General features: G+C 61.8%; 42 protein-coding genes (1 of these 42 running past the window's edge). 31 read left to right on the top strand and 11 right to left on the bottom strand.

Going from position 1 to position 57671, the window contains the following annotated elements; genetic code table 11:
- On the bottom strand, positions 1-2072 hold the 5' portion of the coding sequence (gene polA / locus NCR40_RS15020) for a DNA polymerase I (RefSeq protein WP_250509840.1). 667 nt of this gene lie to the left of the window's left edge; only the first 2072 of its 2739 coding nucleotides appear in the window; its start codon is at positions 2070-2072; its stop codon lies off the left edge, out of view.
- A 1-nt stretch (position 2073) separates the two neighbouring features.
- On the opposite strand from polA, the gene NCR40_RS15015 reads away from it, so the two are divergent.
- Positions 2074-2823 carry an LOG family protein gene (locus NCR40_RS15015; RefSeq protein ID WP_244829174.1) on the top strand — a complete coding sequence of 250 codons (750 nt, stop codon included), beginning with the start codon at positions 2074-2076 and terminating at the stop codon, positions 2821-2823.
- A gap of 250 nt (positions 2824-3073) precedes the next feature.
- Here NCR40_RS15015 and NCR40_RS15010 read toward each other — a convergent pair whose 3' ends face one another.
- The gene (locus tag NCR40_RS15010; protein WP_250509839.1) at positions 3074-4600 is read right to left on the bottom strand and encodes an AMP nucleosidase; all 1527 of its coding nucleotides are present in this window, start codon (positions 4598-4600) and stop codon (positions 3074-3076) included.
- Positions 4601-4819: 219 nt separating this feature from the next.
- On the opposite strand from NCR40_RS15010, the gene NCR40_RS15005 reads away from it, so the two are divergent.
- The 5 genes from NCR40_RS15005 to NCR40_RS14985 all read left to right on the top strand — a co-directional run bounded on the left by NCR40_RS15005 (position 4820) and on the right by NCR40_RS14985 (position 8240).
- Positions 4820-5218 carry a hypothetical protein gene (locus NCR40_RS15005; protein ID WP_250466513.1) on the top strand — a complete coding sequence of 133 codons (399 nt, stop codon included), beginning with the start codon at positions 4820-4822 and terminating at the stop codon, positions 5216-5218.
- Between the two features lie 112 nt (positions 5219-5330).
- Complete coding sequence (locus NCR40_RS15000) at positions 5331-6299, top strand: homoserine kinase (protein WP_250493131.1); 969 nt, start codon at positions 5331-5333, stop codon at positions 6297-6299.
- Positions 6300-6314: 15 nt separating this feature from the next.
- A complete protein-coding gene (locus NCR40_RS14995) occupies positions 6315-7136 on the top strand; it encodes a BPSS1780 family membrane protein (RefSeq protein ID WP_244829169.1) in 822 nt (273 codons plus the stop codon).
- A 78-nt stretch (positions 7137-7214) separates the two neighbouring features.
- Positions 7215-7667, top strand: a complete 453-nt coding sequence (locus NCR40_RS14990) for a MarR family winged helix-turn-helix transcriptional regulator (protein WP_250509838.1) — start codon at positions 7215-7217, stop codon at positions 7665-7667.
- A 153-nt stretch (positions 7668-7820) separates the two neighbouring features.
- Complete coding sequence (locus tag NCR40_RS14985) at positions 7821-8240, top strand: organic hydroperoxide resistance protein (protein ID WP_250509837.1); 420 nt, start codon at positions 7821-7823, stop codon at positions 8238-8240.
- A 121-nt stretch (positions 8241-8361) separates the two neighbouring features.
- Here the strand turns inward: NCR40_RS14985 and NCR40_RS14980 are convergent, their stop codons facing one another.
- Both NCR40_RS14980 and NCR40_RS14975 read right to left on the bottom strand, forming a co-directional pair.
- Positions 8362-8535 carry a DUF3563 family protein gene (locus NCR40_RS14980; protein WP_244829166.1) on the bottom strand — a complete coding sequence of 58 codons (174 nt, stop codon included), beginning with the start codon at positions 8533-8535 and terminating at the stop codon, positions 8362-8364.
- A 140-nt stretch (positions 8536-8675) separates the two neighbouring features.
- Positions 8676-9845: an extracellular catalytic domain type 1 short-chain-length polyhydroxyalkanoate depolymerase gene (locus NCR40_RS14975; RefSeq protein ID WP_250509836.1), complete on the bottom strand. Its 1170-nt coding sequence runs from the start codon at positions 9843-9845 to the stop codon at positions 8676-8678.
- Positions 9846-10180: 335 nt separating this feature from the next.
- Here NCR40_RS14975 and NCR40_RS14970 point away from each other — a divergent pair, with 335 nt between their 5' ends.
- On the top strand, positions 10181-10870 hold the full coding sequence (locus NCR40_RS14970) for a phosphatase PAP2 family protein (protein ID WP_244829164.1): 690 nt from the start codon (positions 10181-10183) through the stop codon (positions 10868-10870).
- A gap of 34 nt (positions 10871-10904) precedes the next feature.
- Here NCR40_RS14970 and NCR40_RS14965 read toward each other — a convergent pair whose 3' ends face one another.
- Positions 10905-11729 (bottom strand): TOBE domain-containing protein, encoded by an 825-nt coding sequence (locus tag NCR40_RS14965; RefSeq protein ID WP_250493128.1) that lies wholly within the window; start codon positions 11727-11729, stop codon positions 10905-10907.
- Between the two features lie 194 nt (positions 11730-11923).
- On the opposite strand from NCR40_RS14965, the gene NCR40_RS14960 reads away from it, so the two are divergent.
- Positions 11924-13510 (top strand): inorganic phosphate transporter, encoded by a 1587-nt coding sequence (locus tag NCR40_RS14960; RefSeq protein ID WP_244829162.1) that lies wholly within the window; start codon positions 11924-11926, stop codon positions 13508-13510.
- Positions 13511-13835: 325 nt separating this feature from the next.
- Positions 13836-13994, top strand: a complete 159-nt coding sequence (locus tag NCR40_RS14955; RefSeq protein WP_244829161.1) for a DUF3309 family protein — start codon at positions 13836-13838, stop codon at positions 13992-13994.
- 125 nt (positions 13995-14119) lie between these two features.
- Here NCR40_RS14955 and NCR40_RS14950 read toward each other — a convergent pair whose 3' ends face one another.
- Positions 14120-14455 carry a hypothetical protein gene (locus NCR40_RS14950; protein ID WP_250466505.1) on the bottom strand — a complete coding sequence of 112 codons (336 nt, stop codon included), beginning with the start codon at positions 14453-14455 and terminating at the stop codon, positions 14120-14122.
- A 17-nt stretch (positions 14456-14472) separates the two neighbouring features.
- Positions 14473-14697 (bottom strand): hypothetical protein, encoded by a 225-nt coding sequence (locus NCR40_RS14945; RefSeq protein WP_250466504.1) that lies wholly within the window; start codon positions 14695-14697, stop codon positions 14473-14475.
- A 274-nt stretch (positions 14698-14971) separates the two neighbouring features.
- Between NCR40_RS14945 and NCR40_RS14940 the strand changes: the two genes are divergently transcribed.
- The 3 genes from NCR40_RS14940 (at position 14972) to NCR40_RS14930 (ending at position 16477) form a co-directional block, all read left to right on the top strand.
- A complete protein-coding gene (locus NCR40_RS14940; RefSeq protein WP_244829158.1) occupies positions 14972-15241 on the top strand; it encodes a DUF2866 domain-containing protein in 270 nt (89 codons plus the stop codon).
- 67 nt (positions 15242-15308) lie between these two features.
- The gene (locus NCR40_RS14935; RefSeq protein ID WP_250466503.1) at positions 15309-15746 is read left to right on the top strand and encodes an MbcA/ParS/Xre antitoxin family protein; all 438 of its coding nucleotides are present in this window, start codon (positions 15309-15311) and stop codon (positions 15744-15746) included.
- Positions 15746-16477 (top strand): RES family NAD+ phosphorylase, encoded by a 732-nt coding sequence (locus NCR40_RS14930; protein ID WP_370652224.1) that lies wholly within the window; start codon positions 15746-15748, stop codon positions 16475-16477. Before NCR40_RS14935 ends, NCR40_RS14930 begins: the two co-directional genes overlap by 1 nt.
- Positions 16478-16481: 4 nt before the next feature.
- On the opposite strand, the gene NCR40_RS14925 is transcribed toward NCR40_RS14930, so the two are convergent.
- The gene (locus NCR40_RS14925; RefSeq protein WP_250466502.1) at positions 16482-17810 is read right to left on the bottom strand and encodes a DNA topoisomerase IB; all 1329 of its coding nucleotides are present in this window, start codon (positions 17808-17810) and stop codon (positions 16482-16484) included.
- A 72-nt stretch (positions 17811-17882) separates the two neighbouring features.
- A complete protein-coding gene (locus NCR40_RS14920) occupies positions 17883-18620 on the bottom strand; it encodes a metallophosphoesterase (RefSeq protein WP_250466501.1) in 738 nt (245 codons plus the stop codon).
- A 175-nt stretch (positions 18621-18795) separates the two neighbouring features.
- Between NCR40_RS14920 and NCR40_RS14915 the strand changes: the two genes are divergently transcribed.
- The 9 genes from NCR40_RS14915 (at position 18796) to treY (ending at position 40425) form a co-directional block, all read left to right on the top strand.
- Entirely contained in the window at positions 18796-19449 is a 654-nt protein-coding gene (locus tag NCR40_RS14915; protein WP_244829153.1) for a DUF1345 domain-containing protein, read from the top strand.
- 326 nt (positions 19450-19775) lie between these two features.
- Positions 19776-21407 (top strand): glycogen synthase GlgA, encoded by a 1632-nt coding sequence (gene glgA, locus NCR40_RS14910; RefSeq protein WP_250509835.1) that lies wholly within the window; start codon positions 19776-19778, stop codon positions 21405-21407.
- 363 nt (positions 21408-21770) lie between these two features.
- Positions 21771-25163, top strand: coding sequence for a maltotransferase domain-containing protein (locus NCR40_RS14905; protein WP_250509834.1), 3393 nt, complete (start codon positions 21771-21773; stop codon positions 25161-25163).
- A gap of 72 nt (positions 25164-25235) precedes the next feature.
- Positions 25236-28637, top strand: coding sequence for a maltose alpha-D-glucosyltransferase (treS, locus tag NCR40_RS14900; protein ID WP_250466499.1), 3402 nt, complete (start codon positions 25236-25238; stop codon positions 28635-28637).
- A complete protein-coding gene (glgB, locus tag NCR40_RS14895; RefSeq protein ID WP_250493119.1) occupies positions 28630-30867 on the top strand; it encodes a 1,4-alpha-glucan branching protein GlgB in 2238 nt (745 codons plus the stop codon). The genes treS and glgB overlap by 8 nt, the downstream gene beginning before the upstream one ends.
- A 278-nt stretch (positions 30868-31145) precedes the next feature.
- Entirely contained in the window at positions 31146-33371 is a 2226-nt protein-coding gene (gene glgX, locus NCR40_RS14890) for a glycogen debranching protein GlgX (protein WP_244829148.1), read from the top strand.
- Positions 33372-33440: 69 nt separating this feature from the next.
- The gene (gene treZ, locus NCR40_RS14885; protein WP_250509833.1) at positions 33441-35309 is read left to right on the top strand and encodes a malto-oligosyltrehalose trehalohydrolase; all 1869 of its coding nucleotides are present in this window, start codon (positions 33441-33443) and stop codon (positions 35307-35309) included.
- A gap of 26 nt (positions 35310-35335) precedes the next feature.
- Complete coding sequence (gene malQ, locus NCR40_RS14880; RefSeq protein WP_250509852.1) at positions 35336-37516, top strand: 4-alpha-glucanotransferase; 2181 nt, start codon at positions 35336-35338, stop codon at positions 37514-37516.
- On the top strand, positions 37513-40425 hold the full coding sequence (gene treY, locus NCR40_RS14875; RefSeq protein ID WP_250509832.1) for a malto-oligosyltrehalose synthase: 2913 nt from the start codon (positions 37513-37515) through the stop codon (positions 40423-40425). Before malQ ends, treY begins: the two co-directional genes overlap by 4 nt.
- A gap of 71 nt (positions 40426-40496) precedes the next feature.
- Here treY and NCR40_RS14870 read toward each other — a convergent pair whose 3' ends face one another.
- Together NCR40_RS14870 and NCR40_RS14865 are read right to left on the bottom strand one after the other, a co-directional pair.
- Positions 40497-41858 (bottom strand): hemolysin family protein, encoded by a 1362-nt coding sequence (locus tag NCR40_RS14870; RefSeq protein WP_250509831.1) that lies wholly within the window; start codon positions 41856-41858, stop codon positions 40497-40499.
- Positions 41859-41931: 73 nt separating this feature from the next.
- On the bottom strand, positions 41932-43053 hold the full coding sequence (locus NCR40_RS14865) for a histidine kinase dimerization/phospho-acceptor domain-containing protein (protein WP_250509830.1): 1122 nt from the start codon (positions 43051-43053) through the stop codon (positions 41932-41934).
- A gap of 620 nt (positions 43054-43673) precedes the next feature.
- On the opposite strand from NCR40_RS14865, the gene NCR40_RS14860 reads away from it, so the two are divergent.
- The 10 genes from NCR40_RS14860 (at position 43674) to NCR40_RS14815 (ending at position 57531) form a co-directional block, all read left to right on the top strand.
- Positions 43674-44729: a glycosyltransferase family 2 protein gene (locus NCR40_RS14860; protein WP_244829143.1), complete on the top strand. Its 1056-nt coding sequence runs from the start codon at positions 43674-43676 to the stop codon at positions 44727-44729.
- Between the two features lie 22 nt (positions 44730-44751).
- Complete coding sequence (locus NCR40_RS14855) at positions 44752-46242, top strand: N,N-dimethylformamidase beta subunit family domain-containing protein (protein ID WP_250509829.1); 1491 nt, start codon at positions 44752-44754, stop codon at positions 46240-46242.
- Between the two features lie 337 nt (positions 46243-46579).
- Positions 46580-47845, top strand: a complete 1266-nt coding sequence (locus NCR40_RS14850) for a flippase (RefSeq protein ID WP_250509828.1) — start codon at positions 46580-46582, stop codon at positions 47843-47845.
- A 246-nt stretch (positions 47846-48091) separates the two neighbouring features.
- Positions 48092-48268, top strand: a complete 177-nt coding sequence (locus NCR40_RS14845; protein ID WP_244829140.1) for a hypothetical protein — start codon at positions 48092-48094, stop codon at positions 48266-48268.
- 422 nt (positions 48269-48690) lie between these two features.
- Positions 48691-49845 (top strand): glycosyltransferase, encoded by a 1155-nt coding sequence (locus NCR40_RS14840; RefSeq protein WP_250509827.1) that lies wholly within the window; start codon positions 48691-48693, stop codon positions 49843-49845.
- 12 nt (positions 49846-49857) lie between these two features.
- Entirely contained in the window at positions 49858-50943 is a 1086-nt protein-coding gene (locus NCR40_RS14835; protein WP_244829138.1) for a glycosyltransferase family 4 protein, read from the top strand.
- A gap of 22 nt (positions 50944-50965) precedes the next feature.
- Positions 50966-52159 carry a glycosyltransferase gene (locus NCR40_RS14830; RefSeq protein ID WP_250493113.1) on the top strand — a complete coding sequence of 398 codons (1194 nt, stop codon included), beginning with the start codon at positions 50966-50968 and terminating at the stop codon, positions 52157-52159.
- Positions 52160-52183: 24 nt separating this feature from the next.
- Positions 52184-53296 (top strand): glycosyl hydrolase, encoded by a 1113-nt coding sequence (locus NCR40_RS14825; protein ID WP_250509826.1) that lies wholly within the window; start codon positions 52184-52186, stop codon positions 53294-53296.
- A 367-nt stretch (positions 53297-53663) separates the two neighbouring features.
- Positions 53664-56024, top strand: coding sequence for a polysaccharide biosynthesis tyrosine autokinase (locus NCR40_RS14820; protein ID WP_250466488.1), 2361 nt, complete (start codon positions 53664-53666; stop codon positions 56022-56024).
- A 76-nt stretch (positions 56025-56100) separates the two neighbouring features.
- The gene (locus NCR40_RS14815; protein ID WP_244829134.1) at positions 56101-57531 is read left to right on the top strand and encodes an O-antigen ligase family protein; all 1431 of its coding nucleotides are present in this window, start codon (positions 56101-56103) and stop codon (positions 57529-57531) included.
- The last annotated feature ends 140 nt before the right edge of the window (positions 57532-57671 follow it).

The raw sequence follows: 57671 nt of genomic DNA, 5'->3' as shown, positions 1-57671 counted from the left end.
GAGTAATCCGCCGATACGATCTTGCAACCCGGCGGCGCGATGAACGCCTCGCGGATGCGCCGGCCTTCGCCCGTTCGCACCGGGATGTTCTGCAAGTTCGGCTCGTTCGACGACAAGCGCCCTGTCACCGCGACAGCCTGCGCATAGTTCGTATGCACGCGTCCCGTCGATGCATTCACCATGCGCGGGAGCTTGTCCGTATAAGTGGACTTGAGCTTCGACAGCCCGCGATGTTCGAGCAGCACCTTCGGCAGCGGATAATCCTCGGCGAGTTTTTGCAGCACTTCTTCGTCGGTGGAAGGGGCGCCGCTCGGCGTCTTCTTCACCACCGGCAATTCGAGTTTCTCGAAGAAGATCTGTCCGATCTGCTTGGGCGACCCGAGATTGAATTCGCCGCCCGCCAGTTCATAGGCTTCCGTTTGCAAGTCGATCAGCCGTTTGGCGATCTCGTTGCTCTGCGTGTCGAGCTTCGCGCGATCGATCAGCACGCCGTTGCGCTCCATCTTGCGCAACACGCGCGAAGTCGGCAATTCGATCTCGCGATATACCTTCAACAAGCCCTCTTCCTGCACGACTTGCGGGTAAAGCGCCTGATGCAGACGCAATGTGATGTCCGCATCTTCGGCGGCATACTCGGCCGCCTTGTCGAGCGCGACTTCGTCGAAACCGATTTGCGACGCGCCCTTGCCCGCGACGTCCTCGTATTTGATGGTCTTCACGCCCAAGTGCCGCAGCGCGAGGTTGTCCATGTCATGCGGCCGATGCGACTCCAGCACGTACGACTGCAACAACGTGTCATGCTCGACGCCGCGCATGACGATGCCGTAATTGGCGAGCACCTGCTCATCGTATTTCAGATGCTGGCCGACCTTCTTCTTCGATTCGTCTTCGAGCCACGGCTTGAGCTTCGCGAGCACTTCATCGCGCGGCAGTTGCACGGGTGCGTCCGGCCCGCGATGCGCGAGCGGAACATATGCGGCATGACCCGGTTCGACCGAGATGGACAAGCCGACGATTTGCGCGGTCATCGGATCGAGCGCGGTGGTTTCGGTATCGAACGAAGTGATCTCGGCGGCATCGATGCGTTCGAGCCACGCGCCGAACTGTTCCCACGTCTGTACCGTCTCGTAGTGGTGGACGATCTCCGTGACTTCGGCGGGCGGCGTGTCGGTCGGGCCTTCGACGGCGTCCGCGATTTCGACTTCGCGCAGCCAAGTCTTGAAGCCGTGACGCAGGAACACGTCGCGCAATTCGTCGCGCGACTCGGGACGGCTTTCGAGCGTTTCGTCGATCGACGCGATCTGCGACGCCAGGTCGCATTCCGTGTGTACGGTAACGAGCTTGCGAGCCATGGGCAGGAAGTCCAGAGCCTTGCGCAGATTGTCTCCTACCGCACCTTTGATCTCGCCCGCATGTTCTACGATGCCATCAAGGGAGTCGTATTGCGTGAGCCACTTGAGCGCAGTCTTGGGACCGCACTTTTCGACGCCCGGCACGTTATCGACCGTATCGCCGATGAGCGAAAGATAATCGACGATACGTTCCGGCGGCACGCCGAACTTGGCGATGACGCCGGCGCGATCGAGCGTTTCGTTGGTCATCGTATTGATGAGGGTGACATGATCCGTCACGAGTTGAGCCAGATCCTTGTCGCCCGTCGAGACGATCACTTTCATGCCGCGCTTTTCGGCCTGAACCGCGAGCGTGCCGATGACGTCGTCGGCTTCGACGCCTTCGATCATCACGAGCGGCCAGCCGAGCGCACGCACGGCGACGTGAATAGGCTCGATCTGCTTCGAAAGGTCTTCGGGCATGGAAGGCCGGTTGGCCTTGTAGTCGGCGTACCAGTCGTCGCGAAACGTCTTGCCTTTGGCGTCGAAGACGCACGCGCTATACTCTGCATTGGTTTCACGCCTAAGGCGTCGCAGCATGTTGATCATTCCATACAGTGCGCCGGTCGGCCCGCCGTCGGGGCCGCGCAGGTCAGGCATGGCATGGTAAGCCCGGTACAAGTAGCTAGAACCGTCGACCAATAGCAGGGTCTTACCTTCAAGACTTCGTTCTTCAGGCATTATGAACAAGAGAAAAGTGATTCCGAGTCTGCGATCGCTCGCAGATCAAGAGCGCGCGACGGCCAAAAAGGCTCGCGCATCGTGGCAGATGTTCACGATTATGGCAGAGTTTATCGAGGCTACCGAGTACCTCTCGGAGATCCGTCCTGCCATCAGCATCTACGGTTCCGCGCGTCTCAAACCCGAGTCGCCGTACTATCAGCGGACCATTGAAATCGCGCAAAAATTCTCCGATGCAGGCTTTGCCGTGATCTCCGGCGGCGGTCCCGGCATCATGGAAGCAGCCAATAAAGGCGCGCATGCGGGCAAGTCGCCGTCGGTGGGTCTCAACATCGAATTGCCGCACGAGCAGTCGGGCAATCAATGGCAGGACATCTCGCTGCGCTTCCGTCACTTCTTCACGCGCAAGGTCACGTTCGTCAAGAATTCGGATGCGGTCGTCGTGATGCCGGGCGGCTTCGGCACGCTTGACGAACTGGCCGAAGTGCTCACGCTCATTCAGACCAAGAAGTCGCGCCACGTGCCTATCGTGCTGGTGGGCGCCGAATTTTGGGCCGGCTTGCTCGACTGGTTCAAGAACACGCTGTTGACCAATGGCGTCATCGGCGAAAAAGATCTTGGACTCATGCAAGTGATCGACGACCCCGATCAAGTGCTCGATGCGGTGCTGCGCTTCTATGAAGATCGCGAAGGCGCGGCAGAGCAACCGGCGGAAGGTAAGTCGGATGAGGACCGGATGTTTTATTTGTGATTCGAAGGCTGTCGGGCGAGCGGAATCGCTATCTTCCCTCTCGCCCTTTCTCCCTCTCTCGCCTCATTCACGAGCAGCATCTCTCTGACACACGCCCATAAAGCGTAGTCTTCCGAATCGAATACTGGAGTTTGCCGGCTCCCGCATAGGCGTTCGCTGTCGAGCCGCTGCATGGCGCATCGCAATCTTCAGCCACGCACGAGCCGCCTTGAAGAAGACCGCCCCCTTCGCTTCTTCGCGTTTCGACGTCTCACTGAAACGCCACCTCCGCAAAGCTGCGCAACTTCCGGCTGTGCAACCGCGACAGGCCATTCATGCGCAGCAGTTCCATTGCCTTCACGCCGATCTGCAAATGCTGATCCACTTGCGCACGATAAAACTGATCGGCCATGCCCGGCAGCTTGAGTTCGCCATGCAGCGGCTTGTCCGACACGCATAGCAACGTCCCATAAGGCACGCGGAACCGGAAGCCGTTCGCGGCGATGGTCGCGCTTTCCATATCGAGCGCGATCGCGCGACTTTGCGACAGCCGCTGCACCGGCTCGCGATGATCGCGCAATTCCCAATTCCGGTTGTCCACACTCGCGACGGTGCCCGTGCGCATCACGCGCTTCAGTTCCACGCCTTCGAGTTGTGTCACCTGCGCAACGGCCTTCTCGAGCGCGACCTGCACTTCCGCCAGCGCGGGAATCGGCACCCACAGCGGCAGGTCGTCATCCAGTACGTGATCCTCGCGCACATAGCCGTGCGCCAGCACGTAATCGCCCAGACGCTGTGTGTTCCGCAAGCCCGCGCAATGCCCGAGCATGACCCACGCGTGCGGACGCAGCACCGCGATGTGATCCGTAATGGTCTTTGCGTTCGACGGCCCCACGCCGATGTTCACCATCGTGATGCCGCTGCCATCCGCGCGCTTCAGGTGATACGCGGGCATCTGCGGCAGACGCGCGATTGGCGCGCCTTCCTCCGGTTGCTCGCCGAGATTGGCGTTGTAGGTGACGACATCGCCCGGTTCGACGAACGACGAATACTCGCAGCGATACGCGCGCGTTTCCTCGTCATCCGCGCGCGACATCAGCGTGCGGCCGAGCTTCACGAACTCGTCGATATAGAACTGGTAGTTCGTATAAAGCACGTAGTTCTGAAAATGCGTGGGCGAAGTCGCCGTGTAGTGCCGCAGCCGATGCAGCGAAAAATCCACCCGCGCCGCCGTGAAGAGCGCGAGCGGATGAGGCTCGCCCGCGGCGGGCTCATACGTGCCGTTCACGATGCGGTCGTCGAGCAGCGCGAGGTCCGGGGTATCGAAGACATTGCGCATGGCGAGCAGGCGATCACGGTCGAGATCGCCTTCGAGATGGATGCCTTCGGCGAACGCGAAGTGAATAGGAATGGGTTGCGCCGACACGCCCACTTCAATGCCCACATGATGGTTCTTCGTCAAGAGCCGCAACTGTTCGCGATAATAATCGCCGAAGAGATCCGGACGCGTGAGCGTAGTTTCGAAGATGCCAGGCCCGGCGACGAAACCATACGAGCGCCGCGAGTCGATCTGCGTGTTGAGCTCGGTACGCACGCGCACGAACGGATAGCACGCGCGCACGCGATGCGTGAACTGCTCGTTGCGCCGATACCGCGCGAACGCGTCGCGCAGGAAAGCGGTGTTGGCTTCGTAGATGGCGGAGACCCGCGAGACGGCGGCTGCGGGGTCGTCGAATGATTCGGTTGGGAAGTCGTTTGCAGGCGTTCCCTGAGTGGTCTGAGTCCGGTCGTTTGTCATGATCTTGTATGCGTGTCTGATGCCCTCGTAGTCATCGACATTAACACGGAAGCATGCAAGAACCATGAAGCCCCCGCGCCGCGCAAGTGCGTGCGAACACGGCGCGCAACAGCTTTTTGAACGTTCCGGCCGAAATCCGCGAAGCAGCGCAAAATAAGGCGTTGCGCCGGCATGGGGTTCGCGTTTTGCTAGAATCCGGCCATCGCCTGGAGAACTGACATGAAGCCGCTCTATTTCGCCGCCGCCGCGGCCGTCCTTGCCGTCGCAAGTGTAGGCGCCACGGCGCAAACCCTCCAGGCCGAGCAGGCGGGCGCACAGCCACAAATGTCGCAGGAAGAAGCCGCTGGCCTGCCTGATCTGAAGGCCATCAACCGCCCGCCCGCGAACGCGAGTTCGAAGGTCGAAATTTCGCCGCCGCGCATGCCGAGCTTCCACGAACTCAGCACCAACGGCACCGAGATCACCGAGTATCGCGACAAGGGCAAGCCCGTCGAGATCAACGTGCATTCGAACTTCGGCACGCGCTATCAGATGAGTTCGCCTTACGACACCTCGCCGCAAGTCCGCGATAACGGCAAGGCAAGCACGCGCCTGCCATCGGTAAGCGTGCGCTACTGATCCACGGGTCGCTTGCGCCCGCTCGTCTGAGCGGGCATCTTCACGCAGTGCTCACGCGACTGCGCCGTTCACCGGCCCGCCACGGGCTTCTCAACCTGACCCAAGTTTCTGCATGGCCGTATTCACCCCCGTCTCTGACGCCGAACTCGGCGACTGGCTGCAACACTACGATCTCGGCGATGTCGTCGAATTGCGCGGCATCCAGTCGGGCATCGAGAACAGCAACTTTTTTCTCACGACCACGCGCGGCGAATACGTGCTCACGATCTTCGAGAATCTCACGGCGACGCAACTGCCGTTCTATCTCGATCTGATGCGCCATCTGGCGGCGCATCGCGTGCCGGTTCCCGATCCCATGCCGCGCAGCGACGGCTCGCTCTTCGGCATGCTGCACGGCAAGCCCGCTGCCATCGTCACGAAACTCGAAGGCGCGCCGGAACTCAAGCCGACGCCCGCGCATTGCATCGAAGTCGGTCAGATGCTCGCGCGCATGCATCTCGCCGGGCGCGATTTTCCGCGGCATCAGCCGAACTTGCGCAGCCTCGCGTGGTGGCAGGAGAACTTGCCGGCCATCGTTGACTTCCTGAGCGCGCCGCAGCGCGAACTGATCGAATCCGAGCTTGTGCATCAGGCCGCGTTTTTCACGTCGGCGGACTACGCCGCGCTGCCGGACGGACCGTGCCACTGCGATCTGTTTCGCGACAACGTGCTGTTCGCGCCGGGCCGCGATCACGCACGGCTCGGCGGGTTCTTCGACTTCTACTTCGCGGGCGTCGACAAGTGGCTCTTCGACGTCGCCGTGACCGTGAACGACTGGTGCGTCGATCTCGAAAGCGGCGCGCTCGACCCCGCGCGTATCGACGCAATGCTGCGCGCTTATCAAACCGTGCGCCCCTTCACGCCCGCCGAGGAACGCCACTGGAACGACATGCTGCGCGCCGGCGCCATGCGCTTCTGGGTCTCGCGCCTGTACGATTTTTACCGTCCGCGCGAAGCGCAGATGTTGAAACCGCACGATCCCGGCCATTTCGAACGCATTCTGCGCGAGCGCGTCAAAGCCGCTGCCAGCCTCAATCAGTAACCTTCCACTCTGCTCATGCGACTGATCGAAGTTCCCGCCAAGACCGGCTATGTATGGTTCCGCCAGGGCATCTGGCTGTTCCGCCGCAATCCGTTTGCGTTCCTCACCGTGTTCTTCGCTTATCTGTTCGTGATGACGCTGATTTCGCGCGTGCCGCTCATTGGACCGTTGCTGCCGTTGCTGTTCATTCCGGGCATCGCGGTGGGTTTCATGGCCGCCTGCCGCGACACCATCGCAGGCAAGCCCGTTTGGCCGACCGTTCTCGTCGATGGCTTCCGCTCCTACGGCACCGTGGTCGCGCGCCGTCTGCTCGCGCTCGGCGCGATCTACGTCGTGGCGATGGCGGTGATCTTCGCGGCATCGGCACTGGTCGACGGCGGCACGCTGCTCGGCCTGATGATGGGCGACGGCCCCGCCGGCGACCCCGAAACCGTGGCCGCGAGCTTCAGCCCGCTCGCCGTGCTGGTGGCGATGGCCTGCTACATTCCAGTGGCCATGCTGTTCTGGTTCGCGCCCATTCTCGTTGCATGGCACGACGTGACGCCCGCGAAGGCGCTGTTCTTCAGCCTCGTGTCGTGCTGGCGCAATCGCGGCGCCTTCGTGCTTTACGGCGTGTTGTGGATTGCCGTGGCGCTTGCCGTATCGTTCGGCCTGACCGCGCTGATGCAGGCGCTTGGCGTGAGTCAGGAGATGGCGTTGGCGGTGCTCATGCCCGCGTCGATTCTCGTCACGACCGCGCTCTACTGCTCGTTCTATGCGACCTATCGCGGCTGCTTCGGCGTGCAGTCGCCGGACACGCCGGATATGCCTAATGCATCGGATACACCGGGCATCTGATGCCCCGAATCCTCGCGCGCGAAGCGTTTTCCGTACACTAACGTCATTGGCCGATACGGCCTTTTGCGGCGCCTCGCCATGACCTCGCCCGACGACTTCCCGCTCGAACTCGATCAGCAAATCTGCTTCGCGCTCTATTCGACATCGCTCGCGATGACGAAAACCTACAAGCCGATGCTCGACAAACTCGGCCTCACCTATCCGCAGTATCTGGCGATGCTGGTGCTGTGGGAAAGCGACAATCTCACCGTGAAGGAAATCGCCGCGCGCTTGTCGCTCGATTCAGCCACGCTCACGCCGCTGCTCAAGCGCCTGGAGGCGCAGGGGTACGTCGAGCGCATACGCGGCGTCGAGGATGAACGGCAGGTGCATGTGCGCTTGACGGCGCAAGGCCGGTCGCTGCGGCAATCCGCGCGTGCCATTCCGCCTGAGATTTTTTGCGCGGCTGGTTCCGATGTCGACGAATTAGTGCGCCTGCGCAGCGATCTGGTCAGGCTGCGGGCATCGCTCAACGAGTATCTAGAACGCTGATAGCCATTCCCTAATCGCATCTTGACCAAAATTTAATTTGCACGCTAATGATTATCGCGATATATTTCTATCCGTGGTCGACGCAATGATGACCCGACAGTCAAGTCCAACCCTTCCGCGCCGAACAAGGCGACGAATTCAAGGAGAAAAGCGATGAGCATCCTGTACAAGGCAACCGCGACGAGCACCGGTGGACGCGACGGACGCGCGGTGTCTTCCGACGAACAACTGAACGTGAAGTTGAGCGCACCGAAGGCCTTGGGCGGCACGGGCGCGGAAGGAACGAATCCGGAACAATTGTTCGCGGCGGGCTACTCGGCGTGCTTTCTTTCCGCGATGAAATTTGTCGCCGGCCAGCAAAAGGGCACGGTTCCGGCGGATACGACCGTCACCGCCGACGTGGGCGTCGGCCCGAACGATGCGGGCGGCTTTGCGCTGGATATCGAATTGCGCATCGCGCTGCCGGGACTTGACCGAGCGGAAGCACAAGCGCTCGTCGATGCGGCTCACAAGGTTTGCCCGTATTCGAACGCGACGCGCAATAACGTCGATGTGCGCGTGAAGCTCGTCTGAGCGAATCGGACAAAAAGAAAATGCCGGCTCGCGAAACCGGCATTTTCTTGGGCGTTGCAAATGAAAAAAGCCGCTGGACAATTCCTGCGGCTTTTTTATTAACGCTCTGAAAGCATACTGCTTAGTTCGCCATCCACGTCGGATGACGCGTGCCAGCACGCTGATCCAGGCGCTTCATGCGATATTCGAGATCGTAAATGTCGGTGGCTTCGGCCAAATAAGCGTCGTCGCGTTCGCGATCACGTTGGTCGGCGGACTTCGTCAGAAACAGGAAAATGCGGCTGAGCAGGAACATGGTGGGCCTCGCTTGGATACTGGGGTAACTACCTATGGATGTAACTATAGGGTAATCCCTGATCCGACGCAAGTCTTATCGGCTAGATTCCTGATACTAAAGACTAATTTGCAACACTTGAAATTGTCGCGCGGACTGCTCTAAGCAACGAAAGCCGCGCGCGCGGACGCGCTGGAACGGCGTTGATGTTTGAAGAACTCCCACATCACGGCTGACGAGTCCGGACCCTTGGCTGAATGGAAAGCCACGGTATCGTCGCCGCCCGCCCACGCGTGGCCCAATCCGCGAACGACCACGCTCTTGACGACGCGTCGGCCATTCTTGAAGTAGTCGCGCACGACGCCGTCCGCTTGCTTCTCTTCACGCAATTCGCCTGCGCGCGGAGCACCGGCGGCATCGACGAAACCGTTGAGACGCAAAAATTGTTGCGTCAATTGTTCGGCGTTGGACGGCGACACGACTGAATCCAGCTCGCCGTGAACGATGATCGCCGGCATTCCGGGATATTCGCGCGTGTCGACGGCAGCATCGACGAGCGTGACGGGGTCGTTGCGACTGCCGCGACGCATGACATCCATCGCGCCGATTGCCGAACTTGCCTCGCCGAACACTACCCCAGAGTGCAAGCCGACAGCGGCGAACAGTTGCGGATATCGCACCGCTAACAAGGCGGACATGCCAGCACCCGCCGACATGCCGGCGAGATAGACGCGCTCGGCGTCGAAACCATGCTCGGCGACGACCGCCTTGACCAGCGATACGATCGACGCCGCCTCGCCGCCGCCTCCATTGCCGGACGCGTCGTACCAGCGCCAGCATCGATGCGCATGATCATGCTTAGACTGTTCGGGATACAGCACGGCGAAACCAAATTTGTCGGCGAGAAGATTGAGGCGCGTTCCTTGCGCAAAATCATCGGCATTCTGCTGACAGCCATGCAACATGACGACGAGCGGCGCGCGTTCGAGTTCGGCTTGCGGCGGCGTGTACAGCGCGTACGAAACATGGTTGACGAAGCGTCCGCCCGTCGGCGGCGCGGAATGATAGGAACGCATCCACTTTCCCAAAGCCCAAGCGGACGCGCGCGGACGAACTCGCGACTCCCGCGCCGTCGGCTGCGCACCAACGCCTGAGCCACTGCGCACAGTGGCTGCCTTGGTAGCAGCGCCCGACTTGAGCTTTGTCTTGACGCTTTTCGGTCGGGCTGGCTTTGTTGAGGGACGCGACTTCGGCACACGCAAGGGTTCGACTTGACTGGCGACCAGGCGTCTCAAGCCGCGCAACCAGAGCTTGGTAAGGCTTTTCGACATTTGGCTGGGTCCTCTACAAATAGGCGAATCAGAAGGCACTCTGTTTTGATGATGACAAGACGTGCCCAGTTGTGCATCGCACAATAACATCAAAAAGATGGTTTCGAGCGACTCGAAAACTCATATATCGGGACGAATTGCAAGGCAATCAAGGCGAAAGAGAATTTTTAACCGAAGTTACACGACGTAACTGACATCATCTTTTCGGCCGAGTCGCATAATTAGGGATTGTCCCAGCAGGTATACTCCAAGGTCTTCTCCACGCAGTCGTGACAGCCGGTGCGAGAAGCACGCTCCATGTCGCACTGCAGCAACCTCTATTCCCAAGCTCTGCAATGAACCTTGTTCCATCAGCCTCAACCTGGTTTTTCGTTACCGCTTTTGGCAGCGTCGGCGTCATGGCGCCGTTGGCGGTCGTGGTTGCGGCGTGGCTCGCCGTCGGCTACCGATGGAAATACGCGTGCGCGTGGCTCGGGTTGCTCGGTGTTGCCAGCGGACTCGTGGCGTTGAGCAAGATCGCGTTTATCGGTTGGGGAATCGGCGTGCGCGATCTGGATTTCACCGGCATCAGCGGTCATGCGTTGATGTCGACGGCTGTACTGCCGGTTGCGCTATTCGTCGCCGCGTTGTCGATGCGCGCGTCGTTGCGCGTCACAGCGATCGTGCTGGGACTTGTTATCGGTGTAATGGTGGGCGTGTCGCGTGTCGTGCTGAACGCGCATTCGATCTCGGAAGTGGTCGCGGGAGGTTTGCTTGGCGCAGTGGTGGCCGTTGCTTTCGCGTGCATCGCGTGGCGGGCGCAAGCGGCGAAAACGCTATCACCGGGACCGGTCGCGGCGAGCCTGGCTGCGGTCGTGATCGCGTTGCATGGCGTGCCGGTGCCTACTCAGCAGTGGATCACGCAGATCGCGCTGGAACTGTCCGGCCACGAGCGGCCGTATATCCGGGCGCGCTGGAAAGTGCAAAACTATCGAATTCCAGCGCGTCGGACCGAGGCGCTGGCGGTGCCGTTCGCGGTTGCTTGAGCGGCCGCCTGAGCAGCCGCAGTCTCTGCAAGCCTCAGTCGTTCACACCAATGATCACGCTGGAAGCCTTGATCACTGCAACAGCTTTCTGACCTTCTGCGAGGCCAAGTGTATCGGCGCTGCGGTTCGTGATGATCGCGGTCACCGTGGTTGCGTCGTCCAGCGTCAATGTCACTTCGGCGTTCACGGCGCCCTTCGTCACACTCGCCACCGTGCCACGCAACTGATTGCGTGCCGAAATCTTCGCGGGCGCGTCTTCCATCAGCATGACCCACGACGCCTTGATGAGCGCGAACGCTTCGCTGCCTTCCTTGAGACCGAGCGATTCGGTGCTTTCGTGCGTAACCACGGCAACGATCGTCTGTCCACCCGGCAAGCCCAGTTCGATTTCGTCGTTCACCGCACCGCGCGTGACTTTGGTGACTTTCCCCGCCAGTTGATTGCGTGCACTCGTTTTCATTCCTAGTCTCCCTATGAGTTGCCAGTCGCGGGCGAAGCCTTCTATAGCCATGCCCGCTTGTTGAAGAAACTTGCGATGTTCGCGTTCGACCGCTTGGTAGGTCTCGATGAGACGCCGCGCCGCCGATGTCAATGTGGTTCCGCCTCCGCCCCGCCCACCGCTCGCGGTAATCACGAGTGGCTCGCCAGCGAGATTGTTCATGGTGTCGACCGCATCCCAGGCCGCCTTGTAGCTCATGCCGACGGCCTTTGCCGCCGCCGTGATCGATCCGTTATCGCGAATCGCCGCGAGCAGCGCAATACGCGCCGCGCCGCCAAGAGTCGCGTCGCCGCTTTGCAGCCAGACAGCGCCACCAACTGCCAATGAATCGGCCGTGGCGGAGGGTGCTGTTTCGTTCATCGATTGCCTCCCGCATCGCGTTGCGCATTATATCGGCGCGCATACACGGCCACGAACGATAGGTCAGAAAGCCGTTTCAATTCATACGAATGCCAATCATTCTCGCAGTCACGAAATCGACACACGGCGAGTGAAACATGGCGCATTGCGCTTTCACCGATTCGCGCAAGCCCCGCTCAAGCCAAGGACGCGACATGAACGACTTTGCTCTTTCTACTGGCCGTCAGGGCCGCACCACCGGGCAACGGCTCGCCCTGCTGCTCTTTCTGATCGCCATCGCGGCAGGCGCCGTTTATTGCGTCACGCATCTTTTCGAAGACCTCTCGCCCGTGCGCGAATCGTCAGCGTTTCCGTACATCTTGCTTGGCATTGCGCTTTTGATCGCGCTCGGCTTTGAGTTCGTCAATGGCTTTCACGATACCGCGAACGCCGTCGCCACCGTCATCTACACGCACTCGCTGACGCCGAATCTGGCTGTCGTCTGGTCCGGCGCGTGGAACTTCGTCGGCGTGCTGGTCTCGAGCGGCGCGGTGGCCTTCGGTATCCTGCAACTGCTGCCGGTGGAATTGATCATCGGCGTGGGGAGCTCGCAGGGCTTCGCGATGGTCTTTGCGCTCCTGATCGCGGCGATCATCTGGAACCTCGGCACGTGGGCGCTCGGCTTGCCGTCTTCCAGTTCGCATACGCTGATCGGCTCCGTGATCGGCGTCGGGCTGATGAACCAGATGCTGCACGGCGCGAACGGAACGTCGGGCGTCGATTGGGCGCAAGCGACCTCGGTCGGCAAGTCGCTGCTGCTTTCGCCGCTGGTCGGCTTTATCGCCGCGGGCTTTTTGCTCTACGTGATGAAGCTGGTCGTGCGCGTGCCCGCGCTCTACAAGGAACCGGAAAAGAACACGCCGCCGCCCTTCTGGATTCGCTGCCTGCTGATTCTCACCTGCACGGGCGTTTCGTTCGCGCACGGCTCCAACGACGGCCAGAAAGGCATGGGCCTCATCATGCTGATTCTGATCGGCACGGTGCCGACCGCCTACGCGCTCAACAAGGCCGTCACGGCCGAGGAAACGCAGACCTTCCTCTCGGTTAGCCACAACGCATCCGAAGTGCTGCAGCGTTACGCCGATGGCAAGCCTGCCGCCACGGATTCACGCGGCGCCGTCGAGCATTACGTGCAGACGAAGACGCTTGCGCCGGACACGGTTCCGTCGCTGAAAAATCTGATCGATTCCATCGATGCGAAAGTGCGTCCAAGCGAAACCATCGCCAATTTGCCGCAGGGAACGGTGCGCAACGTGCGTAACGACATGTACGTGGCATCGGAAGCGCTGCGTCTGATGGAAAAGCAAAAAGCGCCGGCCTTCACGAATGACGATTCCGCCGTGCTCACCAACTACAAGGCGCAGATCGATCACGCCACCAAGTTCATCCCGACCTGGGTGAAGGTTGCGGTGGCCGTCGCGCTCGGGCTTGGCACGATGGTCGGCTGGAAGCGCATCGTGGTGACGGTGGGCGAGCGTATCGGCAAGACGCATCTGACATATGGACAAGGCGCTTCGGCGGAACTGGTCGCGATGCTGACCATCGGCGCCGCCGACGTTTACGGCTTGCCGGTGAGCACGACACACGTGCTGTCGTCGGGCGTCGCGGGCACGATGGCCGCGAACGGCTCCGGTCTTCAATGGCGCACCGTGCGTAGTCTCGCGCTGGCTTGGGTGCTGACCTTGCCGGTGTCGATCATCCTCGCGGGCGGACTTTTCTGGGCCTTTCGCGGTATCTTCTAAGCGTTTGTTTTCGCATCCGTTTCGCATCCCTTCCGCATCCCACGCAATTGCACGGCGCAGAGTCCGATCCGCGCCGTGCAAGTTTTGCCCACCCCCATCTGCATCGACTCCCTTTTCGACAATCCGCTTTAACCGCGCAACCGTTCGATTGCGCGTCTAGCCTTTATCCATAAGCCTGAGCCGCTGCGGCACAGCTATTGCTAAACACCACTCGTCGATCGCAACCCGACCGGCTGGCGGCCGAAAGCCGCCACTCGACGTGTCGCTGCGTGGGAGACCATGGCGGGGCCGGTTCAAGGCGATCTTTCGATAAGGAGAAGACAAAATGACGATCGGAACCATACTGCTGATTATCCTGATCTTGCTGCTGGTGGGCGCAATCCCGTCGTGGCCGCACAGCCGTAGCTGGGGTTACGGGCCGAGCGGTATCTTGGGCATCGTGCTGATCGTGGTCATCGTGCTGTTGCTCATGGGTCGCATATAACCGCCTGAACGGTTTGCAAACAACGTTCGAGACAGACCGCAAAACAAAAGGGGCGCTCAACCAATGTTGAGCGCCCCTTTGCTTTTGTAGCGAATCGATTTAAACCCGCGACTTAAACCCGCGTTTCAAACCCGCATGACCTGTCCGTTTGGTTCGATCTTGCGCGGAATCACGGGTTCTGCCGGCTTGCGCGATGACGATGACGCCGACGGCCTGCTTGGAACAGCCGCAGCACCCGCCGATTCGACCGTGCCTTTATCCGCCACCTGCTTGACGGCCGTGGCGCCTTTGCGTTTCTTCTTCGCCGTGCTCTGCGCGGTGTTCTGCGTCGGCACACGCGCCTTGTTCTTGGATTTCGTGGTCTGGACCTCAGGTGGATTCCAGACTTCCGTGTAACGCTCGGCAGCAATAGCCGTAGATGAACCGAGCAAGACAGCGATGGTAAGCAATGCGAGCTTCAAGAGGTCCGCTCCGTGAATTAGTGATCCGCTCTGCGCGAGAGGATGGCGTCGAGCGACCGCTCGGAAGTGTCCAGTTCCAGCAGCGCGGCGTCCAGTCGGTCGAGCGCGCGGGCGGCGAACTGGCCGTCTTGTTGGTCGTCCGGTTCGACGCGCGTGGCGTCGAAAGCCGCGTTGACGGCGCGTGTCGCGCGCATGAAACGTTCGAGCGCAGCGGCTTCGAGCGACTCGTTGCGTGGGTTCATCGGCAAACTCCTTGTTGCGGACAAGCTGTACGAATATACAGTAACCCGGCGGGATGCAAAACACTCCGCACACGGCGTGGCAAAAATGCCAAACATCGCTTGACCGGCGCGCGGCTGCCGTTTCTCACGTTTGAAGGCGGCATTTCGCCGCGTGCATGTCGACAAGCATTCGCGTTAAGCCGCGCTTAATTTTCGACGCACAAACTCCAATCGCGCCCGAACCAGCGCCGCCTTCAACCGTTAGGCGACGAGCCGATCAGATGAGGAATGTGCCATGCCCGCCAATACCGCCGCGCGTCAGTCATTTGCCAACATTGCATCGACGATGCGCAAGCAGTCCGCGCTCAAGCTTCAGGAATGCCGCCTGTCGGAGCCGGTCGAACCGCCGTGGGGAACGGCGTATCGGACGATCGAATGGTCGCTGAAAAGCGATCCGCGCGTGCAGCGACGGGTGGTTCCGGCCGACTGCACCGCCTCCGAATTGGCTGAAACACTACGGTCGCACGTGCCCGGCCGGTGCTACGGTCCATCGGACGAAGACTAAAAACGCCTTGTACTAATCCAGAAATGGACTATTATGAGTCTCAAGTTCCTTTAGAGACTCAAAGATTATGCCATCTGCTGCACGCATCGCCTCGCCGGAGAGTGGGCTTCCGCCGCCGCGTCTGGCTCCCGGCTTGGGCGAGCTATCCGCTGCCGGTCTGCGCGCTTTTTTGAACATCGCGCGGGACTGGTCGCTATCCATCGAAGAGCAGATCGTTTTGCTCGGCTCGCCGGGCCGCTCGACCTTCTTCAAATGGAAGAATGCGCCCGACTCGGCGCGGCTCACGCGCGACACACTCGAACGCCTTTCGCTGATTCTCGGCATCTACAAGGCGCTGCAGATTCTGCTTCCTGAGCCGGCCGCCGCCGATACCTGGATCAAACGCCCCAATACCGCGCCGCCGTTCGGCGGCAGACCTGCGCTTGCTCGCATGCTGGCGGGCAATATCAGCGACCTTCTGGCGGTTCGGCAATATCTGGATGCAATGCGAGGCGGATGGGCGTGATCGAAAACAAGGATGTGATTCAAGCCGCGGACTGGCGCACACGCTGGCCGCACGGCCAACTAGACTGGTCGCCGGCGTATCGGGTAATACCCACGCGGTTTCCCGCCGTCAATCTGTTCGATCGCGTCGCGCGTCCGGAAGACTTCGAAGCGCTCTACGCGCTGGAAGCGATGACCAACGACCGCCTGCGTACCGAAGTCGGCGATCTCGATCTCGTTCCGCCCGACGAGCGCTGCTTCGGGCCGGGCTGCGGGCCGATCATGGCCGCGTTCACGCATCTGAACCCCAATGGCAGCCGTTTTTCCGACGGCAGCTACGGCGTGTTCTATTGCGGACGCGAACGGCAAACGGCTATCGCGGAGACGCGCTATCACTCGGGGCTATTTCTCGCAGCAACCAAGGAAGCGCCGCTTCGTCAGCAGATGCGCCTGTACACGGTGATCGCGCATGGCGAAGTAGTCGATCTGCGTGGGAATCGCATCGCGGAAGCGGGACTCGACGCGCGCATCCTCGATCCCGACGACTATGCGCCCGGCAAGGCGCTCGGACGCGCTATCCGGGCGGCGGGCGTGCCGGGCATTGCGTATCCGTCCGTGCGGGATACGCAGGGCGAATGTCTCGCCGCGCTGCACACCACGATGCTGCGCGACTGTCATCACGCGGCGTACCTGGAATACAACTGGAACGGCGAGACAGTCGACTATGTGTTCGAGTTGAATCAAGTGGGCTAGCGAATCAACTCATCGCCACGGCGGCCGGCGACCGCGTACGCGCGAGCTTCTTCGCGGCCGGCCGCGCCGCTTTCGGCCGAGTCTTGCGCGCCACGGTAGATACCGCTTGCGCCGCCGCGCTCTTGCCGCTCGCCTTCAAGCCGCCCGCACGCGCCTTTTTGCTCGATTCGGCGAGAAGGTTGGTCAGCCGCGCATCGTTCGGAACGGTACCTTTGCGGTTTTTGCGCGCGGCTTCGCGGGCGCGACGCTTCGCATCCTTTTCGAGGAAGATGGCAAGCGCAGCTTCGTCGGTCTTGAGGCCATGGCGACGCGATGCCGGCATCGATTCCGCCAGTTCGCCCGCTTCGAACGCCTCGATCACCGCCGGATGCACATAGCACTTGCGGCACACCGCCGGCGTATTGCGCAGCAGTTGCGACACTTCCTTGATGGTCCCGACGATGTGCTTGCGCGCCTCCGTCACCGTTTCCCATTGCAGCCGCCGCAGCGCCGCGAGCGCGAACACGCTGCCGGCCCACGTGCGATAGTCCTTCGCCGTGAAATCCGCGCCGGTGATCTCGCGCAGATAATCGTTGATATCGGATGAACTCACCGCGTGGCGCTCGCCATCGGCATCGAGGTATTGGAAAAGGTCTTGCCCCGGCAAATCCATGCAGCGCTTCACGATCTTGGCCACGCGCGCATCGCTGACGGAAACGTCGTGCTCGATCCCGCTCTTTCCGCGAAACCGGAAACGCAACGTCCCCGACGACACCTTCAAATGGCGCTTGAGCAGCGTTGTCAGTCCATACGACTGGTTTTCCCGCGCATATTCCTCGCTGCCAACGCGCACGAGCGTCGTATCGAGCAAGCGCACGACCGTCGCGAGCACCTTGTCGCGCGGCATGCCGTCGAGGGCAAGATCGCGCGTGACGCGGGCGCGCAGCTTGGGCAGCACCGCGCTGAACGCGAGCATGCGCTCGTATTTGGTGGCATCGCGCGTTTCGCGCCATTGCGGGTGATAGCGATATTGCTTGCGACCGCGCGCATCGCGGCCGGTGGCTTGCAAGTGGCCGTGCGCGTCCGGACAGATCCAGACATCGATGTAAGCGGGCGGAATGGCCAGTGCGTTGATGCGGCGGATCTCCGCTTCATCGTCGATACGCTTGCCCTGCGTGTTGAAGAAAGCGAATTTCCCGTCGATCCATTCGCGCGTGTAGCCGCGACGCGAATCGTCCACATACCGAAGCCCGGGCGGCAGATCTTCGGGACAGCCTTGCGCGCCGCTGCCCGTAAGCACTTCGGCGACGCTCGCGCCGCCGCCTGCTTCATTACTTTTCGCAATCCGCGCCACGTCTGCCTCGCTTGTCTGCTCATGTCGATGGCAGGCTATCGAGCAACGTGCGTGCCTCGGGCACGTGCGCGATCAGGGCAGCGCCAGCTCCCGCGCGCCTTCGGAGGCGGCCCAGCGCTCTTTGACCGACCAGCGTTCATCGGTGCCCGGCTGGACGATGGTCAACCGCCCTTCCGATGCGAACGCGCCGGTATCGATAAAGATCTGCGCGCCGACTTGCTTGACCACGCGCTGCGGCGTGTGTCCGCAGTACGTGGGCGAGAGTCCGCGCTGGCGCGCCGGGTCCACGCTACCGAGCGCCAGGCCGCGGCCCCAAAGCATGTCGGTACGCGCCTGGTCGGAGAAATCGGCGGTGTCGAGATCGGCGTCGCTGCCGAAAAATTCCGCGTGCAGCACGTTGAAGCGCCGCGCGCCGCTGCCGACTATTCGCACGAGCGGCAGCCTCGCCAAACGAATCGCGAGCGCTTCGAGCTGATCGTGCCCGAGCGTCTGCGCCCACGCCCCGCCAATGGCATACCACGCCTCGCGGCGCATGGTGCCGGTCGCAACCGCGATCAGCGATTCCTCGTGATTGCCCATCACCGGATAGAACCACGGCTTGTCGATCAGGTCGATGGCGGCGAGCGAATCCGTGCCGCGATCGATCAGATCGCCGACCGAGAACAGCCGGTCGCGGGCGCCGTCGAAGCCTATCTCGCGCAGGAGATAGCGCAGCGCGTCCACGCAGCCGTGCAGGTCGCCGACCACGAAATCGCGGCCAGTCTCGTTGGCTGGGTGCCGGCAAACGGCAGGTAAAGTAGGACCATTCATTCGAGCGATCTTAGCGTCAGTTAAACGGGGCGTGTGCGGCGTGGGTCGCTTTCATCACGCAAATGACGCTTGGAATACCGGTTCCCGGAATCTGCGTCACCCAAGGCTGGCTGAAAGGCGCGTCGGCAATAATCGCTGCGAAAGTCGCCCGCGCTCACGCCAACGCAAAAAGACAATGATCATTCTCCCAACCGTTTTGCGCAACCGCCCGCGCGCGCTGATCGGCCTTCTGGTCGGCATATCGGTCAGCGCGCTGATTCCCCTCGACGTCACGCCGACCGTGCGCGTCCTGATTGGCTGGGACACGGCCGTGTGGCTTTATCTGCTGCTCATCTGGATACAGATGGCGACTGCGGACCAGAGCAACGTGCAGCAACTCGCCGAGCGCGAAGACGAAAACGCGGCCGCCGTACTGATGATCGTGAGCGTCGCGGCGCTGGCGAGTCTGGTTGCCATCGTCGTGGAACTATCGGCCGCGAAGAGCATGGGCTCGCATGGGCTGCCGAAGTATTTGCTGACGGGCGCGACCATGCTCGGCGCGTGGTTTCTCATCCCGACGATGTTCACGCTGCACTATGCACGCCACTACTATCGCTCGACCGAAGGCGAACCCGCGCTCCGATTTCCCGACCGGCATCTGAAGCCGGACTACTGGGACTTGCTGTACTTCTCCTTCACCATTGCGGTGGCATCGCAGACTTCCGATGTCGTCGTCTGCTCGAAGAGCGCGCGCAAGACAGCGCTCGCGCAATCGGTGCTTTCGTTCTTCTTCAATCTCGCGGTGCTCGGCCTCTCGGTCAATATCGCGGCGAGCATGGTCGGCGGCTGAACGCATCCGCGCAACGCGACTGTCACACCTTCCAAATAAGCTGACCGCACGCCGCATGTAAAAACGCGGCGCGCGGCGCTGTCACTTTTACACGGCTCGAAATCCGGGGCTTCGGGCGCCTTCAAGTCTGCTCATTCGCGACAAAGGCGGAAATGATCGTGGCCATACGCACACGTTTCGTGCGCGCATGGCACGGCGATTGCTGCACTGCGCCAGTGAATTAGATAGAAACCCTGATCAGCACCGCGAATGCGCGGCCCGGTATCCCGCTCTGGCATCGAAGAGCGCGAGGCCATCGCCACGCGACTTCCGCACTGGAGCCCACTTTGCCCTTGAACGTTCTGCTGGTCGCCTCCGAGGCCGTGCCACTCGCCAAAACCGGCGGTCTCGGCGACATGGTCAGCGCTTACGCCGCCGCGCTGCGTGAAGCCGGCGTCGATGCCACCATTCTCCTGCCCGCTTATCCAAACGCCATCGCCCAGGCGACCGATCTCGTCCGCGTCGCGGTGCTCACAGGCTTGCCTGGTGGCGACGCGACGCTCATACGTGGCCGCATGCCCGACACCGGCGTGCCGGTTTTGATGCTGCGCTGCGACGCGCTCTACGCCCGCACGGGTCTGTATCAGGACGCGCAAGGCCGCGATTATCCCGACAACGCCGTGCGCTTCGCGACGCTTTCGGCCGCCGCCGTGCGTATCGCGCAGGGTATCAAGGGCGTGAAAAAGCCCGATATCGTTCATGCGCACGACTGGCACACCGGCCTCACGCCGCTCTTGATGAAAGATGCGGGCGTGCACGCGAAAAGCGTATTCACGATCCACAATCTGGCATTCCAGGGCAATTACGCGCTCTCGCTTGGTGCGTCGCTCGGCGTGCCGCAAAAGTGGCTGGCAAATGCGTTGACCGATCCGCAAAGCATCGAGTTCTATGGCGCGCTCAGTTTGATGAAAGCCGGCATCGTCCATAGCGACAAAGTGACGACCGTCAGCGAAACCTACGCGCGCGAAATTCTGACGCCGCGCTTCGGCCATCTGATGGAAGGCGTGCTGCAAAGCTGTAAGGACAAGCTGTCGGGCGTGGTGAACGGCATCGACGAAGAGACGTGGAATCCGGCTAGCGATCCGCTGATCGAGCGCAACTATTCCTTCGACGATATGCGCGGCAAGCACGCTTGCAAGCGGACCTTGCAGCGCATGTTCGGCCTGCCGGTCGATCCGTTCGCGCCGCTGATGGCAATCGGCAGCCGCATGACCGGTCAAAAGCTCGCCGATGTCGTGCTCGACGCACTGCCGCGTCTGCTCGAAAAGCATCCGCGTCTGCAACTCGCGGTGATCGGCAAGGGCGAATCGCACATCGAGAAAGGTTTCAGGCGGCTTGCGCAAGAGTTTCCCGATCGCGTGGGCGTGCGGATCGGCTATGACGAGCGGCGCGCGCATGCACTGCACGCGGGCGCGGACATTCTCCTGCATGGCAGCCGCTTCGAGCCTTGCGGCCTCACGCAACTTTACGCGATGCGCTATGGCACCCTGCCCGTCGCGTCGCGCGTGGGCGGTCTGGCGGATACCATCGTCGACGCCGCCGAAGCCGCCGTGCGCGAAACCGTCTATCTGCGCGACGGCACATACGACACGCCGATCGCCATCGAGGAAACGTCGGCGGCGCCAACGGGCTTTCTCTTCGAAGGCGAATCCGCGGACGATGTCGTGCAGGCCGCGAGCCGCGCCATCGACGCCTACATGCGCCCGCAGACCTGGCGCGAACTTCAGCGCAACGCCATGTCGTGCGACTTCGGCTGGCGCGAAGCCGTGGCGAAGATGGTTGCACTCTATGTCGATCTCAGCGGCCTCAAGCCGAGCAAGACCGCCTTGCGTACCCGCCGTATTGCCGATGCCGCTTCGCAAGCCGCGCATCCGGCCATTCTCGAGACAGCCGAGCGCCTCGTCGCGCGCACTGCCTGAGCCCAAGCCTCGAAGCTATTGCACGGCAGCGTCGTCACGTCAGACGCAATGGCATTCGGGGCGCGGCACGCTACGTGCTCCAACCCCCCATGCGAAGCCCCGAAGGAAACTCTTGGGGGGCCGTGGCGCCCACCGGCGAGATGCACTCTCGCGCCGGTGCCTCGCGATACGCGACGCGGGCCAGTGTCGATACCGGCGGTACTGTGTTATCCATGTGTCGATACGTCTTGGCCCGTGACGCGTGCACAAACGACACGCGTCGTGATATATGGACCGACGCGTTGCCAGTTTGGCCCGTGAGCGTGATCGCGATTCAAAGCCCGCATCCCCGCCACCGCAGGACGACTCTGGAAAAGACGAACGATGGAAAACCATCAAGCTCATCATGCGTATGCGCCTCGTATCTACTTCATCGATCCCCTTCTCGTCGGCCCCTTGCCGAACTGGCCAGCTCAGTTCGAGCACGCAGCGGCGCTGGGCTTCGATCACGTCCTGATCGGCTCGCCGTTCGCGCCCGGAAGCAACGGGCATCGCGAGGCAGTTGCCGATCATCATCAACTTCACGCTGTTTTTGAATCCGACGCGAGCGCGGCGGAGGGTCTGCGCCAGCTCGCCGATATCGCCACGAAGCACAAGCTGACCTTGCTCGTCGATATCGTGATCGACCGCGTCAGTGCCGAAGGCGGTCTTTATCAGGACAACAAGCATTGGTTCGAGCCGTTCGAGAGCGCGGATGCGCGGCTCGATCCGCGTCGCGCGCCCAGTCAGCGCGATGTCGCGCAGGCAAGGTTCGGCGATGGCGAGGCGGCGCATCACCTGACCGAGTGGTGGGCGAAGGAATTGTGTCTGCTCGCGGACGCGGGCGTTGGCGGCTTTCGCTTCGACTCGCCGCATGCGGTGCCCGCGCACGTGTGGCGGCGTCTGGGCGCGGCAGTGCGCGAGAAACATCCGCAAACCCGTTGGCTCGCATGGACGGTCGGCCTCACGCGTCACGATCTGCATGGACTGAGCGACGCCGGCTTCGACGCGGTTTTCGCCTCCACGCGCTGGTGGGACTATCGCAGCGCGTGGCTCACGGACGAACATGCGGCGCTCGCGCGCATTGCATCGCCGATCACGTTTCCGGAAGAGCCGTACGGCGCGCGTCTCATCAGCGAATTGAGCGATACCAGCGATACCGCGCTCGTCGAACGCGCCTATAACCGCTCGCTCTTTACCGCGACCGCGCTCGGCACCGGTCTGCTCATGCCGATGGGCTTCGAATACGGTGTACCTTTGCCGATGTCGCCGCAATACGGCGTCGCGGCGGAATATCAGCGCGCGAAAAGCGAAGCGCGCTTCGACCTGTCGAGTCAGGTCAAGCGCGCGAACGCATTGCAGCGCGATACCGGCACGCTCGAAAGCGTCGGCGAATTGCGCGCGCTGACCGGCGCGGGCACGCCCTACGCCGCGTTAATTCGCTCCGACAGCGCGGACTTGCGCCGCAGCGATTCGGCGATTCTCGCGATCTTCAATCCCGATCTCGTCGCGCCGGTGCATGTCGATACCTTGCATCTGCTCGAATCGGTGCCGGGCAATTACACGCGTTTCGCGCCGCTCGACGACGCCAAGGCGAAGCCCGAACGTCTCTTGCCGTTCACCCTGAAAGCGGGCGATGTACGCTTGTTCCGCGCCGAAGCCGAGCCGTTCATCCTGCTCGCGCAGCCGCAGGTCAAGCGAGGCGCGAAGAGCGCCGATAAAAAGTCGGTGGCCGAAGCGATCTCCGCGCCGCGGGTGTCTATCGAAAGCGTCACGCCTTCGGTCGATAACGGGCGCTTTCCGGCAAAGCGTATCGTGGGCGAAGCCGTGCAGATTCAGGCCGCGATCTTCGCCGAAGGTCACGACAAGATCGCCGCCGCCGTGCAATGGCGTGCCGCCGACGAAACCGAATGGCACGAAGCGCCGATGACCGCCGTGCTCCCGCTCGGCAACGACTTGTGGACCACGCGCATTCCGCTCGAACGCGTGGGCCGTCACGAATTCGTCGTGATGGCATGGCGCGACGATTTCGCCTCGCTCACCGACCACATGTCGAAGAAGCTGAAGGCCGGGCAAACCGTCGAACTCGAACTAGAGGAAGTGCGGCATCTGTTCGCGCTGATCCTCGCCGAAGTGAAGACGGTCGAGGAGTCGGATAGCGCGCCGCTGGAAAAGATCGTCAAGGAATTCGCCAAGGCCGATGCCGCGCGCAAGCTCGAACTTGCGCTCGCGCCCGCAACCGCCAAGGCCATCGCGGCGGCGCGCCACCGGCCGTTTCTGTCGCGCGACCCGGTGGTGTATCGCATCGACTCGGAGCGCGCGGCGGCCCGCTTCGCAAGCTGGTACGAGATCTTCCCGCGTTCGATGAGCGACGACGTGAATCGTCACGGCACGTTCATCGACGTGATCGGCAAGATGCCGCGCATCCGCGAGATGGGTTTCGACGTGCTCTATTTTCCGCCGATTCATCCTATCGGCATTGCCAACCGCAAGGGCAAGAACAATTCGCTGACGGCCGAGCCGGGCGATGTCGGCAGCCCTTACGCTATCGGCGGCAAGGAAGGTGGACACACGGCGGTGCATCCGGAACTGGGCAATCTCGACGACTTCAAGCGCATGCTCGACGCCGCGCATGAACACGGTCTCGAGATCGCGCTCGACTTCGCCGTGCAATGCTCGCCGGATCACCCGTGGCTGAAGGAGCATCCGACGTGGTTCGCATGGCGTCCGGACGGCACGCTGCGTTATGCGGAGAATCCGCCTAAGAAGTATCAGGACATCGTGAATCCGGACTTCTATGCGCAGGACGCCAAGCCCGATCTGTGGCTTGGCCTGCGCGACGTGTTCCTGCACTGGATTGCGGCGGGCGTGCGCATTTTCCGGATCGATAACCCGCATACCAAGCCGTTCCCATTCTGGGAATGGGTGATCGGCGACGTGCGTGCGCGTCACCCCGACGTGATCTTCCTCGCCGAAGCCTTCACGCGTCCGCGCGTGATGAACCGTCTGGCGAAGCTCGGCTTCTCGCAGTCGTACACGTACTTCACGTGGCGCGAGTCGAAGCGCGATTTCATCGAGTACATGCACGATCTCACGCAGACCGATGCAAAGGAATTTTTCCGGCCGAATTTCTTCGTCAACACGCCGGACATCAACCCACGCTTCTTGCAGAGCTCGGGACGTCCGGGCTTCGTGATCCGCGCGGCGCTGGCGGCAACGCTCTCCGGGCTCTGGGGCGTATATAGCGGCTTCGAACTGTGCGAGGCGGCCGCGCTGCCGAACAGCGAGGAATATCTCGACTCCGAGAAGTATCAGCTGCGCGCGTGGGACTGGAACCGGCCCGGCAATATCGTCACCGAAGTGACGGCGCTCAATCGCATCCGCCGCGCGAATCCAGCGTTGCAGACGCATCTCGGCGTGAACTTCCTGCCCGCGCATAACGACAAGATCCTGTTCTTCGAAAAGGCGAACGAGTCGCGCGACAACGTGGTGCTCGTCGCGATCAACCTCGATCCGTTCAACGAACAGGGCGCGGATATCGAACTGCCGTGGCAGACGCTCGAACGCTGGGGCGTCAACGAATGGGATGCGATCGCCGTGGAGGATCAAGTCACGGGCGATCGGTTCGAATGGCGCGGACGGCGCCAGCATGTGCGGCTCAATCCGCATTCGCTGCCGTTCGCGATCTGGCGCATTTCGCCGACCTGGGGACTGCCCAAGCCGCAACCGAACGAATAAAGATGCACTCATCCGGCGACCTACGAGACGCCGCGAACCAAAAACAAGGGCGGCAGCAAGCCCGCAAAGCGCATGGAGCAAACCGTGGATACAAGGGTGAAGCGCAACAAGACTTCGCAAGTCAGCGACGATCCGCTCTGGTACAAGGACGCGATCATTTATCAGGTTCACATCAAGTCGTTCTTCGATGCGAACAACGACGGCATCGGCGATTTTCCCGGCCTGCTCGCGAAGCTCGATTACATCGCGGAACTTGGCGTCGATGCGATCTGGCTGCTGCCGTTCTATCCGTCGCCACGCCGCGACGATGGCTATGACATTGCCGACTATCGCAACGTGCATCCGGACTACGGCACGCTCGGCGATGTCCGCCGCTTCATTCAGGAAGCGCACGCGCGCGGCATTCGCGTGATCACCGAACTCGTCATCAATCACACTTCGGACCAGCATCCGTGGTTTCAGCGCGCGCGTCGTGCGAAGCCGGGATCGAACCATCGCAACTACTACGTCTGGTCCGATACGGACAAGAAGTACGAAGAGACGCGCATCATCTTCATCGACTCGGAGCCGTCCAACTGGACGCACGATCCGGTCGCGGGTCAGTACTACTGGCACCGCTTCTATTCGCACCAGCCCGATCTGAACTTCGACAACCCGGCGGTCATCAAGGAAGTGCTGAGCGTGATGCGCTTCTGGCTGGACATGGGCATCGACGGGTTGCGGCTGGACGCGGTGCCGTATCTCGTCGAGCGCGAGGGCACCAACAACGAGAATCTGCCCGAGACGCATCAGATCCTGAAGAAGATTCGCGCGACCATCGACGCGGAGTACCCGAACCGCATGCTGCTCGCGGAAGCGAACCAGTGGCCGGAAGACGTGAAGGAATACTTCGGCGATGAAGACGAATGCCACATGGCGTTCCACTTCCCGTTGATGCCGCGCATTTACATGTCGATTGCGAGCGAAGACCGCTTCCCGATCACCGACATCATGCGGCAGACGCCGGACCTGGGCGTGACGAATCAGTGGGCGATCTTTCTGCGCAACCACGACGAACTCACGCTCGAAATGGTCACGGACTCCGAGCGCGACTACTTGTGGAACACTTATGCAAGCGACCGCCGCGCGCGTCTGAACCTCGGCATTCGACGCCGGCTCGCGCCGCTGATGGAGCGCGACCGCCGCCGTATCGAGCTGATCAATTCGCTGCTGTTGTCGATGCCGGGCACGCCCGTGATCTATTACGGCGACGAACTCGGCATGGGCGACAACATCCACCTCGGCGACCGCGATGGCGTGCGTACGCCGATGCAATGGTCGTCCGACCGCAACGGCGGGTTCTCGCGCGCCGATCCAGAACAACTCGTGCTGCCGCCGGTGATGGGTTCGCTGTATGGCTACGACGCGGTGAACGTGGAATCGCAAAGCCGCGATCCGCATTCGCTTTTGAACTGGACGCGCAAGATGCTGGCCGTGCGCCGCTCGAAGCACGCGTTCGGCCGCGGCACGATCCGCTTTCTGCGGCCGAATAATCGCAAGATCCTGGCGTATCTGCGCGAGCTCGAAGGCGAGCCGCCGATTCTCTGTGTGGCCAACCTGTCGCGCGCGCCGCAAGCGGTGGAACTCGATCTGTCGGAGTTCGCCGGCTCCGTGCCGCTGGAAATGACGGCGGATTCGCCGTTCCCGGCCATCGGCCAGTTGACGTATCTGCTGACTTTCCCGCCCTACGGCTTCCTGTGGTTCCAGCTTTGCCCAGGCAACATGCGTCCGGCCTGGTCGCAAGCGCCTTCGGAGCAACTGCCCGAATTCGTCACGATGGTGATTCGCGCCGGTCAAACCGGTCCGACGCCGGAAAATGTGCGTCTGCTCGAATCGGAAGTGCTGCCTTCGTATTTGAGCAAGCGCCGCTGGTTTGCGTCGAAGGATCAGAAGCTGCATGCGGTTCGTCTCGCCGCGCTCACGACGATCGAAGGCGCGGGCTTTGCGTTCACGGAAATCGAAGCCGATGTCGGCGATCACACCGAGCGCTACGTGCTGCCGCTTTCCATTGCGTGGGGCACGGAAACGACCTCGCCGCTTTATATGCAACTCGCGCTGGCGCGAGCGCGGCGGAATCGCGTGATCGGACATATCACCGATGCCTTCGCCGTGCCGAACTTCACCTACGGCATATTGCGCAAACTGAAGGAACGCGCGGTCGTGCCGACGGTGCAGAAAAGCGAGATCCGCTTCATTCCGACCGAACGGCTCGATGCACTCGACTTCAATCCGGTCGAGCCGCCGGAAATCCGCTGGCTCGCCGCCGAGCAGAGCAATAGCTCGCTCGTGATCGGCGACACGGTGGTGCTGAAGCTGGTGCGGCGCGTGGTTGGCGGCATTCACCCGGAAGCGGAGATGAGCCGTTATCTGACCAAGCTCGGCTACGCGAACACCGGCCCGCTGTATGGCGAAGTGGTGCGTGTCGATCCGCAAGGCGTGCCGCACACGCTCGTCATTCTGCAAGGCTTCATCGACAATCAGGGCGATGCGTGGAACTATGCGCTCGACTATCTGCGCCGCACGGTGGATGAACTCGCGGTCACGTTCGACTCCGAAGAGCACACGCCCGAGCGCGACGCGCAGGAGCAAGGCTTTATCGGCTACGGCAACATTGCGGGCATCATCGGCAAGCGGCTCGGCGAACTGCATGTGGCGCTTGCCTCGCCGACCGACGACGAAGCGTTCGCACCGCGCCGCGCCACGCCGGAAGACGTCCAGGGCTGGCTGAAAGGCACGTTGCAACTGCTGGAAACGGCGCTCGACATCCTCGCGCAGAAGATCGGCGATTTCAGCGAGCACGACCGCTTCCTCGCGCAGAGTCTGCTCGATCGCCGTGACCTGCTGGTGGATGCAGTGAAGAAGCTCGTCTCGGACAATGCCGATGCGTTGTGCATCCGCATTCACGGTGACTTCCATCTGGGTCAGGTGCTGATGGCTCAGGGCGATGCGTATCTCATCGACTTCGAAGGCGAGCCCGCGCGTCCGCTCGAGGAACGCCGCAACAAGACGAGCCCGCTGCGCGATGTCGCCGGTCTCTTGCGCTCGCTTTCGTATGCGAGCGCCGCCGCGCAACCGACGACGGAAAATGCGCCCGCGCAAACCGCCGACCGCAAGCGCGCGCTGTTCGAGCGCCTGCGCGCGTTCGCCGAGGAAAGCTTCTTGCGCGAGTACGTGGCAGCAATTGCGGAATCGCCCGAGCCGATCGCCGGCGAAAGCGTCTTCCCGGCCCTGCTCGATCTCTTCCTGATCGAAAAGGCCGCCTACGAAATCCGCTACGAAGCAGCGAACCGGCCGACCTGGATCGGCCTTCCGTTGCGGGGCCTCGCGTCGCTCGCGAGCCGCCTGCTTGGCGACACGGGCGTTCCGCCCGCGCCCGGCACGCGACCCGTGTTCAACGCCACCAAGGACAATCCGGATGGAACCCACCATGAATAATCGTAGCGATCCAGGAGCGGATACCCGAAACCCGGCGCACGGCCTCAGTCCGCTCGACATCGACGCCATCGTCGAGGCGCGCCATCCCGATTCGTTCTCGGTCCTCGGCATGCATCAGACCGACCTCGGTCATGTGGTGCGCGTTTTCCTGCCGAACGCGGCGGGCGCAAATGTCGTCGATGCCGCGAGCGGCGAAGTGCTCGGCCATCTCGCGCGCATTCACGATTCAGGTCTGTTCGCGGGCTTCGTGGAGCGGCCGGCGGCGTATCGTCTGCAAATCGACTGGCATGGCACGCCGCAGGAAACGCACGATACGTATTCCTTCGGCCCCGTTCTCTCCGAAGACTGGCTCAACCGCCTTTCGGCCGCCGACCCTTACGCGGTGCTCGAATGCATGGGCTCGCGTCCGGTCACGCATGGCGGCGTGGCGGGCGCGCGCTTCGCGGTCTGGGCGCCGAATGCACGGCGTGTCTCGGTGGTCGGCGACTTCAACACGTGGGACGGCCGCCGTCATCCAATGCGCCTGCGTCACAACGCGGGTGTGTGGGAACTGTTCGTGCCGGGCATCGGCGCGGGCACGCGCTACAAGTACGAGATCGTCACGCGCGACGGCCATACGCTGCCGCTGAAAGCTGACCCGTGCGCGATGCAGAGCGAGAAGCCGCCATCGACGGCATCGGTAGTGGCGGACGCGGATGCCATCGACCATTACGCATGGACCGACGCTGAATGGATGGAGACTCGCGGGAGCCGTCAGACGGCGCAATCGCCTATCACCATTTACGAAGCGCACGCCGAGTCGTGGCTGCGCGTACCCGAAGATGCGAATCGCGGCATGAACTGGCACGAGCTTGCCGAGCGCCTGATTCCGTACGCGAAGGGCATGGGCTTCACGCACCTCGAATTCATGCCGATTGCCGAGCATCCGTTCGGCGGATCGTGGGGTTATCAGCCGCTTGGCCAGTTTGCGCCGTCCGCGCGCTTCGGCACGCCGGAGCAGTTCGCGGAGTTCGTGAATCGCGCGCACGAGGCGGGGCTGGGCGTGATCATCGACTGGGTGCCGGCGCATTTTCCGAACGACGCGCACGGCCTCGTGCAGTTCGACGGCACGCCGCTTTACGAGCACGCCGATCCGCGCGAGGGCTATCACCAAGACTGGAACACGATGATCTACAACCTCGGCCGCAACGAGGTGAGCGCGTTCCTGCTCGCGTCGGGGCTTGCGTGGTTGAAGCGCTATCACGTCGATGGCTTGCGGGTCGATGCCGTGGCGTCGATGCTGTATCGCGACTATTCGCGCAAGGCGGGCGAATGGGTGCCGAACATGTACGGCGGGCGCGAGAATCTCGAATCTATCCAGTTCTTGAAGCGTCTGAACCATGAAGTGCGGTATATCCCGAACACGCCGGGCGCGATCACGATCGCCGAGGAATCGACGGCCTGGCCGGGCGTGACGGCAAGCGTCGAGAGCGGCGGTCTCGGGTTCGACTTCAAGTGGAACATGGGCTGGATGCACGACTCACTGCACTACATGGAGGAAGATCCGGTGTATCGGCAGTATCACCATCACCTCTATACGTTCGGGATGGTCTATGCGTACTCCGAGCGCTTCGTGCTGCCTCTTTCGCACGATGAAGTGGTGCATGGCAAGGGGTCGCTCATCGGCAAGATGCCGGGCGATCTCTGGCAGAAGTTCGCGAATTTGCGCGCTTACTTCGGCTTCATGTGGACGCATCCGGGCAAGAAGCTGCTGTTCATGGGCGGCGAGTTCGGGCAGTTTGCCGAGTTCAACCACGACGCGACGCCGCATTGGCACTTGCTCGACGATCCCTATCACGGCGGCGTGCAGAAGCTCGTGCGCGATTTGAACCTGCTGTATGTCGGCGAAGCGGCGCTGCATAAGCTGGATTGCGATCCGCGCGGCTTCGAGTGGATCGTCGGCGACGACAGCGGCAATAGCGTGTTTGCCTATCGGCGGACGGATGCCGAAGGGCGCGAACTCGTGGTCGTCTGCAATATGACGCCCGTGCCGCGCCAGGGGTATCGCATCGGCTTGCCGCGTGGCGGGCGATGGAGCGAGGTGCTCAATTCCGACGCCGGGATTTATGGCGGGTCCAATATGGGCAATGGCGGGGTCATTCATGCGGATGATTACCCTTCGCACGGAAAGGGGCAGTCAGCCGCGTTGACGTTGCCACCTTTGGCTACCATTGTTTTGCGGGCCGATTGAGGGTTCTTTCCGGACGTTGCGGAAGGAGGCGCGCTGGTTTGTTCGTGTCTTCTTCCGCCTAGGCGTTTATGGGGCTTTGCTAGCGGTTTCTTTTTTCTTGAGCGTTCGGGAAACTCGAGCCGCTGGCTTGCGTTTTTGTTCGGTAACCGTCTCCCCGGCGGCGGCTGAGAACGCTGCAAGCTAACTGCTTAACTTCAACGACTCATTAGCACGGGCAAGCAACAACCCTTCAGAGAACCAGAACCCACCAGCCCGGCAAGGGCAAAAACCCCGACCAAATGGCAAACGCACTCCCCGAAAAACTTCTCCCCGGCGCATCCTACCCGCTGGGAGCAAACTGGGACGGCTTGGGCGTCAACTTCGCGGTGTTCTCATCGAATGCGCACCGCATCGAGGTGTGTCTCTTCGACAGCACGGGCCGCAAGGAACTGATGCGCTTCGATCTGCCCGAATGCACCGACGAAGTGTGGCACGGCTATCTGCCCGGCGCGCATCCGGGCACGGTGTACGGCTTTCGCGCTCATGGCCCCTATCAGCCGCAACATGGTCATCGCTTCAATCCGCACAAGCTGCTGCTCGATCCCTACGCGAAGAAACTCGTCGGCCCGTGGCGATGGTCCGACGCGCTCTTCGGCTATCGCGTGCATTCCAATCGCCTCGACATGTCGATGGATCGCCGCGACTCCGCTCCGGCGATGCCCAAATGCATCGTCACCGACGACGCCTTCGACTGGTCGCGCGACAATCGCCCGAACACGCCGTGGGGCGAAACCATCATCTATGAAACGCACGTGCGCGGCGCCTCGATGCTGCGCGACGATATCCGTCAGCACGAACGCGGTTCATTCGCCGCGCTCTCGTCGCCTTGGTTCATCGAGCATCTGCAAAAGCTCGGCATCACCGCCGTCGAATTCCTGCCCGTGCACGCGTTTCTCAACGACCGCTTTCTCGTCGAACGCGGTCTTAAGAACTACTGGGGCTACAACACGGCGGCGTTTTTCGCGCCCGAGCCTTCGTATCTTTCGACGCATCGGCTGAACGAGATGCGTATCGCCGTGCGGCAACTGCATGCGGCGGGCATCGAAGTGATTCTCGACGTGGTTTACAACCACACCTGCGAAGGCAGCGAACTGGGGCCCACGGTGTCATGGCGCGGGCTCGACAATGCAAGCTACTACCGTCTGATTCCCGGCGACGAGCGGCATTACATCAACGAAACCGGTTGCGGCAATACCGTGAACCTGTCGCATCCGCGTGTGCTGCAAATGGTCATGGACTCGCTGCGCTACTGGTGCACGGCGTTCAATATCGACGGCTTCCGTTTCGATCTCGGCGTGACGCTGGGCCGCGAAGGGCACGGTTTTGATCCCGGCTCGGGCTTCTTCGACGCCATTCGCCAGGACCCGATTCTCTCGACGCGCAAGCTCATTTCCGAGCCGTGGGACATTGGGCCGGACGGCTACCAGGTCGGCAATCATCCGCCCGGTTTCGCGGAGTGGAACGACAAGTACCGCGACGGCGTGCGGCGCTTCTGGCGCGGCGATTCGGGCATGCGCCCCGACCTCGCCGCGCGGCTCACCGGCTCGGCCGAGCTATTCAACCGGCGCTTCCGGAAGCCGTGGGCATCGGTGAATTTCGTGGCATCGCACGATGGCTTCACGCTCGCCGACGTTACCGCCTATTCGGAAAAGCACAACGAGATGAATCAGGAGGGAAACCGCGACGGGCACAATGAAAACTGCAGCGCGAACTGGGGCGTGGAAGGCCCGAGCGACGATCCCGCGATCCGCACCGTTCGCAATCGCCTCGCGCGCTCGATGATCGCGACCACACTTCTGTCGCTCGGCACGCCGATGCTGCTGGGCGGCGACGAATTCCTGCGCACGCAGAACGGCAACAACAACGCTTATTGCCAGGACAACGACATTTCCTGGACCGACTGGGCCGCGGCGCATAGTCCCGAAGGCCGCGAGATGACGGAGTTCGTCGCAAGCGTCGTCGCGCTGCGCAAAAAGTACCCGGTTCTGCGGGAAACTCGCTTTCTCTACGGCGACCGCGAAGTGCTGCCCGGTCTTTACGATGTGAGCTGGTTCGACGAACGCGGCGTCGCGCTCGCCATCGAGGCATGGCAGGACCCTGAGGGCCGCGCGCTGACCTTGCGCCGGGCGGGGCCGGGACTCGACGGCGAGATCGACGTGATCCTGCTCCTCATCAATGGCTCGGGGCAGAACCTCGTCTTCACGCCGCCTCCGCCTCACTTGGAATGGAACGTGCTCCTGGATAGTGCTGAGCCCGACGCCATCCAGCGGCCGCTCGTCGGCAGCGAACTGGAGGTCGCGGCGCACAGTATCGTCGTGCTGCTCGCGCAACCGACCGGCGACGCCGACTGGCAGGCGGTCTGGATGGCGGGCGCACATCAGGGTCCGCGTCTTCTGACCGCGCTGCCTCCCGATCCGGGCACCATTCCGGCAAATCGACCGCCGGGCATCGATTCGGCTCAGTGAGGCGATTCACCACGGCTCGCGCGGCGCACAGAAAAGTGGCATATCCCGCAGTACACCAGGCTCGAAATCATGTCCGAACGTCCGATTGATCCGCACAAGCATCACCACGCGCATTGCCTTCCCTTCGGCGCGCATCTGACCGGCGCGGCGCGCGAAGCACCGCGCACGCGTTACCGTTTCTGGGCGCCGTCGCGCGACCGCGTGCAACTGGAGTTGCAGCGCGATGGCGATGCCGCGCCCGCGCTCATCGACATGCAGCCGGCCGGTGACGGCTGGTTCGAAGTCGAAGCCGATGGCGGCGCGGGCACGCTGTATCGCTATCGTCTGGATGCCGATCTCGCGGTGCCCGACCCGGCATCGCGCTATCAGCCAGAAGACGTGAACGGCCCGAGCGCCGTGGTCGATCCGCGCGCGTATCGCTGGATCAATACCGACTGGCATGGCCGGCCGTGGGAAGAAACCGTGCTGTATGAAGTGCACGTCGGCGCGATGGGCGGCTATGCGGGCGTCATCGCGCGTCTGGACGAGTTGGCGCAACTCGGCGTCACGGCTATCGAACTCATGCCGCTGAACGACTTCTCCGGCACGCGCAACTGGGGTTACGACGGCGTGCTGCCCTACGCCCCGGATTCGGCCTACGGTCATCCCGATGAACTGAAGAAGCTCATCGACATTGCGCACGGTCTCGGCCTCATGGTGTTCCTCGACGTGGTCTATAACCACTTCGGCCCGGACGGCAATTATCTGCATGCATATGCGAAAACCTTCTTTCGCGAAGGCGTGGATACGCCCTGGGGTCCCGCGATCGATTTCGAGCGTCCGCAAGTGCGCGACTTCTTCTTCGATAACGCGCTGTACTGGCTCAACGAATATCGCTTCGATGGCTTGCGTCTGGACGCCGTGCACGCCATCAACGACGACGAATGGCTGCGCGAATTCGCGGACCGCGTGCGCAGTTCCGTGGAAACGGGCCGTCATGTTCACCTCGTGCTAGAGAACGAACACAACACGGCCAATCTGCTGGAGTCGCACTTCAACGCGCAATGGAACGACGACGCGCACAACACGCTGCACGTGCTTCTGACCGGCGAGGACGAGAGCTACTACGGCGCGTATGTCGACAAGCCCACGGATAAGCTCGCACGCGTCTTGAGCGAAGGCTTCGTGTATCAGGGCGATCCATCGCCGATTCACGACGGCAAGCCACGCGGCGAGAAGAGTTCGCATCTTCCGCCCACGGCGTTCGTGATGTTCCTGCAGAATCACGATCAGGTCGGCAACCGCGCGATGGGCGAACGCCTGCGCTCGCTCACCGACGACGCCTCGCTCTACGCGGCGACCGGACTTTTGCTGCTGTCGCCGCAGATTCCCCTTCTGTTCATGGAAGAGCAATACGGCTCGAAGCAGCCGTTCCTCTTCTTCACGGACTATCACGACGAACTCGCCGATGCCGTGCGCGAAGGACGCCGCAAGGAATTCGCGAAGTTCTCCGCATTCACCGACGAAAAGCGCCGCGCGCAGATTCCCGACCCGAACGACAAGCGCACGTTCGCGATGTCGTCGCCGAACGTCGAAGGCAAAGCGGACGAACTGGACCGCCTCGACTGGCTGCACTTCTACAAGTCGGCGCTGGCCGTGCGTGCGAAACTCATCGCGCCGCGTCTGAAGGGCTCGAAGTCGCTCGGCGCTCAAGTGCTCGGCGACAAGGCCGTTCTCGCAAGCTGGAAGCTCGGTGATGGCGAAACGCTCACCATCGCGCTCAATCTCGGGCAAGCCCCGGCCACGCTTGAAGAAGCGCCGAAGGGCAAGGTCATCTTCGAGACGCCGGCACGCGCGCAGGATGGCGCGAGCGCGGGCGAACTCGGTGGACGCAGCTTTATCGCGTGGCTCAGCGGCGATGTCAACGGCTTTGCCCATGCACAAGGAACCCGCACGTGAGCGCCACTGCAAGCACCACGGGCGAAATGTCGCCCATCGAAACGCTCGCCGCGCGCGCGGGCTTCGAAGTCGAATGGCAGAACGCGCACAAGGCGATGCAGCGCGTGCCGGAAACGACGCTGCGCATTCTGCTCGAAAAGCTCGGCCTGCCGTGTGGCAACGCCTCGCAGATCAAGCAGAGCATGGCCGCCGTCGATGCCGAAATGAGCGGCCGCAAGTTGCCGCCGCTCATCACGGCGGAAGTGGATCGCGGCATTGCGTTGCCGGTGTCGGCGGCGAAGTCGGGCGTGCGCTATCGCATCGAACTGGAAAGCGGCGAGGTTATCGACGGGCGTTTTACCGCGCCTAAAGGCGAGACCGCATTGCTCTCGCCGATTTCGGAGCCGGGCTATCACACGCTCGTCATCAACGACCATCGCACGACGCTGGCGGTAGCGCCCGCGCGCTGCTACACCATCGACGATGCGTGGCTCGCGCTCGACGACGCAACCGACCAAGCCGCCGCTGAAACCGCGCCGCCGCTTTGGGGCGTCGCCGCGCAAGTCTATGGTTTGCGCCGTCTGGGCGATGGCGGCGTCGGCGACTTCACGGCGCTGGCCACGCTCGCGACGCAGAGCGCGAAGCGCGGCGCTCATGCGCTCGCCATCAGTCCGATGCACGCCATGTTCAGCGCCGAGCCGAACAAGTTCAGTCCTTATTCGCCTTCGTCGCGGCTCTTTCTGAACATCGCGCACGTCGATCCCGCCGCCGTGTTCGGCGCGGCCGCCGCGCGCGCCGCGATCGAACAAGCCGGTGTGGCGGATGAATTCGCCGAACTCGAAGCGCTGCCGCTCATCGACTGGCCGCGCGCCATGAAAGCGCGCCTGGCCATTCTGCGCGCGCTCTTCGAGACGTTCTCGGCCGACAGCGCATCGCCTTTGGCGCAAGACTTCGCTTTGTTCGTCGAGGAAGGCGGGCGTGCGCTCGAAGATCATGCACGCTTCGAAGCGCTGCAGGCAGCGCAGCTTGCGGAAAACGGCGAAGGCCACTGGCGCAACTGGCCAGACGAACTGCGCGATCCGCGCAGCGATGCGGTCGCCGCATTCGCCGAAGCCAATCGCCACGAAGTCCAGTTCTTTCTCTTCACGCAATGGCTCGCATCGAAAGGCCTGCTGCACGCGCAACACGCGGCGCGCGACGCGGGCATGGCCGTGGGACTCGTCGCGGACCTTGCCGTCGGATGCGACAGCGCGGGCAGTCATGCATGGTCGTATCGCGATGAAATGCTGACAGGCGTGTCGGTCGGCGCGCCGCCCGATCTCTTCAATCAGGCCGGGCAGTCGTGGGGACTCACCACCTTTTCGCCCCGCGCCATGCGGACGCAAGGCTTCTCGGCGTTCATCGACATGTTGCGTTGCGCGTTCGCGCGCGCGGGCGGCATTCGTATCGATCACATTCTCGGGCTGAGGCGGCTGTGGCTCGTGCCCGAAGGCGAAAGCGCGAAAGACGGCGCCTATCTGCGCTACCCGCTCGAAGACCTCTTGCGGCTGATTGCGCTGGAATCGTGGCGGCATCGCGCGATTGTCGTCGGCGAAGACCTCGGAACCGTGCCGCCGGGCTTCACCGAACGCTTGCAGGAGCACGGCTTGCTTGGCATACGAGTGCTGTGGTTCGAACGCGAAGTGGATGGCCCCGGCTTCAAGCCGCCGCGCGAGTGGGACAGCGGCGTGACCGCTACCACGACCACGCACGACCTGCCGACCGTCACCGGATGGTGGCGCGGCGAGGATATCGTGTGGCGCTCGAAGATCGGCCAGACGGCGGCGCGCGAAGACGGCCGCGATGCGGTGGAAGTAGCGCAGGAAGAGCGCGGCGCCGATCGCGATTTACTATGGCGCGCTTTCCAGGAGGCGGGTATTGCTCCGTCCGATGTCAATGCGCCTCCGGTCGAGGAAGCGCCCGTGGATGAAGCGCTCGCTTTTGTGGCCGCGACGCCCGCGCCGCTCGTCACGTATCCGCTCGAAGATCTGCTTGGGCTTGCTGAACAGCCGAATCTGCCCGGCTCGATCGACGAGCATCCGAACTGGCGGCGCCGTCTTGCCGCGCCTGTCGAGGAACTGTTTCTCGACGACGCATTTTCCGAACGACTGCTCGCGGTGGATGCCGCGCGCAAGCGTTCGACGCAATCCGACAATGTTGATTCACCCAAACCAGCCGACTCACCATGACCGTTCCGCGTTCCACGCTCAGGCTCCAGCTTCATAAGGACTTCACTTTCGACGACGCCGCGGCGCAAGTGGATTATTTCGCTTCGCTCGGCGTCAGTCATGCGTATGCGTCGCCGATCACGACCGCGACGAGCGGCTCCACGCACGGCTACGACACCGTCGACTACACGAAGGTCAATCCGGAGCTGGGCGGCGAGGAAGCCCTGCGGCGCTTCGTCGAGAAGCTGCGCGCGCACGACATGGGACTGATCGTCGATGTCGTGCCGAATCACATGGGCGTGGGCGGTTCGGAAAACGCATGGTGGCAGGATATCCTCGAATGGGGACGTCACGCGGCGCATGCACGCTTCTTCGACGTGGACTGGCATTCGCCCGATCCTGCATTGCGCGGCAAGGTGCTCGCGCCGTTTCTTGGCGCTTCCTATGGCGACGAGTTGCAGGGCGGCAAGATCAAGCTCGCGTACCGGCCGGATGAAGGACGCTTCGTGGTGGAGTACTACGCGCATGTGTTCCCGATCTGTCCTGTCGATTACCCGGTCGTGCTGCAAGAAGCGCCGGAACTCGCGCACCGTTTCTCCGGCTTGACGACGCAGCCTGCCGATCAGCCGCGCGCGGCCGAAGCGCGCAATGCGCTTGCGACCATTGCTCAAACGGAAGGCGGCAAGGCCGCGATCGAAGCGATTCTCGCCGCGCATTCGCCGGACACGCCGGTTGGACGCGAGCGGCTGCATCGTCTGCTCGAACGGCAGCATTATCGCCTCGCATGGTGGCGCACGGCCGCGGACGAAGTGAACTGGCGGCGTTTCTTCGACGTGAGCACGCTCGGCGGCGTGCGCGTCGAGCGGCCTGAAGTGTTCGAGGCATCGCACGCGCTCATCTTCAGGCTCTTTACCGAAGGGTTGATCGACGGCGTGCGGATCGATCACGTCGATGGTCTTGCGGAACCGCGCGAGTACTGCCAACGCCTGCGCGCGCGGCTCGAAGAGTTGTCCGCGCAACGGCCCGAGGCTTTACGGCATGGCAACGGCCATACGTATTTCGTCGTCGAAAAGATTCTCGCGCGCGGCGAACCGCTGCGCCGCGACTGGCAAGTGGATGGCACCACGGGCTACGACTTCATGAACGATGTCGGCGCGCTGCTGCACGACCCGGCAGGCGCCGAGCCGCTCGCCGCGTTGTGGGCCGATATCACCGGCCGAAGCGCGAGCTTCGCCGACGAAGCGCTCGCCGCGCGCCGCAAGATTCTCGCGGAAAACTTATCGGCGGAACTGGATCGCGTGACGCGCGCGCTGCATCGCATTGCACGCGACTCGCACAACACGCGCGACTTCACGTTCACGTCGATCCGTCGCGTGGTCGCGGAACTGGTGATTCAGTATCCGGTGTATCGCATCTATCCCGTTAGCAGCGTGCGCAGCGCCGAGGATGAGAAGTACTTCTCGCAAGCGCTGAATGCCGCGCGGGCATCGCTTTCGAGTGCGGATCATGTGGTGCTCGATCAGGTGGCGCAGTGGCTTGGCGGCAAGTTGCCCGACGAAGCGCCGGTCAGCACGCCACCGGCCGAGCGCGCGGAACGCCCGCGTGAGCGCGCCGCCGAACGTGGACGCGACCGGAACCAGAGTCAAGCGACGGCTGGGCAAAACGCGCAGCCGTCGAGCGGATCGCAGCGGCGCGCGGCGCAGACGCTGTTTTCGCAGCTCACATCGCCGGTTGCGGCAAAGGCGGTCGAAGACACGGCGTGTTATCGCTATGGAAGGCTCATCTCGCGTAACGAAGTGGGCGCGGACCCCGGCGAGTTTTCTTTGTCCGTCGAAGATTTCCACGCGGGCAACAAGGAACGCTTTGCCGCGTTCCCGCACGCCATGCTTTGCACCGCGACGCACGATCACAAGCGCGGCGAAGACGTGCGCGCGCGCATCGCGGCATTGAGCGAGCTCCCGGAAGAATGGGCGACCACGCTCAAGCAATGGTCGACGCTGAACACGCCGTTGCGTCGTGGTGCCGATGCCGGCCACGACTGGGCGCCCGGCCCCGGCGCCGAAGCGATGCTGTATCAGACGCTCGTCGGATGCTGGCCGCTCACGCTCTCGCCGGATGACGAAGCCGGCGTTCAGGAACTGGCCGAACGCGTCGCGCAATGGCAGTTGAAGGCGTTGCGCGAAGCTAAGTTGCGCACGAGCTGGTTCGCGCCGGACGAGGCGTATGAAAGTGCCTGCCGCGAGTTCCTTTTCGATATCGTCTCGCCGCAGCGGCGCAATGGCTTTTTGCAGGAGTTGTCGGCTTTCGTGGCGCGGCTCGGGCCGCTTGGCGTGATCGACAGTCTGCAGCAGACTCTGTTGCGACTGACATCGCCGGGCGTGCCGGACCTTTATCAGGGCACGGAGCTTTGGGACTTCAGTCTCGTGGACCCTGATAATCGCCGCCCGGTCGATTTCGAATTGCGTCGCAAGTGGCTTGCGGAAGTGGACCAGAAAGGTCCGCCTTCGGAGCAACTCGCCAACTGGCGCGATGGGCGCATCAAGTTGGCGGTGGTGCAGCGTGCGCTCGCGTTGCGCAAGCATTGCGAGTCGCTCTTTGCGCAAGGTGAGTATGTGCCGCTCGCCATCGAGGGCGAACATGCTGACCGCGTGATCGCTTACGCGCGCCATGCCGGTAGCGCTTACGCAATCGTGATCGCCACGCGGCTCGCCGCGCCATTGCTGCCTGCTGGCAGCGATGTGCCGCTCGTCAAGGCGGAAAGCTGGGGCGATACGGCGGTCATTCTTCCGGAAGCGTTGCGTTCCCGTGCGCTCTTCGACTGGCTGAGCCCGAATGCGCCGAAGGCAGACGGCGAAAAGCTGTTCCTGCGCGATGCGCTGGCTTCGATGCCCGTGGCCTTGCTCGTTGAAGAAGGCGTGCCTTGCGCATGATCCAAGGCATGAGTTAGTGAGACATGAGGCGGGCGCGCTTCTCACCACGCGCCCCGCCCTTGCCTGCGCTACTACTCGGCGTGCTCGACCTCTTCCTCGCGCGGATACACCCGCACCAGCACGATACGCGGCCCGTTCATCTTCTTGACGACGATGTCGAAGGCGTCGAACTCGACGCGCTGCCCTTCCTGCGGCAAGTCCCCGAGCGCATTGATGACGAGCCCGCCGACGGATTCCGCGCGGCCTTCGTCGATATCGATGCCAAGCGCGCGTTCCAGTGAGACCACCGGCAAGCTGCCCTTGCCCATCAAAGTGCCGTCGTCCATGCGCGACCAGTCGGCATCGCCCTGACGGAATTCGTCGTGAATCTGACCGACAAGCGCGCCCAGCAGATTGTCGAGCGTGATAAAGCCGATGGGCTTCGCGCCCTTGCGCCCCACGATGGCGAAATGCGGCGCGCCCTTGCGAAAGCGCCGGAACAGTTCCAGCGCCGACAAATTGGGCGCGACGTATTGCACGGGACGGACATGGCGCGCGAGCTTCTCGATCTTTTCGGCATCCTTCGAAAAGCTGAAGTTGAAGCCGCGCGCTTCGCCGTCGCCCGCGAGGAACAAATCCTTCAGATGGATCATGCCGAGCACGCGTTCGCCGGAAGCATCCGCGAACAACGGATAACGGCTGAAGCGATGCCGCGAGATCACGGTCAAGTTATCGCGCATGGGCAAGTCGTTGCGCAGGCCGACGAGTTCGTGCGCGGGACGCATCAGGTCCGACACCGTCATGCGGCTGAAGTCGAGCGAATGCGCGATGGTGTTCCACTCGTCCGCGTTATACGAAGACGCCCCGCCAAGACGACGCCCGCGCAGAATGAGCTTGAGTTCGTCGGTGGAATAGTGGGCGTCGTGACCGTGTTCCGCCGACATGCCGAAAAGCCGCAACACGAGATTCGCGCTCGAGTTGAGCACCCAGATGAAGGGGTACATGGCCCAGTAAAAGCCATAGAGCGGCGTGGCGAGCCACAGGCCGACCTGCTCGGGACGGCGAATGGCCCACGACTTGGGCGCGAGTTCGCCGACCACGATATGCAGAAACGAGATGACCGAGAACGCAAAGAAGAGCGACACGGACTCGACGAGCTTTTCCGACTGAACGCCGATGAGCGCAAACAGCGGATGCAGCAGCGAAGCGAACGCGGGTTCGCCTATCCACCCAAGCCCGAGCGACGCGAGCGTGATGCCTAGCTGACACGCGGACAAATAGGCGTCCAGCTGGCTATGCACCTTCGCGAGCAGACGCCCCGGCAGGCCGTTGGTCCGCGCGATGGCCTGCACGCGCGTCGCCCGTAACTTGACGAGCCCGAATTCCGCCCCGACGAAAAAACCATTCAGGGCAACGAGCAACAATGCGCCGACCAGCGCGACAACCTGAGCCAAAGCAACTCTCTTCGAAAGTGGAAAGCGTCAGTATATGGGCGACAGGCAAACGAAAGTCAATTTACGTCCTCAATTACATTCCCGCCACCGGAATACGCATGGTGGCCGTGACGGCTGCACCATTGACGATATCCGTGTGCTCGAACGCGCCGCCATGCGCCTCTGAAATGCGCTTGCAAAGCGCAAGGCCCCACGCAATGCGGCCGGCTTCGCGCGGCTCCAGCGCCTGTCTGCGCGCGAATGCCTCGAGTACATGCGCGGCCGATGCATCGGTCAATGCGGACGCCGCAACCGTGAAGCGCACGTCGGTGCGCCACGTGCTGCCTTCGATGTTGCTCGATACCTGCACCGTCGTGTCGCGCGCGCTTGCTTCGGTGGCGAATGCCGCCATGAGCCAGAGCGCGTTGGTAAGCCGATCGGCGTCGCCTTCCACTTGTTCTTCCACGAGCGGCGAGTCGAGCGTGATGCTCACGCCGCGTCGCTCGCCGATAGCCTCGCGTGCGAGCGCGACGCCACGCTCGAGAAGAGCGCGCGCGGCGGCAGGCGCGACGGCAAGCGCGACGGCTTTGGTTTCGGCACGCGTCGTATCGATCGACTGTTCGATCAGCTTGACCTGCTGTTCGACGCCCGAGCGAATGCCCGTGAGCGCGCGCTGGGCGGCGGGGTCGTTTGCATCGACCTTGCGCTCGAGCACATAGCCCCAGCTATGAATGGCGTTGAGCGGACCGCGCAAGTCGTGCGATACGACCGAGAGCACGTGATCGCGCATGAACAGCGCGGCTTCGGCTCGCAGATGCGCGATGCGCGCTGCGTTGCCGCTAGCACCCGTCGCGTTCGCGCAGGTCGAGACGATCAGCGTCACGGATTCGGCGACGGGCAGCGCAAGTATGTTGAAGACTCGCGTGGAATCGTCCTCCTCGATGCTGACCTGCGCGCGCCGGGCGCCGTTGCCCGCGAGCGCGGCATCGGCTGCAAGCGAAAGCGACGCGATCAACGGAGCGGGCAGCGGGAGATCGGCGAGTGCGCGTCCGCGCAGCGCGGTGGAATCGACATCGAAGAGATGGGAGAAGACGGCGTCGGCACTGAGGCAGCGTTGGGCCGCATCGAGCACCAGCAAGCCATCGTTTCCGGCGACGGCCGTATCGAAGGACTGAGTGTCTCCGGGCTCGACCGTACTGGAAAATGACGTGGTCACGGTTTTGGGTCCTTGCGTGGATCGGTGTTGAGGTTCTGTCGCGAGCGGCGTTCCGGTCACCGGGAGCGCGTCGCGCGAGGCCAAGCCTGCGGGTCTTCCGAGAGGCCATTATAGGTGAGCGCCTGCCGCACGAACGGCTCTGTTTGCTCACGAACTACGGGGCAATTCCAGCAATTGGCGTGCACGGACGTGCGAAGAAAACGAGGGTGTCATGCGTCCTGGATTCAACCATTGCGAAACCGCGCCGATATACAGTCAGTGCAATTCAAATGGCCGATATCCGCGGATAACCAACGCTCTCATCCGCTATACCCGCCATTTGCGAGAAGCAATTGAAACACGCGTGTCTTTTACTCGCTCTAAGCTGATTATCCGCGCCTGACAAGGATTCAGCGGGTTTTGCAAGGCTATGCACGAAATCGCGCTTGAAGATACGGAAATCGTTTGCGAAGAAGCGGAAATTTCTTGCGTGCGTCGGCGAACATTCCAAGCTTACAACTGCCTATAGCATTTGTCAGGAGACTACGTATGGACGGCTGGTCGACCTTTAATGTCGGCCCTCGAACGCCGGCCGCGGCCACGGTGGCTTCAACTAAAACTTAATCCGGTGACACGAGCCTATGACACGCGTCGAGAGCGACACCCCCAGAACCTTGCTGTCGGTGATCATTCCCGCCTATAACGTCGAGCACTTTATAGCCGCATCGTTGGAATCCGCGCTTTCGCAGCCGCGCTCCGACGAGATCGAACTTATCGTTATCGACGATGGTTCCACCGACCAGACACTCGCCCGCATTCTCGAAGTGCAGAAGCGCGCGCATGGCAAGCAGATTCACGTGATTCACCAGGAAAACCGTGGTGTTTCCGCCGCACGCAATCGCGCGATTGCAGAAGCGAAATCGCCCTATATCGGCTTTCTCGATTCCGACGATGTCTGGTCCGCGGATTTCACCGCCAAGATCATGCCGCTCCTCGACGCGCAAGCCGCGGACATAATCGAGTTCAACGTGGGCATCATCAATTCTGGCGGCAAGGTGATCGACAACGTGAAGCTGATCGACCGCTCGACCATCGGCTCGCGCACGTGCGATCTCGACGCGCTGCTCGACTTCGCGCACGTGTATCAGGTGTTCCCGGCCGCGCGTGTCTACAAGCGCGAATTGTGGGACGGCATCGAGTTTCCGGCAGGCCGCGTGTACGAAGACGCCGCCGCCATTCCGCTCGTCTACGCGCGTGCCCGCACGCTGCATCGTCTGGCCGACGAACTGTATTCTTACCGGCGCCGCGCGGGCAGCATTACGACCAAGGCCACGACCTATACGGTCACGAGCCTCACGATCTGCGCGGAAGAAACGCTGCAACGCTGCGATGGCGGTCCATACGACGCCTTCTGGCTCGCCATGTTCCACAAGATTTTCGGCTATGCGTGCCACCAGGCCGCGCGCGTGGATGCCCGCGCCTATGACGATGCGATCCGCGCGATCGAAGCCACGGCGGAGCGATATCGCGTGTTCGCGACGCAGCGCGGCGAAGAATCGAAGGAATTGCGTTTCCACAAGAAGATTGCCGCGGACCGCCGCCTGTTTCTCGCCAAGCGCCTGATCAAACGCGTGCTGGGCATGGAACTTCGCGCGCCCGCCGCCGCGCCGCGCGCGATGCCCGCAGGCAACCGATGACTCCGCGTATAAAGGCGCACTGATGCAGATCTATCCGATCAAGCCCGGCTTCACCGCTGGCGAACCGTTCGAAATCGCCGTGCAACCGGGATCGCGGTTTTCCATCGCCATCTATCGGCAAGGGCATGACGAGAATCTGACGAGCGTGGGCGGCGTGGCCGTTCAGGCAGGCGGCGCCGTTACGGCGGAACTCAAGCACGGCAAGTACGTGTTCCAGTCGCCGGGCCGCACGACGCCCGTGCGCTTCGACGAAGACTGGGGCTGGCCGACCATCACCATCAAGCCGAACACGGCGTCGCTCGAAACGGGCGCGTATGTGGTGATCGCGTATGAAGTCGGCGGCAAGGGCGAGCCCCTGACCGAGCTCGGTCGACGCGCCGCCACGCACAAGCCGATCTTCGCGGGACCGCCCGACAGCGACAGCATGGCGCTCGTCATCGCGCGGCCGCGCAAGCCTTCCGCCGATATCGCGTATATCGTGCCGATCAACACGTATCACGCATACAACTCCATCGGCGGCGGCTGTTACTACGGCGACCCGATTCATCGCACGAAGCCCGCGACACGTGTGAGTCTTCGTCGGCCAGGCGGCGGTCTTGGCGCGCAACTCGGCGAGCCGAACGATCCCTATGATTCGCGCTCGCCGCGCCAGCAATTCACGCATTGGGATGCGAAGTTCATTCGCTGGCTCAAGGCGGAAGGAATTGCTTGCGACTTCTACACCGACCACGATCTGCATCGCGGCACGGATCTCAAGCTCGCGAACTACCGCTGCATGTTGAGCGTGGGGCATCACGAATACTGGACCACGGAGATGCGCGAGCGCGTGGCGGGCTTCATCGCGCAAGGCGGCAACCTCGCGGTCTTCAGCGGCAATACGTGCTTCCGTCCGGTCGATTTCGGCGATGCGCCTATCGAAGGCGATCTCAAGATCATGAACCGGCTTGCCGAGAAATGGCCCGATCACGATGAATCGAATCTCATCGGCCTGAGCTATGGTTACGGCGGCGGAAAATACGGCGAATGGAAACGCTTGCGCGGCGGATGGATCAGACGCGAGCGCGAAGCGATCGGTTTTACGGTGCGTCAGGCAAATCACTGGGTCTTTGCAGGCACCGGCTTGCGAGAAGGTCAGACGTTCGGCGCGGAAGATCGTCTCGTAGGCTATGAAGTGGATGGCGTGCCGCCTGTCGCGAATGGCTTCGTGACGCTTGCGGATACCGTCAAGCTCACGGGTTGGGATGTCGGCGGCGCGGGCGCAATGGGCGTCTTCAAGCCCGATGCGAATGGCTCGCCGGAACAAGGCGAAGTGTTCAATGGCGGCACCACGGACTGGGCGCGCGTCCTCATGAATACGAGCGCGCAGAGCCATGTCGTCGTCGATCAGATTACGCGTAATGTCGTGCGCCGGTTCATCGGCTTGCCGCCGCTCGTGATCGAGCGACACGACACGCGTCTGGACCAGATAGTGAACAGCGAGAGCGAGATTGCTAGCGCGATGCTCGCCCAATAGTCAAGTAGTAGCCGGCAGTGTGCGTGTGCAAACCCACTGACGAATAAATTTTTTTATTGTTAAATACGTCCGGCACGACAACATGAACCGCTTCGCGTGGGCTTACCGCTCGAGAGCGGTTCATGTCGTTCATACTTGCGCTCCTTTGCCCTGAGGCCAAGGCGAGGATGTGTCTAACCCCATTGGTCTTGCTGCGCTCGAAGTGGCGCATGCGCCTGACGAAACGATTCGTTACACGCGTTGTCATGCAATGCCCTTTTAAACGGGCGAACATGCGACAAGGCCGCAAACTGCGTTACCGCGATCAGTCAGCGCTCAAGCCGGAACCTATCGTTACATGGCATCTTTTCGAAAGAACTTCACCATTCTGATGACGTTGCAGGTATCCACATACCTGGCACCGCTTCTCACGCTGCCGTGGCTTGCGCGCGTACTCGGCCCCAGCGAATATGGACGCCTTTCGTTCGCACTCGCCTTCTCCGCTTATTTCATCACGCTTACGAATTACAGTTTCTCGTTGACGGCGACACCAAGAGTCTCGATCAATCGCGATGACCGTGCCATGCGCTCGCAGGTCTTCTGGGAAACCATCCTCACGCAAAGCGTGCTTGCGCTTGCAGGCTTCATCATCCTGCTCGCGGTGACGTTCATCGTGCCGTATCTTGCGGAAAACCGCGACTTGCTGCTATTGGGCTTCGGCATGGCGGTTGGCTCCATGCTCATTCCCACGTGGTATTTCCAGGGCGTGGAAGACCTCGGCATGATCAGCGTATTCGTATTCATCGGACGCGCCTTGAGCATTCCGGCGATGTACGTCTTCGTGCGTCATCGCGGCGATGTCGATATCGCCATGGCCGTCAACACGCTCGTGCCGTTGTGCTCGGGCATCGCAATTTGCACGTATTTGTACTTTCGACGCGAACTCGACTTCGTGCCGGTATCCCTGCCGACCATCTTCACGCGCCTCAAGGAAGGATGGAGCGTGTTCATGGCCACTTCGCTCGTCGATATCTATGCATCGAGCAATATTGTCTTGCTCACCTTCATTGCGGGCAACGTGGCGGGCGGCTACTTCGCGGCCGGCGACAAGCTGATTCGCGCGGCGTTGAACATGCTTCAGCCGCTCAAGACGGCCGCTTATCCGCGCGTGAGCTTCCTCATGCATCATGCGCGCGACGACGCCTTTGCCTTTCTGCGCAAGATGTTCGTGCTGCAAGGGTCGATCGTCTCGCTCATCTCCGTATGCATTTTCTTCGGCGCGCCGCTTGCCGTGAAACTGCTTTATGGTCCCCAGTTCGCGCCGACCGTCGACGTGCTGCGCTGGATGGCGTTCGTCCCGTTGATGGCCGGTCTCTCCGATCTCTTCGGCGTTCAAACCATGCTTCCACTCGGCATGAAGGCGCAATTCAGCCGTGTACTCATCGCTTCGGCGGTTCTGAACTTCGGTCTTCTCGCCGTGCTTGCCAGGCTCTTCGGCGAGCAAGGCGCGGCAGCCACCGTGCTGATCGTCGAGACGTCGATTGCCACCGCGATGTTCTGCACCCTGCACTTCCAGGGCGTACCCCTGCTCCGGCGCGCCATGCCGGAAAGCGCCGGTTCCTGACCAGGCGTGAATCGTGCACAAGGCACGTTTGCATCGGCATGACGAGCTTTAAACGGCTCCGTCATGCGGTGCACGGCTAGCCACTTCTACCTAATGTCCAGACGATTCAAGCTCCCACATTTCCGTTCGACGACGCACCGTTACTGCAAAAGTTGCGTTTTTGTATGTGTCGAAACGCACGGACGCCAATTGTTTGAGCCGATATCGTATTAGTAACAACATCAGGTAGGCAGGGTGAGGACCGGAATGAACTCAAACGACCCGACGCTCGAACGTGTGCGAGAACTCGCTGATCGTGCAGACAGGCTGCGTATGCAGTCCGTCGCGATTCCGCTCAAGGAACTCAAAGCCCTTGTGCAACTTTGCGACCAAGCGCTCGAACAGAAATACGCTTGGCTCAAGGCCGAATCGGAAGTCGATTAACCCGCTGCCTTGCTCGCTTGCATTCGTCTTTAACTGCGTGAACAAACTGTCGACGCTCGCCTAAGAATTCTTTAGACCAGTTCGCAGTTTTGATCGTCCTTAAGCCAGATTCGCTAACGCGGGCTTTGCAAAGCCGATTAGCAGGGGAATCAGCAAGTCCGTGTGCGTTGCCGCCCGGTTCTGAGAGATCGAGGCGCACCGGTTAGGTTGCATATGTATTAATCGAACAGAAAAACTCAGGTCGATTAGTGATACTGCATTCCAGGCCGTCATAGATGCCTCCTTAGACGGAACCGATAACGGACCCAGCGAGGCGCGTTGGCAAGCGGAGCTCACCACTCCACCTATAAACACAAGACCGCCGTGCCTTCTCAATTGCGAATGCCGCGGGCGCTCGGCTTTTGCTCATTGCAGAGTTCTATATGAAAGAGATCGTACATATAACCGAAGCCTTTGGAGGGGGAGTCCTCTCCATGCTCACTCAGCTCTCGAACCGTGCTGCGGCTGCAGGCGTCGGCGTCACGATCCTCCACTCCATCCGGCCCGAAACGCCGAACAACTTCGCGAGCCTCTTTCATCCGGCCGTGAAGCTCGTCTACGTGAGCATGTTTCGCGAAGTCAGTGTGAAGAAAGACTGGACGAGCATGTGGGAGTTGGTGCGCAAGCTCAAGGAATGCAATCCGTCGGTCGTGCATTTGCATTCGTCCAAGGCGGGTGTGCTGGGACGGGCCGCCGCGCGCGTTGCCGCGCCGCGTGCCCGCGTGTTCTATTCGCCGCATGGCCTTGCGTTTCTGCGCCGCGATGTATCGGCGGCAAAGCAGTTTGCTTATCTCAGCTTCGAGCGCATTGCAGCACGCATGGGCGGCACCATCGTCGCGTGCTCCAAGAGCGAACAGCACGAGATAGAAACGCAGATGCGCACGCGCAACACGGAGATGATCGAGAACGGCGTCAACGTGCTGGAGATTCCTTCGCGTCTTGAGAAAGACGGCCGTGAAGTCGTGGTCGGCATGAGCGGACGCGCATCGTTCCAGAAGAATCACGAAGCCTTCGTGCAGCTCGCCACCGATCTGCGCAACTCCACGACGCAATTCTTGTGGATCGGCGGAAACCTCGATGAATTGCCCGGTCAGACTGCGAGCGATTCAGTCGTATGCAGCGGCTGGGTCACGCGTGAACGCGCGCTCGCCCTGACCTCCGGCCTCGACATCTATGTGCAGACCTCGCGCTGGGAAGGCATGCCGATCGCGTTGATCGAAGCGCAGGTCGCGGGCATTCCCGCTGTCGTGACAGACGTGGTCGGCAATCGCGATGTCGTCTTGCACGGGCAGACTGGCTTCGTCGCCACGACGCACGAAGACATGCAGAAGTACATCGCCATGTTGCGCGACGACCCTATCCTGCGTGCGCGCATGGGCGAAACCGCGAAAAGAACGGCTAGCCGGCGCTTCTCGATGGAAGCCATCTTCCGCAAGTGGCTCTCGGTATACGAATTCGGTTCGGACAGGTACTTGAAAGAGCCCGTCGAATCGAACGAATTCGAATCGTACGAACCCACTTCCGAATCACAGTACTGACCCGCCCGAGACATGGACACATCTATTGCCCCGAACAAGCTCGTCTACAACGGCAGGTTTACGAGTCAGAAGACCACCGGCGTACAACGCGTTGCGCGCGAGCTCGTAGCCGCGCTCGTCAAGCTGCCGCAAGGCTCGCATGTGACGCTTGCCGTGCCGCCGCAAGACGGGCTCGAACCCGTGGCCGGCGTCGAAACCGTGAAGCTCGGCTTCGGTAAAGGCGTGCTCTGGGAACAATTCGTCCTGCCACTCTTTGCGGGCCGCTCGCGCATTGTCAATCTGAGTAACTCGGGTTCGATCTTTCGCGCGAACCAGGTCATCTACATGCACGATGCCGCGGTGTTCGACACGCCCGCGCACTTCTCGTGGAAGTTCCGCATGTGGTATCGCGTGATGTTCTGGATTCTCGCGCGCACGTCGAGTTGCGTGATGACGAATTCGGAGTTCTCGCGCGACCGCCTCGCGCATCATGTCGGTGTGGATGCCAAACGTATCGGCGTCGTGCCGCTCGCAGCGGACCATCTCGATCACGTCGTGCCGGACCGGTCCGTCATCAAGGATCTCGATCTCACGCCGAACCGGTACGTGCTTGCAGTGAGCAGCATGAACCCGACAAAGAACTTTCAACGTCTTGTCGACGCGTTCATTCGACTGAACGATCCGTCTATCGACCTCGTTATTGTCGGCATGAAGAACGCCACTATTTTTGGCCGCGCGCATGATCTCTCGAGTGCGCCTAACATCAAGCAAGCGGGCTACGTGAGCGATGAAAAGCTCAAAGCTTTATATCAGGATGCAGCTTGCTTTCTTTATCCTTCGATTTACGAAGGATTCGGCATTCCGCCGCTGGAAGCCATGCGCAACGGCTGTCCGACGCTTGTCGGACGCGCAGCGGCGCTGCCGGAAACGTGCGGCGACGCATCAATCTATTGTGATCCGTACTCCGTCGAGGATATTTCGGCTAAGCTGCGCGAATTGCTCGACTCGCCGGCACTAAGCGAGGATCTCAAGCAGCGCGGCATTGCACACGCGGAGAAGTATCGCTGGACGGAAAGCGCGCGCATGCTCATGCAGTTCATCGACAAGCCATCGCGTTGAACGCGTTTTTGGGGGAAGGCCGGTGAAGTTAGGTATTTACTGCGATTCGGGCATCAATGGCGGGCACGAGGAAATGCTCAAGCGCCTGATGCTTGCGCTCGTCGCAAGCACAGGTATCGAGACGCTTAACATTCTCGTGCCGACCGCTAATGAACCGCTTTTTCGTTATGTAAGCGAACTATCGCTCAAGCATAAGAAAGTGAAGGTCATCGGTCTTACCTATACGGCCGAATCGCTGCGCGGAAACATGATCGAACTCGTCCGCATGGTGCGCTCCACGGCCGCCATCCTGCGTAGTCTTGAACTCGAAAAATTGCTGATCGCGCAAGGCACCATCGCTTCCGGTCTCGCAGGTCTTTTCGCCGCGCGCCAGGCGCGTGTCACCGCCGTGAGCTATCTTCCTCTCGTGGACGAAGCGCCGGAAAACGCGGGCGCCGCCGAGAAGATCAAGTGGCTCATCAAGCGCGTGTTGTATCGCATGCCGGATGAATTCGTCACGCTCAACGAGCACTTGCGTGGCAAATTGCGCGCACTTGCGCCGCGTGCGCGGACCACGATCCTCGAAAACTATGTCGATGACCGCTTCAGCCGTTCAACGCTCACGCGTTCGCAAGCACGCGCATCGCTGGGTCTGCCGGATGACGGCACCACGATCATCGCGCATATCGGCAGACTGAATTTTCAGCAGAAGCGTCAGGACTTTCTGATGCAGGCTATCGAAAGTCACAAGGAAGCGTTCGCGCGAACGCTGGTGCTGATCGTCGGCGAAGGACCGGATGCGGAGCGTCTCGAAGCAATCGTCGAGAAGAGTCCCGCGCTTGCCGCATGCGTGCGTATTGTCGGGCCGCAGAAGGACGTGCTGCCGTATATCGTCGCAAGCGACACGCTCGTGTTGCCTTCAGCGTATGAAGGCGTGCCGCTCGTGATGATCGAAGCGGTGCTCGCGGAACGTCCAGTTGTCGTGTCACGGGTGTCGGGTCTCGAATCTTATCTGCCCGATGCGCTGCTGTTTCCCGTCGACGATTCCGCGTCTTTCGTAAAGCGAGTCTTCTCGGCGAGCACCTACTCGATGGCCGCGCTCACGCGCGACTTCCGCCGCCGCTTCTCGCGTGAAGTTTTCGACGCGCAAGCGCAAAGCATCCTGACGAGCGCATCGAGCTCGCGCGGCGCGGCCAATCCCGCCACGCGCGAGCATTCGGACATGCTGGCCAAATAGTTTCGCCTTCCCGAGGTCCAGATATTGAAGCGAACGATTCTGATCGTAGTCGCCTTCTTCGGCGCAATGCTTTGCGGCTCCGTTCTGCTCTTCGCGCGCAGCGGCAGTCCCGATGCGTATCACGCAAGCCGCACCGGCGGCGCCAAGGCCGATGCCAATGCCGACACCCCATCATTCGCCGCACCCAAGATGAAATGCGGCAATGAGTCGGCCGGCGTGTTCTACGGCATTGCTGGCCATATCGAACATCGCGGTGCGTATCGCACGAGCGACTATGGTTTGCAGATTTCGCAGCTTCGCGAACTCGGCGTCACCATGTACGCCCAGGACGTCTCGAACGAAGAAAGCGCGCACATGGTCGCGGACTTCGCGCGTCAGGCGTCCAGGCAGTGCATCGGCGTGCTTGCCCTCGTGACACCGTTCGAAGTGCAGAAGCGCGCCAACGAAGCGGAAGCCTTCGCGCGCGGCTACGAACTCGGCAAGCTCTCCGGACGCATTCTGAAGGGCGTGGTGACCTACTATCAGGTGGGCAACGAGTACGACAACTGGACCATACGCGGCGATGACCGCAGCGGCGAACATCCGTCGGATTACGATAACGCGATGTACATGAAGGCGCGCGGCTCGATCCTCGGTCTCATCAAGGGCATTCGCGAATCCAACCCTGACGCCAAGATTCTGCTCACGTCATTCAGCTGGCTGCATTTCGCCTTCCCGGACATGCTCTTTTCCGGCACGCAGCCGGACGGAACCAAAGGGCATCCCGTGCCGCAGTGGGACATCACCGTGTGGCATTGGTATTCCGACATGGGTTCGATCACGTCAGCGGGATCGCAAAAGACCAACGTGCTGGAGCGTTTGCGCGACAGTTACGGCAAGCCGATCTGGATCACGGAATACGGTGTACGTCCGGATCATCCGGACCCTTCGGGGTATCTCGTGGGAAAGAACGCGCTGGGCGGTTTCGTCTCGATGGCGAAGACCTATGGCATTCAGAACGTGACGCTCTACGAGCTTTACGACGACCAGCGCTTTGGTGGCGACGGCAACTACGGCGTGATTCACGACGACGGTAAAACAAAAAAACCACGTTTCGACGTGGTCCGCGAATTCATCAAAGCCAACCCTATGCCGTGAGGCGTGCCCGGGCTCAGGCAAACCGCGCATTATCGCCCAAATCCACCATCGCGCAAGCGGCATGCCTGACCTTTCGAGCATTACAACGTTCGGTACTTAACAGACGCAGATAACTCAGGGCCGGAAGATGCCCCTTAGGATAATTTTTTTCTATTTATCTGCAAGTATCGTAGGGGTTTGCAAGATGCGCCGGGGCTGTCAAGGCCCGCGCTGACCGACGCCGCAGGCCCCAAGCATTCATGTTGCTGCGACTCACCGGCCGTACCGCCGGATTAAATAAAGCAAAGAGACGTACCGCGGCTTTAGCCGCCGGGGCATTCGTTTTTTCCAACGCCCTGACAACTACGTTCTAACTATCGAATTGAGGATGGCGCCTTTGAACACGCTCTATGTCAACTCCGGATCTTCGCGCTCAGGCAAGGACGACGGTGAATTCACCGCGAGCGATATGCTCAAACTGCTTCGCGACCATATCGGCATGCTGATGCTGTTCATCGCGGGCGCGGCCTTGCTCGCCACGGCTTATGCGTTTCTCGCCAAGCCGATCTACTCCGCCGACGTCATCATCCGCGTCGATCCGCCAGATCCGAACGCGCTCGGCATCACGCCGCAGAATCAGCAGCAGATGCAGCAGCAGGCGCAGACCGTCAATCAGATCGCGCCCGCCGAGATCTCGGTGATGCAAAGCCGTTCCGTGCTGGAACCGGTCGTCAAGCAATTTCACTTCGACATCAAGGCGAAGCCGCGTACGCTGCCGGTCCTCGGGCAGATCGCCGACCTGTTCGCCAAGCGCGGTCAACTTTCGCCCGCATGGCTCGGCCTCGATTCGTATGGCTGGGGCGGCGAGGAACTGAACATCGGCCGGCTCGACGTGCCTGCATCGCTCGAAGATTCGAAGCTCGATTTCGTGCTGCTCGACAAGAACCAGTACGAACTGCGCGACGAAGACGGCGACGTGCTCGTGCGTGGCACCGTTGGCCGTCCGGCAGCTGCGAATGGCGTGTCGATGCTCGTGGACAGTGTGGTGGGCCATCCCGGCGTGCACTTCGACGTGATCCGCTACAACACGCTCGACGCCATCGCGCTCATGCTCAAGACGATGAAGGTGACCGAGTCAGCGAAGGACACGGGCATCGTGCAGATTTCGTTCAATGCGGACGACCCCGAACTCACGGCCAATGTCGCGAACGCGCTCGGTCAGGCGTACATGTCGGCGGCAGTCGCGAGCCGTCAGGCCAACGACACCAAGACGCTCGAGTTCATTCGCGGCGAGTTGCCGCGTCTCGAAGCCGACCTGAAGACGGCCGAAGGCAATCTCAGCGCGTTCCGTTCGAAGTCGCAGTCGGTGCAGCCGGTCAACGAGGCGCAAGCATATTTGCAAGGCAGCATCACGTCGATGCAACAGCTCGCCATGCTGCAACTGCAACGCACGCAGGCCTTGCAGCGCTTCCAGCCCGACAGCCCGCAAGTGAAGAACCTGGATCAGCAGATCGCCCAATTCGAAGCGACCAACAAGCAGATCCAGTCGCGCTTCGACAGCATGCCGGCGTCGGAGCGTCAAAGCGCCGAACTCACGCGCGATGCACGCGTGGCCGAAACCATCTACCTCGGCATGATGAACAAGGCCGAGGAGCTGTCGGTGCGTCGAGCGAGCACGAGCGGCGGCGCGCATATTCTCGACAACGCGCTGCGTCCGCATCGCCCGGTGAAGCCGAACAAGATGCTCGTGATTCTCGCAGGTACGGGTCTTGGCTTCTTCGTCGGCACGTTCTTCATCTTCCTGCGCCGTCACGCCATGATCGGCGTGACCGACCCGATGTTCGTCGAACGCCGTCTGTCGGTGCCGGTGCTGGGCGAGGTACTGTTCAGCCGCCAGCAACTCGTGCTCGATCACGAGATCGCGGTGTCGCCGGTCGGACGCGCGCTCGGCTTCTCGGGCACGCAACAAAACGGCGCCGCGCCCAAGGCCCTGCCGCACTACGACCAGGCGCAACACGATGCCATGACCATGCCGCATGTGGACGAACGCGACGAAGACGCTCGCGTGCTTGCCTCGCGCTTCCCGCACGATCCGGCTGTCGAAGCGCTGCGCGCCGTGCGTACCGAGTTGTATCGCGATCTCGTCAATGCGCCGAACAACATCGTCATGTTGACCGGCCCGATTCCGTCGGCAGGCAAGAGCTTCGTCGCGGCCAACCTCGCCGTGCTGCTCGCGGAAATCGGCCTGAAAGTGTTGCTGATCGACGCCGACATGCGCCGCGGCCATATCGCGTCGTTCTTCAAGCAGTCGAACCCTGGCGGCCTCGCGGAAGTGCTGAAGGGCGATATCGGCATCACGGATGCGCTGCGTTACGTCGGCGTGCCCGGCCTGTCGTTCATGTCGTGCGGCGGCTATCCGCAGAATCCGTCCGAATTGCTGATGATGCCGCGTTTCCGCGACATGCTCGCGCGCATGAGCGACCAGTTCGACCTCGTGCTCGTCGATACCCCGCCGTTCCTCGCCGTCACGGATGCCGCGATCGTCGCAAGCGACGCGGGCTCCACGGTGCTGGTGTTGCGCTCGGGCATTCAGACCGAGGAAGAGATCGAGGAGACCGTGAAGAAGGTGCAGCGCGCGGGCGGCAGACTCGTGGGTTCGGTCTTCAACGCAATTCCGCGCCGGCGCAGCAACCGTCGCAGTTATGGCTATGCCGCGGCATACACCAGTTCGTTCAAGCCGGTGAATTAAGCTTGGCCCACTAAAAGAGCGATTACGCAACGCCGCGTGTCTCACGCGGCGTTGCGCGTTGAAGAGCCCCCGACCGATGAAAGAAAAACTCGCGCTGACAGACCGCTTCTACCAGATATGGGCCTTCGCGATGCCCGTGACGTCGTTCCTCGTGATGCCGAGCATCCAGGGCACGACGATCGGCTATCTGATGTGCTTTCTTTCGGTGCCGCTCGTGCTGCTCTTCGGCGGCAAGGCGCGCAAGAACTGGATGCACTTCCTGATCGCGGCCGTGGTCGTATGGCTTTTGATGTTCTGCACCTCGCAGCTTGCGGACGTCATGGCGCCTTTCGATCCCGACTTCAGCAAGGTCGCGATGGTCGACGACACCGACCTCGTCACGTTCATCCTGCGCAAGAGCATGTTCACGCAGTCGATCTACGTCGCGGCGGTGGTGCTCTACGCATCCTACGTCTACTACTTCTACAAGCCGACATGGGACCAGTGGATTCTCGTGGCCGTGACGCTCTTCGCGCTCTACGGCATGTACGAAGTGGTCTACTTCGTCGCGACTGGACAGCCGGGCGACTTCATCTCGAACCGTGCATTTGGCGATCAGTTCGGCAAGGGTATCGTGCGTTCGGACGGCACCGTGAACGGCAGCTCGTTCCAGCAGATCGACATCAAGGGCTTCCCCATTCAGCGGCTGAAGGCGCTGACCGGCGAGCCTTCCATGTACGCAATGTCCATCTTCCCTTTCTGGGTGTATTTCAACGCGACCTCGCGCGTACGCTGGCCGGTGTGGGTCATCGGCATTTCGCTCATCATGAGTACGTCGTCGACGGTGCTGATCGGCTATGCGGTTTATGCGCTGATTCGCATGCGCAAGCTCGGCATCAACCCGATCAAGGCGTTGATCGCGCTCGCGGTGGTGTGCGTGATCGCCTATCTCGCGCAGGACTATATCGCCGATCTGTTCCAGCAGATGGTGATGGACAAGCTCGAAGGCAAGAACGAATCGGGCTCGGACCGTTCGATGCTGGTCCTGAATTCCGTGCAGATGTGGCTTGGCGCGACGCCGATGAATCAGTTGTTCGGCATCGGCTTCGGCTACATACGCTCGACCGATTTGTTCTCCACGTTGCTCGTGAACACGGGCGTGGTCGGTCTCGTCGGCATCAGCGCGCTCATGCTGTATCCCGCGTTCAAGCTCGACTGGGACGCGCGCGGCATGGCGCTGCGTCAATGCTGCGTGGGCACCTGGCTGATGATGATGGTCTCCGTGCCCGAGTTCGCCTATCTCGCACCGTGGACTTTCGTCGCGATGGCTTACGTGCGAGTGCGCGCGCTCAAGCAGGCCCGGCAGCAGTCGCATGACCGCGACGCCGCCGTCGTCATCGATCAGACGCCTATCGGCACCGACTTCGGTACGAACGCTAAACCGCATTCGGGTCCGCGTGTCGGCTCGCCCGTGGGACCGCGTCCCGCTATCGGCAGCCGCATGAATCCGCGCGGACGTCATCCCTGAAAGCGCCTCGGTGACCCTTCGGGCGGGGGGGGGGCGGGGCGGGGGGGGGGGGGCGGCGGGCGCGGCTCGTTGTTTTGTCGACGCGACGCTGGCTTGTAGTACGAGCGCCTGGCGGGGGCACCACCGGCGCCCAGATCTCG

Origin of the sequence: Caballeronia sp. GACF4, from assembly GCF_023631025.1 — a bacterium.
In the GTDB taxonomy this organism is placed as follows: Bacteria; Pseudomonadota; Gammaproteobacteria; order Burkholderiales; family Burkholderiaceae; genus Caballeronia.
The sequence above is the reverse complement of the archived record's forward strand: the minus strand, read 5'-3'. Positions and strand labels throughout refer to the sequence as shown.

Excerpts from the sequence above, each read along its gene's own strand:
- NCR40_RS14860 (WP_244829143.1), top strand. The coding sequence starts at position 43,674 with ATGACACGCGTCGAGAGCGACACCCCCAGAACCTTGCTGTCGGTGATC.
- NCR40_RS14935 (WP_250466503.1), top strand. The coding sequence starts at position 15,309 with ATGCCATCTGCTGCACGCATCGCCTCGCCGGAGAGTGGGCTTCCGCCG.
- glgB (WP_250493119.1), top strand. The coding sequence starts at position 28,630 with ATGAATAATCGTAGCGATCCAGGAGCGGATACCCGAAACCCGGCGCAC.
- NCR40_RS14970 (WP_244829164.1), top strand. The coding sequence starts at position 10,181 with ATGAACCTTGTTCCATCAGCCTCAACCTGGTTTTTCGTTACCGCTTTT.
- NCR40_RS14955 (WP_244829161.1), top strand. The coding sequence starts at position 13,836 with ATGACGATCGGAACCATACTGCTGATTATCCTGATCTTGCTGCTGGTG.
- treZ (WP_250509833.1), top strand. The coding sequence starts at position 33,441 with ATGTCCGAACGTCCGATTGATCCGCACAAGCATCACCACGCGCATTGC.
- NCR40_RS14845 (WP_244829140.1), top strand. The coding sequence starts at position 48,092 with ATGAACTCAAACGACCCGACGCTCGAACGTGTGCGAGAACTCGCTGAT.
- NCR40_RS15015 (WP_244829174.1), top strand. The coding sequence starts at position 2,074 with ATGAACAAGAGAAAAGTGATTCCGAGTCTGCGATCGCTCGCAGATCAA.
- glgX (WP_244829148.1), top strand. The coding sequence starts at position 31,146 with ATGGCAAACGCACTCCCCGAAAAACTTCTCCCCGGCGCATCCTACCCG.
- malQ (WP_250509852.1), top strand. The coding sequence starts at position 35,336 with ATGTCGCCCATCGAAACGCTCGCCGCGCGCGCGGGCTTCGAAGTCGAA.
- NCR40_RS14985 (WP_250509837.1), top strand. The coding sequence starts at position 7,821 with ATGAGCATCCTGTACAAGGCAACCGCGACGAGCACCGGTGGACGCGAC.
- NCR40_RS14980 (WP_244829166.1), bottom strand. The coding sequence starts at position 8,535 with ATGTTCCTGCTCAGCCGCATTTTCCTGTTTCTGACGAAGTCCGCCGAC.
- NCR40_RS15000 (WP_250493131.1), top strand. The coding sequence starts at position 5,331 with ATGGCCGTATTCACCCCCGTCTCTGACGCCGAACTCGGCGACTGGCTG.
- NCR40_RS14815 (WP_244829134.1), top strand. The coding sequence starts at position 56,101 with ATGAAAGAAAAACTCGCGCTGACAGACCGCTTCTACCAGATATGGGCC.
- NCR40_RS14975 (WP_250509836.1), bottom strand. The coding sequence starts at position 9,845 with ATGTCGAAAAGCCTTACCAAGCTCTGGTTGCGCGGCTTGAGACGCCTG.
- treY (WP_250509832.1), top strand. The coding sequence starts at position 37,513 with ATGACCGTTCCGCGTTCCACGCTCAGGCTCCAGCTTCATAAGGACTTC.
- NCR40_RS14940 (WP_244829158.1), top strand. The coding sequence starts at position 14,972 with ATGCCCGCCAATACCGCCGCGCGTCAGTCATTTGCCAACATTGCATCG.
- NCR40_RS15005 (WP_250466513.1), top strand. The coding sequence starts at position 4,820 with ATGAAGCCGCTCTATTTCGCCGCCGCCGCGGCCGTCCTTGCCGTCGCA.
- treS (WP_250466499.1), top strand. The coding sequence starts at position 25,236 with ATGGAGCAAACCGTGGATACAAGGGTGAAGCGCAACAAGACTTCGCAA.
- NCR40_RS14995 (WP_244829169.1), top strand. The coding sequence starts at position 6,315 with ATGCGACTGATCGAAGTTCCCGCCAAGACCGGCTATGTATGGTTCCGC.
- NCR40_RS14915 (WP_244829153.1), top strand. The coding sequence starts at position 18,796 with ATGATCATTCTCCCAACCGTTTTGCGCAACCGCCCGCGCGCGCTGATC.
- NCR40_RS14920 (WP_250466501.1), bottom strand. The coding sequence starts at position 18,620 with ATGAATGGTCCTACTTTACCTGCCGTTTGCCGGCACCCAGCCAACGAG.
- NCR40_RS14850 (WP_250509828.1), top strand. The coding sequence starts at position 46,580 with ATGGCATCTTTTCGAAAGAACTTCACCATTCTGATGACGTTGCAGGTA.
- NCR40_RS14905 (WP_250509834.1), top strand. The coding sequence starts at position 21,771 with ATGGAAAACCATCAAGCTCATCATGCGTATGCGCCTCGTATCTACTTC.
- NCR40_RS14820 (WP_250466488.1), top strand. The coding sequence starts at position 53,664 with ATGGCGCCTTTGAACACGCTCTATGTCAACTCCGGATCTTCGCGCTCA.
- NCR40_RS14990 (WP_250509838.1), top strand. The coding sequence starts at position 7,215 with ATGACCTCGCCCGACGACTTCCCGCTCGAACTCGATCAGCAAATCTGC.
- NCR40_RS14965 (WP_250493128.1), bottom strand. The coding sequence starts at position 11,729 with ATGAACGAAACAGCACCCTCCGCCACGGCCGATTCATTGGCAGTTGGT.
- NCR40_RS14840 (WP_250509827.1), top strand. The coding sequence starts at position 48,691 with ATGAAAGAGATCGTACATATAACCGAAGCCTTTGGAGGGGGAGTCCTC.
- NCR40_RS14835 (WP_244829138.1), top strand. The coding sequence starts at position 49,858 with ATGGACACATCTATTGCCCCGAACAAGCTCGTCTACAACGGCAGGTTT.
- NCR40_RS15010 (WP_250509839.1), bottom strand. The coding sequence starts at position 4,600 with ATGACAAACGACCGGACTCAGACCACTCAGGGAACGCCTGCAAACGAC.
- NCR40_RS14855 (WP_250509829.1), top strand. The coding sequence starts at position 44,752 with ATGCAGATCTATCCGATCAAGCCCGGCTTCACCGCTGGCGAACCGTTC.
- NCR40_RS14960 (WP_244829162.1), top strand. The coding sequence starts at position 11,924 with ATGAACGACTTTGCTCTTTCTACTGGCCGTCAGGGCCGCACCACCGGG.
- NCR40_RS14945 (WP_250466504.1), bottom strand. The coding sequence starts at position 14,697 with ATGAACCCACGCAACGAGTCGCTCGAAGCCGCTGCGCTCGAACGTTTC.